Genomic DNA, 57,671 nt, shown 5'->3' on the forward strand with positions numbered 1-57,671 from the left:
AAGGCACTTGTAGATAATACAGCATCTGTTACTTCTTTAATGGGGGATGTAAAAGGTGAAGGGGTTTTTGCTCATAAACCTCTATATTTATCTGCTTTTTTTAAAGATTCTCATAAAATTCGAAAACTTGAGAATATCGATATTAAAGGAGGAAGTGCAAAAATAACGGGTGAGCTTTCTCAACAACTTGGGGGGGGGGTGCAAGGAGCGCTGCATATTGATGCCGATGATATTTCAGTACTTTCAGCGTTATTTTTGCAGGATGGTAGTGGAAAAGTAAAAGGAGATTTTATTTTTGATGAACAAAATGGTAGACAAAAAGCTCATGTGAAGGCGCACGTTAACCATTTGAATTTTGCCAAGAATAAAATAAAAAAATTGGCAATAGATACCGACATATTCGATCCTTTTGGTACAACTCAGTTTGAAGGCGTCATCAATGCAGAGCATATCCAAACTCCTCTGATAATGGTCAATCGTTTAAATGCTCATGCCAATAGAAATAATGGACAAACGGTTTTTTCTGTCCAAGCAATGTTGCATGATGCTCTTAATGCTCAGCTTTCTGGTCGTGTAATGAGTGTAGAACTTCCGAAAGGCATAAAGCGAGAAGTGCAAATTGAAGCCATAGATTTAAAGCAACATCATTTTCATGCAACGTTGCCGAAACCATCGATAATTGTTTTTGATAAGGATGGAATGACAATCAATGAATTAGGAATTGCAATAAATGGTGGTAAAATTACCCTTGCAGGAAATATTCAAGATACTCTGAATTTACAACTTACCATAGATTCTCTTCCTGCTACTTTAGCCAATTTGTGGAAATCCGATCTTGGAGCAGCAGGGAGTGTAACAGGACAGGTTATGATTCGTGGTCATTTAAAAAAACCTGATATAACCTACGACATAAAAGGTGAGGGACTGACAACCGTTGCTCTTCAAGATAAAAAAATTATGCCTCTTTCGCTTTCTGCTACGGGGAAAACCTTAGATCAAAATCTTACTTTGAATGCAAGTTTAACAGGAGAAGGAGTGCAAGCACAAGCTCAGGGGCTTGTATCTTTAGAGAAAGATAAGCTTGATCTCCATATTAATTTGCAAAATTTATCTGCGCGTTTGGCGAATATTTTTATTGCAGGACAAGCGCTTGATGGAACAGTGATAGGCAAAGTTGATATTGGGGGAACAATGAAGGATCCTTCTGCTCATTTTGAACTTTCTAGTCAAAGTTTAACCGCTATGACGCATAAAGGACCGATGTCAATCAATATAAATGCTCGTGGTTCTTATAAAAAACCGACATTTCATATTGAAAATATGATTGCGACAGGAGATAAAGGATTAGATCTTTTCATCCATGGGCCTGTTTCTCTTAAGGGGTCAGAAGCAAAATTAAACGTTAAAGGGATAATGCCTCTTGATTTTGTTAATCTCTTATTAGCTAAGCGTGGTGCACTTATAATGGGTACAGCCAGAGTTGATACAGTTCTTAATGGTGCGTTATCAAAGCCACAATTTATTGGAAATCTTTCTATAGATGATGGTAGCTTTTTTGATTCAAAAACCAATGTAGGATTGAATAATATAACGCTTGAAGGCAAATTAAATGGTGATCATATTCTTATAGAGAAAGCTTCAGCTTCTTCATCTGAGGGCGGAAGAATTTCTGCTTCAGGCCGTATCTCTAAAGATCTAGAGAGTGATTTGATCTTTCATCTTGATAATGCCAATTATAATGATGGTTCTATGATTCTTACAACATTGTCAGGTGAGATGATAATGAAAGGTCATTTTCTAAGTGATCTTGTTATTGGTGGAGATATCATCGTTGAAAAAGCTGAAATTGTGGTTCCTGACCATTTTCAAAATGCTAAGTTGCTTGATGTCCGAAATAAGAATTTAACAAAACCAATTCAAACAACACTTGAACGTGCTGATGTTAACAGCACGAACAAAGGCTCTAGTACCACAGAAAAATCGTCATCTGTTGTGCTGTCAAATATGCGTATTACAGCACGCAATCAATTTTTTGTACGGGGAAGAGGTTTAGATGCCGAACTGGGAGGGCGCATTAATTTAGCAGGTCCATTAAATGATGTGCATCCAGTGGGTGAGTTTAGAATGATTCGTGGACGTTTTGATATTCTTTCACAACGTCTTAATTTTGATCAAGGACACGCGAGTTTTAGCGGTAATCTTAATCCTACGGTTTATTTTGTAACCAACAATACCAGTGGTGATATTCACGTTACTGTAACCGTAAGTGGAACGATTGATAATCTTGATATTAATTTTTCTTCACAACCGAATTTGCCACAAGATGAGATTTTTGCGCATTTGATTTTTAATCGCTCTCTTAATGAACTATCACCATTTCAGATTGCCCAACTTACGGCAGCAGCAGCTGATCTTGCGGGTGCTTCTAATACATCTTTGTTAAACACTTTACGGACTAAAATTGGGCTTGATGATCTTGATGTTATCGTTAATGAAAAGGGTAATACGGGTTTACGTATTGGACGCTACATACACAATAAAATTTATTTAGGCTTTGAAGCAGGATCTGATGGAATGACGAAAGGGACAATAAATTTGGATATTTCGCGTCATCTCAAAGCTAAAGGTGCGATAGGAAATGAAAAAAATTCCAGTATTGGTCTCTTTTATGAGCGAGACTATTAAAGATTAAAGTTAAAAAAACAAATTCTTTTTACATTGAGTGTATCTATAATTTAATTTGCAGCACACTTTTTGTGATTGGTAGCTTATCTTATTTTGCCATAGAAAACTGTCATTTGAGGGATAGTGATAGTAAGGCGTAGCCTTTGACCAAGTGTTTTGAAAGCATGTGCTAAATATTTAGGGGCCCCCTTGTTCGTTGAGCCTTGTATAAGTGAATCACATAAGTCATTATCGGGTGGAACGAATTCAATAAGAGGCTGGATTATTTACAAATTAGATTAAGTAGGAATCTTTGTACTTTGAAGGTATGAAGAGGAAAAAATTGTCAGAGTAGAGATAAATATGGATAAAGGTAGCATCAACCTCGATTCCTCTTCCTTCGTGGAAATTTTTTCGAAAATTAATGGTATCCTCCCTTTTAGAGTTTGTAAAATTTAAAGATGTTTCATCACTTTCTTAAAAAGAGAAGAATGTTTTTGTTCTCAAGTTGCATGATTAAAAATCAATTGCATTTAACAAAATAAAAGGAAAGTCTTTCATCTAAATCCAAGAAGTTTCTTCTCAATAAACCATAAACTCTTTATCATCTCTTAATTGAAATAATACTTTCCCTTGGTAATTCTGTTTTTACAAGTGGGGTGTTAGCTTCTATCCATTTTTTGTTTTAAATTTTATTTCAATAATTAGAAATTAGGGCGTGTGTTTTTTGAATTGGATATTATGAAGCTTTTTATAAAGTCCATGTTCTTTTGCGAGTAATTCTTTCTGAGTTCCTTGTTCAATCAGTTGTCCATTTTTGATAACCACAATTTTATGAGCACGAGCAATCGTTGAAAGGCGATGAGCAATAATGATCGTTGTACGCCCTTTAGTAAGATGATGAATGGCTTCATTAATTTGTGCTTCGGTGTGAGAATCGAGAGCGCTTGTTGCTTCATCAAGAATCAGAATTTCACTATCGTGAATCATTGCTCTAGCAATAGCGAGTCGTTGTTTTTGTCCCCCTGAAAGATTACAGCCATTATCGCCTATCTGTGTATCATAACCATTTGGCAAATTCATAATAAAGTCATGAGCATTTGCTGCTTTTGCTGCTGCGATAATTTCGTCATCACAAGCTCCTTCTTTTCCAAGCCCAATATTATATTTAACAGTCCCTTGAAAGAGAAAAGTATCTTGCCCTACATAGGCCATCAGGTTTCTCAGAGAACGAAATGTTGTGTAGCGGATGTCTTGATCATTAATCAATATGCATCCTTTTGTGGGGTCATAGAGGCGCATAATAAGATTTATAATGGTTGACTTTCCAGAACCGGATGGCCCCACCAATGCTGTAATTTTTCCTGCTTCTATTTCTAGATTGATGTCTTTTAATACCATTTTGTTATCAGTGTATGCAAAAGAAACATGCTCGAAACGAATAGCTCCTTGCGTTTTATTCAGATCTTTAGCTTCTTTATGTTCTATAACTGTAAGGGGACGATCGAGTATTTCAAACATCGTACGGATATTGATCAAGCCAGATTCAATTTTGACACGGACATTTGCTAGTCTTTTTGCGGGATCATACGCTAAAAGTAACGCAACAATAAAGGACATAAATTCACCTTGAACACCTGCGCGTTGGGTTGCAAGATACCCAGAAAAACAGATGATACCAGCAATGGCGACACCTGTGAGTGTTTCCATAATCGGATTGGTGATCGCTTCAAGTGTTGCAATATTGTTTGTTTGTTTTTCAACATCACAAATGGCCTTGTTCATTCTTTTTTTCATGACTTCTTCTAGTGAAAAAGCCTTGATGACTCGAATGCCAATAGCCGTTTCTTGTACGATTTTGATAATTTCACCAAGTGAAAGAAGTTCTTTTTCCATCAAGCTGCGAACGCGTTTTAAAGCCATTCGAACACCTAAAAAAGCCAGTGGCCCTACGATCAAAGTAATGGCGATTAACACAAAATTTTGAATGAACATGACAAGCAACAGACCACTAACGGAAAGTAAATCACGCACAAAAGTTGTGATAATAGTATCAATGATATTACGCACAGCTGTCGCATTATGGGTTACCCGAACAAGCAGATCAGATGATGTGTTATTATGATAAAAAGAGACACCTTGTTCCATAAGGCGCGCATAAATTTTGCGCTGTTGTTCAGCAATGATACTGTTTCCTGCTTTACTTAAAAAGTAAGTTTGGGCAAAAGTTGAAATTCCTTTAAGAATAAAGATAAAAGCAATGAAGCTAGAAATCAAAACGATCTTAGCAAAATTCTGCCCATCAACAATATGATTAACAACATCACGCATAATCCAGGCACTGGTTGCAGTTGAGCAGGAAATGATGATCATTGAGATAATAGCTGCACTGTACCAACGCGCATGTTTATGAAAGTTTTCCCGCAAAAGGCGGATAATAAGATGTTTATCAAAAGAGGAAAGTTGTTTTTTGCCCATGAAGTGCTTCTATATTTTCTTGCTGTTTTATGCAAGATTGAAGCGCTCTTAATTCAAAAGCTCCTGAATTTTTTTACAAAAAGAGCCTTCTTTTTTCAGTGCGCCATACTCTTGCATGCGACAGCGCTTCGTATAACGAAAATCGTTCATAAATGGTCTGTGTACCAGTATTTCACTTATATAAGATATAAGTCTGGTACCATCACTCTGTTGGCATTTCCATATTACAACTGTTCCTTGGAGGCTTGAAAAGGTTCATAAGAGGATTGCGATCCCTCCACTTATGACGCGTAAGCAAATATTTTTTTTGATTCCATATTGAGAAGATTTGAAATGAGAGAATCCTACGATATTTGCTTCTCTTATGTGAGGAGAAAAGATATAAATTATCATTATTAATTAATATGTTATTCTCTTCCATTTCATGGAAAATATCGCGCAAGGAATTTTTCATGCTTGAGTATTTAAAAATACATCATTTTCATCCTATAACGTTGCATATCCGCTTTATCCCATTACCTTCAGAAGATTAGATTAAAACCAATGAAATAAAAAAATTTTTAAAGACTTTGGGAGTGAACCAACAAAACGATTTATCTTTAAAAGAGATACTGCCTTAAGTTGCTGAGAGCTCTGACAATAGAGCGGATAATAAGGGGAAATTTGTAATAAGAAGATGCTATCTTATTTTGAAAAATAAGCACCGATTATCCACTGGCTTGTTGAATGCTGTTTGGTAAAGTATTGTTATTAAGCTCCCCATCTTTACGCTTAAGAAGAAACAAGCCAGCACTATCACACACTTTGCCAGCTCGTGGGTGTTGCGACAAAACCCTTGGCTCTCGAAACTCTTGATAAGAGGCGTTTTTACTCTTTATTTTTGTACAGTTTTTATTCACGCAGGCTTTTCCACTGGCGATGTGCAGGCAAGAGATTTTGATTGATTCAACACGGAACAGATCTAAAATAAAAGAATCCTACGATATTTAGGACTCTCATTTAACATATAACACAATGAATTGTCTTTATAAATCAGTACGTTTCCATTGCAAGTAACAGATTAAGATGGTAGTGCTAATGGGTATTATTATCTTTATGGTTATGAAAGTTCAAGTTAACACCATCATACCTTTACCCGTTTCCATATTGTTATAGCTTTTGGCATTTGAAATGGTTCACAAAAGATATTTCTACTTTTTTATATTTTATGCACTATCTCTGTTTGTGATGTGCAAGAAAATGATTTTTGCTGAATTCCACGAATAAGAGAGCTCAAAATGAGAAGATCTTACGATGTTCGCACCTACTCATTTAATATGCAAAATAACGAATTCTTCTTAATAAATAGAGAAAGCATTATTAAATTCTTAAAAGGATCTATACACATTTATAAAACCTTAAAAGCACCACAAAACTCTCTGTGGTGCCTCTAAACAATACCCATCTGCTCATTTTGATGAGTTGCACACAGACATTGTTCCAATGAAAAACTATTTAGGTGCTATCACCATCATTATTTGCCGCCCTTCAAGTTTTGGCTCTAATTCAATCTTGGCAATTTCACTTGTATCTTCTTTCACACGCTGAAGAAGCTTTAATCCAAGATCTTGGTGAGCCATCTCACGACCACGAAAACGCAAAGTAATCTTTACTTTATCACCATGATCAATAAAGCGATGAACAGCCCTAAGCTTGACTCCATAATCATGGACATCAACATTCGGGCGCATTTTAATCTCTTTGATTTCAATGACCTTTTGTTTTTTACGTGTTTCAGCAGCTTTTTTTTGAGTTTGATATTTTAACTTGCCCAAATCGATGATTTTACATACGGGTGGTTCCGCATTTGGTACAATTTCAACCAAATCAAGCCCAGCTTCTGCGGCCATAGCAAGAGCTTCTTTTATCGCAACAACTCCCTGATGTTGTCCTTCATCATTGATAAGCTGAACATGAGGCACCCGAATATCCTGATTTGAACGTGGCCCGTCTTTTTGGGTAGGTGTCATTTTAAACGGTTTACGAATGGTTTATGCTCCTTAATTTTGATTCAACTACAGTTAATTTAATATACAATTATGTACATAAAAACAACTATAATTCGTGTCTTTTTCATTATTTGATTTGTTACTTTTTAAGTGATTTAGAGTATAAAAGTCTTGCTCTTAATTTAAAGAAATTGTTTTATGGAGGAAAGAATCATGAATCAAAATATTTCTTGCCAGTTTTTTTCGTGTGAGGACACTGCTCTTGCAGTACGTCATCGCAAAGGACGCCACTCTCCAGGTTTGGTTTGGCTTCATGGTTATCAATCCGATATGTTGGGAAGTAAGGCGATGTTGGTTGATCAGCTTGCTCAAAAGAATGATTTGTCTTGTTTACGTTTTGATTACTCTGGCCATGGGGAATCTGAAGGAGATTTTTTTCAAGGAACAATTTCACGTTGGGTGAGCGAAAGTTTAGCAATTTTTGAAACCTATTGTGAGGGGCCGCAAATTTTGGTTGGTACCTCTATGGGGGGATGGATTGCTTTAAGGCTTGCTAAGTTGCTAGCGCAGAAAAATAAGAAGCTTGCTGGTATGATATTAATTGCCCCAGCTCCTGATTTCACACACACACTGGTGGAACCAGAATTAGGCCCAGAAGAATGGAAAATTTTGGAAGAAAAAGGCTATATTGAACGTCCGGCTATTGGGGATGAGGAGCCGATGCCCTTTACAAAAAAATTGATTGAAGATGGGCGCGAAAATTGTGTCATGAAAGGATGTATTGATGTTGGCTGTCCAATTCATATTCTACAAGGGATGGAAGATGATAAGATACCCTATCAGCATACATTGGCTTTACTTGATCATTTACCTCTTCATGACGTAACATTGACACTGGTTCGCGATGCTGATCATCGTTTTTCTCGTCCACAAGATTTAGATTGCCTAGAAACAGCCTTGAGATCTTTGATTAATCAGATTAATGCAAAATAAGGAGGCCTTATTGATGATGAAGATAAAAAATATATGAGCATTTCTGAACAGCATTTTATTTTTTCTGATCGCGCTATTCCTTTACGGGTGCGGGAAAATAAGCGTGCGTGCCGTCTTACCTTACGTATCGATGTCAGCAGTCAAGAGATTTATGTAACAACACCGCCAGCGATAAATCTCTGTACGGTTCAAAGTTTTATTGGAAAACATCGTGCTTGGATTGAGACACGTCTTGCTCGTATACAAATTTCTCATGAAAATGCCTATCTCAAAGAAGGGGCGACGATTCCTTTCTTGGGTGTTTCTCATACCATAAGACATGAGCAAGGACGTGGAGTAACAGAAATCATTACAGCAGATGTGGAGCAAGGGCCTAAAATTATTGTTTATGGTCAATTAGAATATCTCCCGAGACGCATTGCTGATGTTTTAAAAAAACAAGCAGCGCTCATTATAACACCTTTAGTGGCACATTATGCTCATCAGGTAGAGCGTAAAGTCAAATCCATTTGTTATAAAGATACAAAAAGTCGTTGGGGATCTTGTTCAATCGATAAGCGTCTTTCTTTTTCTTGGCGCCTTATTATGGCTCCAAAAGAAGTTGTTGAGTATGTTGTCGCCCATGAAGTTGCTCATCTTGTTGAAATGAATCACGGACCAAGATTTTGGGCTCTTTGTGAAAAACTATGTCCTGATAGTAAAACGTATCGTGCTTGGTTGAAAGAAAATGCTCATAGACTGCACGCCATTAATTTTGATTCATATAAATTAGAGGCGTAAAAAACTTTCAAATGAAAGCAAATATTTAACGGAACTTTTTGTTGGGTTTTTCGTTGTGTGTGTGCTTGCTCATGCATGATGAGGAAGCCATTGAAGCTCTCAGCACGATTGTCCTCCCCTGCTTGGTTTGCTGAGTGTCTTCAATGTTTTTGCTTTATCTTTTTTGTCATTCAGCGTAATAATCTTAAGTTTCGATGATTTATGACAAATGGGGAGTTTTTTTAATGCCTGTTCTTACAGATCCAATTCAGTTATTACAGGCACTTATTCGTTGTCCTTCTATTACACCTCATGAAGCAGGGGCTTTATCAACTTTGGAACAATTTGTGACAAAAATGGGATTTCATGTTGAACGCCCTATTTTTACGTTTAAAAATACAGATAATGTTGAAAATCTTTATGCAAAAATGGGAAGTGAAGGCCCCCATCTTATGTTTGCGGGTCATACGGATGTGGTACCACCAGGTACATTGGAAGATTGGACTTATCCACCTTTTGAAGCTGTTATAGATCAGGGGAAATTATATGGGCGGGGTGCTGTTGATATGAAAGGCGGTATCGCCTGTTTTATTGCGGCTCTAGCGCGAGTTCTTGAGAAACAAACGATTAAAGGAACGATAAGCCTTTTGATTACTGGTGATGAAGAGGGGCCTGCACTTAATGGTACGGTACAACTTCTTCAATGGGCAGAAAAAAAAGGCGAAAAATGGACTGCGGCTCTTGTAGGAGAACCAACAAGCGTAAAGGCTGTAGGTGATGTTATCAAAATTGGTCGCCGCGGATCGATTTCTGGGATCATTACCGTGAAAGGTCGTCAAGGTCATGTTGCTTTTCCAGAGCGGGCTGCCAATCCTTTGCCTTTGGCAAATAAGCTTATTCAAGCATTAACACAAACTGCTTTAGATCAAGGGACAGAAAATTTTCAACCCAGTAATTTAGAGCTAACAACCATCGATACCGGTAATTTGGCGGTCAATGTCATTCCAGCGCAGACAACGGTTCGTTTTAATATACGCTACAATGATCTTTGGACAAAAGAAACCTTGATGGGGGAAATTGAAAAACGTCTTGCTTTGGTGCAATCAAAAAACAATAGTGATCCATATCCCTTTTATCAGCTTGAATGGATTCCGAGTTTAGGGGATGTTTTTTTGACCAAAAATGATAAACTTATTCAAGTTTTATCCAATGCTATTAAAGGTGTAACAGGGACTGTACCAGAATGTTCCACGTCTGGTGGAACTTCAGATGCGCGATTTATTAAGGATTATTGCCCTGTGGTTGAATTTGGCTTACCAGGGCAAACGATGCATATGGTAGATGAGTGTGTTGCCCTTGATGCAGCGGAAATGCTTACGGTTATTTATGAGCGTTTTATTGTTGATTTTTTTGCATAAAGAAATAACTGTTTTGTCATAAAACCCTTTTTTTACCATAATATCATTTGAGGTGTTAATGCATTAAGTGGTTTTAGAGTGTGTGCTGAGTATAAGCTGGAGTTTTTGCTTGTAAAGCATTTCGTTTAGTGAATCACATGAGTGGAAAAAGCCAAGTAGAATCTACTTTAAGATGCAGAACTGTTTACAGACCGAATTGGGTTAAGAATGTTCGTTCTTTAAGGTGTAGAGAAGAAATTAATGCACAATTCATCTATGGAATGAATGTTATGTCACAATTGATGTAATGATAAGTTTAAGCCATAAAGGCACATAAAAATATGCCGATTTTTTAAAAAGTTTTTAAACGTAAATACGTTCATTTTCACTATATGTCTTAGATATGTTTCCACGCTCTTATAAATGGCACTTATGAAGTGGGTAATATAAAATCTACAGGGCATCACTCTCTTTATGCTTATGAAAAAGAAAGTTAGATCAACATATACTTTCTGGCTCAAAATATCGCGATAGCTCTAGGTGCTTGAAAATGCTCATAAAAAGCATTTTCAAGCCTTTTTATAGTTTGTATCCCACACTCCGCTATTTTCTAAAAAGGAAGAATTAATGGACGATAAACAGTTTTTAAAAAAATTTACGATATTTTTATTATAAAAATAATAATTATTATTAAAATCAATATGTTATTATAAATGATTTAGTTTGCAAGTTGGCTGATAATGTGATCAAGAACAATACGTCCTTTGGGTGTTGCTTTTAGGCGTTGGTTATCCACCATTTCTATCAATTCTTGGTGTTGTAAATCGATAAGTTTTTCCATTGGGATGCGTTTTTGGCTGAAGGTTTCATAGCGTGTAAGTTCTAAACCTTCGCAAAGGCGCAAGCCCATGAGGAGCATTTCATTTGCTTGTTGCTTAAGAGTTAATCGTTCTGTTTCGATACAGCCATGTCCTGTCTTTTCGACTAATTCAAGCCACTGTTCGGGATTCTTTTCGTTGATTGTGACAAAACGTTTATGGTTTTCAAGGTGTGATAAAGATGCTTTTGAAAAGGCAGAAGAATGATTCGGTATGTTCTCAATAAAACGGCCGTGTGCTCCTGGACCAAAGCCTGCATATTGCTGATAACGCCAATAAAGAAGGTTGTGTGCTGATTCGGCACCAGGCATGGCATGGTTTGAGATTTCATAGGCAGGAAGTCCATGAAGCGCTGTTATTTCTTGGGTAAGATGATATAGATCTGCTGCTAGCTCTGATGGGGGAAGGATAAGCCTTCCTGCATCATGCAGTCGTTTAAAGGCGGTTCCTTCTTCGATTGTCAATTGATAAAGGGAAAGATGATCTGCTGCTAAATCAATGGCTTGTATAAGTTCAGATCTCCATTGTTCAAGGGTTTGTTCGGGGCGAGCATAAATGAGATCAAAGGATAAGCGTGGAAAAATTTGCCGTGCTAAAGTAATGGCGCAAAGAGCTTGTTCTACATTATGGAGTCGGCCAAGTTTGCGCAATGCTTTATCATTGAGCGCTTGTACTCCTAGTGATAAGCGATTAACACCAGCAGCACGGTATCCGCGAAAGCGTTCTGCTTCCACACTGGATGGATTAGCTTCCAATGTGATTTCAACTTTATCATCAAGGATCCACTTTCTTGCAAGTGCTTGCAAGAGGGCATCAACAGTTTGTGGCTCCATAAGAGAGGGGGTTCCCCCACCAATAAAAATACTCGTAATACGACGTGGACCTATTTTATGGTATTGCGTTTCTATTTCGCGCTCAAAGGCGGTGACAAAACGTGGTTGATCAACACTATGGATGCGAACATGTGAATTAAAGTCACAATAGGGACATTTAGCGGCACAAAAGGGCCAATGAATGTAAATGCCAAAAGGTTCATTCATGAGAATGCCAAAAGGTTTTCTGCCAAAATTTTAAAAGCCCGTGCGCGATGTGAAAGAGGGGGAAGGTCATTGTGTTGCCAGCCGTGTTTTTGCTCTGTTGACATTTCTCCAAAGGTATTTTCATATCCATCTGGTAAAAAAATAGGATCAAAGCCAAAGCCTTTGTCTCCCTGTGGAGGCCAAATGAACGTTCCTTCAATGCATCCGCGGAAATAATCTGCATGAGTATCAGGCCATGCAATGCAAATGACGGATATAAAACGGCATTTCCGTTGGCTTTTTTCTCGTGCTCCTACTTTTTGGAGTTCATTTTCTATTTTTTGCATCGCTTTTGGAAAATCACGTGTACCATCGGCTTGAATTGCCCAGTCAGCTGTATAAACGCCTGGCGCACCATCTAATGCATCGACCTCTAAGCCTGAATCATCAGAGAGAGCAGGAAGACCTGTCTTTTTTGCTGCTGCAAAAGCTTTTATATAAGCATTTTCTTCAAATGTTGTTCCTGTTTCTTTGGGTTCTGGCAAGCCAAGCTCTTTTGCTGATTGTATTGTTAAACCAAAAGGTGCAACCAAAGTGGTGATTTCATGTAATTTTCCGGCGTTATGTGTAGCAATGACAAGTTTTTTATCTGTTATGCTTCTCATATAGATTTCTCCAAAAATGAAAGGGGAACTATTTTTGTGCTAAAAACCAGCTTAAATGTTCATATACACACATTCTGCTTGATTTTACATGATAGGGTTATTTTACATTTTTTATGATATTTTATTCAAATAAAATTTTTCATATTTTGTTAAGACAACGATTGAAAAGGCATGAGAGACGATCTTTTATGAAAACGTTCTTATGGTAAAGATCCAATTTTCTACTTCCTGTAATTTATAAACAATCAAGCTTCTTTTGGTAAGTTCCTAAAGAAGACCAATTCCGGAATATCCAATCACACACTCTAATAAAAAAACACCTCATGCATAATTTATATGCTTTATATCATTACTCTAAAAGATGGTGTTTTATAGCTCAATAGGATAATATATTTTTATACTACTTTAGATTATTTGACCAAGCCTTGGCAAAACTTATATAAGAGAAGAGTGTTTTTTAAGTAGTGAAACAATTGTAATGAAGCACAAACCTATTGATAATGAACTAAAATATCTTGATGAGCGTTCGCGTGATATTTTTCGCCATATTGTTGAAGCCTATCTTAATGATGGTGAACCTGTAGGGTCACGCAATCTTTCGCGACTTTTGCAACAGACATTATCACCTGCGACGATTCGCAATGTGATGAGTGATCTTGAACATCTCGGTTTAATTTATGCACCGCATGTTTCGGCAGGGCGAATGCCCACCCAATCGGGTTTACGCTTTTTTGTTGATGCATTTATGGAAGCGGGTGATTTGCCAAACGAAGAGCGAGAAAATATTGAAATGCAAGTCAAAGAGGCAGGTCATGCACAATCGGTTGAAGATTTTCTTGTTCAAGCAAGCCGAGTTCTTTCCGATCTCTCCCGTGGAGCAGGGCTTGTTCTCGCAACAAAACAAGAAGGAACATTGAAACATATTGAGTTTGTGCGCCTTGATAGGGAGCATGCTCTTGCTGTTTTAGTGACTCAACAAGGTGAGGTTGAGAATCGTATTGTTCATTTGCCAGAAGGGGTTACCCATGCACAATTGTCAGAAGCAACGAATTTTCTCAATGCTCATATTCAAGGGCGTACCTTGAGTGAAGCTAAAGGGGAAATTGCTTGCCTATGCGCAGAAACACGGGCTGCACTTGATGATTTATCACATCATCTTGTTGAAACGGGATTAGCTCTTTGGGGAGGAGAAGGTGCTGATCATAAAATACACCTTATTGTTCGTGGACGCAGTAATTTGCTTGAAGATGTGAAAGCGGAAGAAGATTTAGAACGGTTACGCCATTTGTTTGATGATCTTGAAACACGTGAGAGTATGGCACAGCTTCTCGATTTAACGGATGAAGGTTCAGGGGTCCGAATTTTTATTGGTTCAGAAAATAAATTATTTTCACTTTCTGGTTCTTCTTTAGTCGTAGCACCTTATCGTGATTCACAACAGAGAGTCATTGGTGCTTTAGGCGTTATTGGTCCTACACGGCTTAATTATGCAAGGATTGTGCCCATGGTTTATTATACAGCTCAACTTGTGTCACAGTTATTGCGTTAAAACGATGCAGGTAAGTATTTGGACTATAAAAGCTCATTGTATTAATATACATCAATACCCCTTGATTTTTGTCTGTAAAATTTCGATATCGAGAATAACAAATCTTATGAAGGAATAGAATTTTTATGTCTGATGAAAAAAACAAGTTTACTGACGCTTCATTTGAAAATTGTGATTTAAAAAATCCAGCTGATCGTAATACACTTAAACAAGCAGCGGATGAATTTTTAAAAACACATAAAACAGAAGCACACGGAGATGTTGAAGAAGAAAGTAATGAGGTTGATCCTTTAGCGTCTTTACAGGATGAAAACAAAGAGTTGAAAGATCAGCTTTTACGATTTGCTGCAGATATGGAAAATCTTCGACGTCGTACTGCACGCGATGTAGCAGATGCGAGGGCTTATTCCATTGCTAATTTTGCACGAGATATGTTATCTGTTTCTGACAATCTCAATCGTGCTTTGGAAGCGATTCCAGAAGGTGCACGGGAAAGTGATGCTGGTTTGAAATCCTTGGCAGAAGGTGTTGAAATGACTGAACGTGCCATGATGGCAGCATTAGAACGTCATGGGGTGCAGAAAATTCATCCAGAGGGGCAAAAATTTGATCCTCACTTTCATCAAGCGATGTTTGAAATTCCTAATACCGATGTTCCTGATAACACTGTTCAACAAGTTGTTCAGGCCGGTTATATTATCGGAGAAAGGGTTTTACGTCCAGCTATAGTGGGGGTAGCTAAAGGAGGGACAAAAGAGGCTTCTGTTGAAACTGATTCGGCTTAACATCAATAACAAGCCTCTAGCGTAAATGCGGCATTCTCTGCAGTATCATATATATGAGGTCTTTTCTCAAAGAACTTTAAAGGGTGTTACAAACACCCTTTTATTTTTGAAGTCGCCAATTTCCTTTGACAAGATACACAGCATCGCTTAAGGGAGATGGCGATGAAAATAAAACAAAGTGATCGACCTCAAAAGGAGGAAATGAAAAATTTCTTTGAAAGAACAGATAAGGAGCAAGGTCTTCAGGTGTAGTATCAAGCAGTCGCGCAATCGTAATATGTGGAGTAAATTCTCTTTTATCAGGCGTGAGACCTAAATGGCTACGAATAGATTGCATCTTTTCGTGTAAAAGATAGAGAGCTTCACAAGCTTTAATGCGAATAACAAGAGAGGGGGAAGTATTTTCTAAACCCAAAATATCAAAATCCTCTATTTGTAACATAAAAGGAGGAAGCTTTATTGTTTCAAAGGTGTACATAAGCACATCTGCTGTAGCTCTTTCAATTTCACTGAAAAAAGATAAAGTTACGTGAAAATTTTGCGGATTAATCCACTGCACATTTGGTAAGCCCTTTTGCAACGATACAATTTGTTGTGTTGTTTGTTGAGGAATCTGAAGGGCACTAAATAGACGACCCATAATATTATCTCCTTATAATGAAAAGATGCCACTCCAAGCGCAATGATAGATAATGAGAAAGAGGTGTGTATCAAAGAAGATAAGGCAATAGTATAGAAAAAGAATGTCTAAAAAATGCTTACCATAATTATGAATGTCCAAAGCTTATTTGTTTTAAGAAAATAGTTATGATATCAGTAAGAATAAAAATTGCGTTTTCATGATCTGTATCACAATGATGGGCAGTTTGAAATTTTTTTGTATTATGAAAGGCTACAAAATTGGCAGAAAATAAGGAAAGTTGATTGTTTTATGATTTGTAAAATTATCTTGATTTTTCTTTCGTGTAAAAGAAGATATATTCAGTACAAATCAAAATTCTCTTTTCTGTAAAGATGTAAAGCATACGATTAAGTTAGCTAACAGCCATAATACACAACGACTATTTAATTTGGCCAAATAATGTTAGGAAAGAAAGCAAAAAATTCTGCATAATACAATTATGACAAGCAATTACATTTATAATAATTGTGTCAATCTACAGCGGATATGAATCTCGGCATAAAAACGGAAAAAGCAATCAAAATTCGAGATAATGATAGAAAGTTTTACTTTCTAAGGATCATCATCCTTGTTGATGGTGAGAAAGTGCTAGTTTTCCTCTCCAAAATTGTTATTGATGAGATTTTCAAGAGCATTAAGAGCATCTGTTGCTTCTGGTCCCCAAACACGAATGGTAAGATTGCAACCGGATGAAGCTGCTAGCATCATAAGTCCCATAATTGATGATCCACCAACGATTTTTCCATCTTTTTCAACTTCAACAGTGGCATTAAAATTGTCAACAGTTTGTACAAATTTTGCAGAAGCCCTTGCATGCAACCCACGTTTATTACAGATGCTGAAATGACGGCTTATTTGAGAGGGGAGGGTATCTTTGGAAAGCATCAGTATTTTATCATCCGTTATAAAATCATACTTGGTACATTAATATATTTACGCCCTGCTTCTTGTGCTATTCTTAACGCGTCTGATAATGAAATATCAGGACATTTGCGAATAGAAATCAGTTTAATAAGCATGGGCAAATTAACCCCCGCAATCATTTCAACGCGTCCTTTTTCAATAGCAGGAATAGCTATATTTGATGGTGTTCCACCGAATACATCTGTTAATATGATGACGCCATTATCTGTATTTGTATCGGTTACTGCGGCTAGAATATCACCTCGGCGCTGATCTATATCGTCATCGGGATAAACGCATATTGTTGCAAACTTTTCTTGTGTTCCAACAACATGCTCCACGGCATGTAAAAATTCAACAGCCAGCTCACCGTGCGTTACAAGCACGAGTCCAATCATTTACGCAAACTCCTGTTAACTAAATAAGACCCGACCATATCGGTGGGAAATATATTTTACAAGGCTTTGTCTTACTGCCAAGAAAAATTTGCAAAAAAAAGGCAAAAAGTGTGATTTTTTTTGTCTTTAGAAAAAATTAGACAGTTTTGTGCCATATTTTTCTAAACAAAAATGCTTCAATAGCTTGACAAATGGCTGTACAATCGGCTTCGCGAAGAGAGGGAAGTTTTAAAAGAGGAATGTGCAAATCTTCAAATTGAAAAGTTTTATTTGTGGAAAAACGTTCATATTCAGGACCGAGAAAAACAACACAATCGATAATTGTATGCTTTTGAAATTCTATCATATAAAGACCAACGCCACGAATCTCAATACCGCCCTGTAAGTTGTCAGGCGTGTATCCATGAAGTTTTCCATTTTCTGCACGCAGCATTGTATAATCATCACTGATAAGTTTTGCTTCACGTTTTGACCATTCAGCGCGGTCGAGCAAAGCAAGAGTGAGGGTCGATTTCCCTGATCCCGATGGACCTATAATTAACAACCCCTTTCCACCCAGTTGAAGGCAATTGGCGTGGAGTGTTTCACATTTTGTTTTCATGTACCTTTACTTTGGATAAAAAATTTATTTAACGAGGGGAAGCATAATAATAAACCGTGCGCCAGTTTTACATTTTCCAAGTGCTGGATCAATAATATTTTCGGCTGTAATCGTCCCATTATGGGCCTCGATGATTTGCCGACTAATAGAAAGACCAAGTCCAGAGTTTTGTCCAAAAGCATCCTCGTTTGGTCGATCAGTATAGAAACGTTCAAAAATGCGTTCAATATTTTCTGAACGAATACCGGGGCCGTTGTCTTCAATGGTTAAAATAAGAGTTGAAGCATGACTTTTCATAGTAATGCAAATTTTGCCACGATTGCGGGGAATAAAGGAACGTGCATTTTCAAGAAGATTTGAAATCACTTGCCCTAACCGGAGCTCATGTCCTAATACAAGATAAGCTTTTCCATGAGGACGTGGAATAATATTAAGGCTTACATCGATGGTTTGCGCATTGCGGTATACTTCCTGAACGGCGTGAACAAGACTTTCCAAAAGCGGTGTCATATCAACGATTTCTGCAGTTTCTCGTGCAAGCTCTGCATCGAGCCGCGATGCATCAGAAATATCTGTAATCAACCGATCAAGACGGCGCACATCATGTTGAATAATTTCAAGCAGTTTTTCTTGTGCTTCTTCATTTTTAGCCAGAGGGAGGGTTTCAACAGCGCTGCGTAGAGAAGTGAGGGGATTTTTTAATTCGTGGCTTACATCAGCCGCAAAGCGTTCAATGGCTTCAATACGCATATAAAGGGCATTAGTCATGTCACGAATAGAGGCTGAGAGATGACCAATTTCATCTTCACGCATTGAAAAATCAGGAATTTCTACACGCTGATTATTGCCATTACGTACTCGGTTAGCAGAGGCAGATAATTTGCTTAATGGATGGGCAATCGTGTGGGCTAAAAAGAGAGAAAGAACCAAAAGTACGCTGCCTACAACGGCAAAGACTTTAAATATAACCAGTCTTTCGGCCTTTACAATATTATCAATATCGGAGCCGGTAGTTGAAAGAAGAAGGGCGCCAACCACTGCGCGATAGCGTTGAACAGGAACGGCAACAGAAACAATAAGTTGACCTTGTCTGTTGCGTCTTTTGGCGGTAGCAAGAGATCCGTTTAATGCTCGGTACACTTCTGGATAAGCAATACCACGGTTTTTTGTTTGTTCTCTATCAAGAGCAATACCTTTTCCATAGAATGTGTTTGAATACCATGAAGTAAGGCGATCCCACATGTTTTGTTCTGTTTTAAGTGGGGGTAAATCATAGCTAAAAACTTCTCCACTAGAATAAAGAACGCGCGAATCAAGAAGCAAAGTAGCATCACGATCATAGATACGTGCTCTTGTTGTTTTAGGTGTTATGAGTCGTCGTAAAAGAGGGGCAACTTGCTCAGGGTTAATGGGGAAATCCCAAGAGTCAGTTGATTGAGGGGCGGGTGTAACGCTTTCACCAGTCTGTAACTCTAAGAGTTTTTGGGGGTCAATAAGGATAGAATTTGTATCTACTGTTGCAGAAGCAGCAATAGCCCCAGCGATAATTTTTCCTTGGGTACATAAACTTTTAATTTTTGCTTCAATTAAGCCGTCGCGAAATTGATTAAGGTATAAAATGCCTGTAACCAGAACGGCAAGGGCAGCAATGTTTAATATAACAATGCGGCGTGTGAGACTGGAAAAAAGCAATTGTCTAAAGAGACGTTGTGTTCGAAGATGTAAACGAGCAAACATAAAAAATGGCGTTGAGGATATACCGTTAGGGGCTATTTTTTTTAGAGTTTCCAGTTGAGAATTGTCTGTCATCGATTTGATTGCCGTTCAAATTTTTGCGACAAAGCAGTTTTATACCTCGTGAAAACGATAACCTACACCATAAAGTGTTTCAATCATTGCAAAATCATCATCCACTTGTTTAAATTTTTTACGCAGACGCTTAATGTGACTATCAATGGTGCGATCATCTACGTAGACCTGATCACTATAGGCAGCATCCATTAAAGCATCACGACTTTTTACAACGCCTGGTCTTTGTGCGAGGGTTTGCAGAATCAAAAATTCTGTAACAGTTAAAATAACAGGTTTATCTTTCCATGTACAGGTGTGACGTTCTTGATCCATCACAAGATCTCCACGTTTGAGAGAAGAGGTGGAAGCAGTTCCTGTAGCAAGCGGTTGGTTACGTGCATTAGAACGGCGCAAAATAGCTTTCACACGCTCAATGAGAAGACGTTGGGAGAAAGGTTTTGTAATAAAATCATCAGCTCCCATTTTAAGACCAAATAATTCATCAATTTCATCATCTTTAGACGTAAGAAAAATAACAGGAAGATCAGATTTTTGACGTAAACGACGCAAGAGCTCCATCCCATCCATTCGGGGCATTTTAATATCAAAAATAGCTAAATGTGGGGGGTGAAGTGTGAGACCTTTGAGTGCGGATGCTCCATCTGTATAGCTTTCAACCCGATATCCTTCTGTCTCAAGCGCAAAAGATAGAGATGTCAAAATATTGCGATCATCATCAACAAGTACAATCGTTTGCGTGATTGTTGGTGTATCTTTCATGGTTTCTTAGACCTTTCTATTGCTGTGGTAGCAAATTACCCACACTTATTTTATATGGGAGTTCTCATTTTTTTTGCAAAACAAATATGATACAAATTGTAGCAAAGTAAAAAACCTTTTATCATTCCTGTAAAATCTTGTTTTGCTTTCATAATTTATAATGTTTCTACGTCTATTAAGATCCCTTAGTTTGAGAGAAAATTTGCATAAAGGCTTTTTTTATTAAAATTTATTGCAAAGTTTATTATTGTCTTTGTCCCAAAATTGAACAGGCTTAGTTTTGATTGTTGAAGTTTAGAAAATCCGCCTATGTGTTTTAAGAGCAAAGAAAAGAATGTGGCAATATATGCACAAAAATTTGTTTCTGCTATACGAAAGGAGGTCATAATGGGATTTTTTAATTTTATTAAAACTGTAGGGGAAAAGTTAGGTATAGGGGACCATGAACCAAAAGAAAAAGACTTTAAGGCCGCATTTAATCATTTTCAACTCGATACAGAAAAAGTCAATATTCAAGTTGAAGACGGTAAAGCTATTTTAAGCGGTGAGGTTCCAGATAGGGAAACACTTGAAAAGGCACTTCTGGTTGTTGGCAATTCACAAGGTATTTCTTCTGTGGATGTTGAGCAATTAAAGGTTATCGATACGACGCCTAAAAAAACTTCTCGTTTTTACGAGGTTAAATCTGGTGATAATCTTTGGAAAATCGCTGAGGAGGTTTATGGAAAAGGCCAAGGTGATAAAAACACATTTATTTTTGAGGCCAATAAACCAATGCTAAAATCTCCTGATAAAATTTATCCTGGACAAGTTTTGCGTATTCCTGAAATTGATCATATTTAACGCATCAAAAAGGATAATTTTTGCTTATGTTATGGCATTAAACAAAATGAAGAAGCGTAAAAATTCACGCTTCTTCATTTTATAAAATTGTGTGTTTATAATAAAAGAGCTTAGTGGACAGGAGTGGATTGAGAAGGGAAGGTTGTTTTCATAGCGTTTACAGAGAAATCAACATTAATGGTTCCTGCGTTCTCAAATGTCAATTTTGCGCTAATTTTATCACCTGGCTTGAATGGTTGTGAAAGTCCCATAAACATAATATGATCACCACCAGGTTTAAGTGTGATTTCGCCATTTCCCGGAATTTCGATGCCATTATGCAGTTTTTCCATTTTCATAATATCATTAACAACTGTCATAGTATGCATTTCTGTTGTTTTTACGCCATTTGTGGCAATAGAAACTAAGCGGTCTGGGATATTATTGTGATTAATAATATAGAGATAACCGCTACTAACTTTTGCGCCTTTAGGTGTTTCGCGTGCCCAAGGATTGAGAATTTCTATGTCACCAAGTTTGTATTGCTGAGCACTGGCTGGTAGAGTTATACCGGCAAAGAGAAGAGTATACACGATATTTACGATAACCTTTTTGTATGAATATTGTGTATGTATTGTATTCTTAAAGATGAGATTTGTTATTTTCTTGATAATAGATGTCACCATTGATTCACCCTCCTTCATAAGATTTACACTTTGAATTTCTTTTATTTTAGAGATTTTTTATTTAAAATAAAAGAAAAGAATTGCTCAAATAAAATTGATTTAAATATGGAAATAGAAATCATAGAGCTCTTGGATCTTAAAGGAAAACAGTAAGGTTTACAAAGACAAAACATCTCTCAACATTTCCGTGGTTATCTCACAAAATTATTTGTAAATGGTAAAGTTTTATGATCCACCACTATTTTACTGAATAAAAATACAATACACAAAGCTCATATACTTGATCAAATCCTAGTGTTACGACAGCTCTTGATGCTTTAAGGCGTTTATACAGAGGCATTTTATATATTTTCAAATTTCAGAAGGATACAGTTAAAAAAAGCTTTTATGTCAGTATTTCTTAATTCATGATGAGAAATCAAGAACGCGTGTGTAATTATTCTCTTTATTTTTATAGACAGATATGGTTGTGGAGAATTGCAAGAAAATATATTATGATCTCAAGTCTTTCATAAAGATGGTATTTATAGATCAGTTAGAGACCCTATTTTAAAAGAATTTTTTTATTTTGGAGATGTTTCTCTCATTATTCTCTTGTAGCAATAAAATCCTGTTCTTATATACGAGGCAGCGAGGCTTGTTGCGACTTGCGGTTTGTTATTTATGTTGCTTAAAGCAGGATACGGGCTTTGAGTGTTATGAGGAGCTATCTTAAAAAGATGCTTTATGAAGGTTGAGGTAGCTTGCTGAATGGAGATTATAATATGGCAAAAGTAATTGGTATTGATTTAGGAACAACGAACTCTTGTGTGGCTGTGATGGATGGCAAAAACGCAAAGGTTATCGAAAACTCAGAAGGAGCGCGAACAACACCTTCCGTTGTTGCCTTTACTGATGGGGGAGAGCGGCTTGTTGGACAGCCTGCTAAACGGCAGGCGGTAACAAATCCTGAAGGAACAGTCTTTGCAGTGAAACGTTTGATAGGCCGCCGTTTTGATGACCCTATGGTTGAAAAAGATAAAGCACTTGTGCCTTATAAAATTGTTAAAGGTGACAATGGCGATGCATGGGTTGAAGAAGCGGGTAAGAAATATTCTCCATCGCAAATTTCAGCTATGATTTTGCAAAAGATGAAGGAAACAGCAGAATCTTATCTTGGTGAAAAAGTTGAACAAGCAGTTATTACTGTTCCTGCCTATTTTAATGATGCACAACGTCAAGCAACTAAAGATGCGGGTAAAATTGCTGGACTTGAAGTTTTACGGATTATTAATGAGCCAACTGCTGCTGCTTTAGCTTATGGTTTGGACAAAAAGGATGGAAAAACAATTGCTGTTTACGATCTTGGTGGTGGTACATTTGATATTTCAGTCCTTGAAATTGGAGATGGTGTTTTTGAAGTTAAATCAACTAATGGGGATACCTTCTTAGGGGGGGAAGACTTTGACATGCGCTTGGTTGGTTATTTTGCCGATGAATTCAAAAAAGAGCAAGGAATTGATCTGAAGAATGATAAGCTTGCTTTACAGCGCTTAAAAGAAGCGGCAGAAAAAGCAAAGATAGAGCTTTCTTCATCACAGCAAACAGAAATCAATTTACCATTTATCACGGCAGATCAATCAGGTCCCAAGCACTTAACAATGAAATTGACTCGGGCAAAATTTGAATCTCTCGTTGATGATTTAGTGCAGCGTACCATCGAGCCTTGTAAAGCTGCATTAAAAGATGCTGGATTAAAAGCTGGTGAGATTGATGAAGTTGTTTTAGTGGGCGGGATGACCCGTATGCCCAAGATTCAGCAAGTTGTGCAGAGTTTTTTTGGCAAGGATCCACACAAAGGTGTTAATCCCGATGAAGTGGTTGCAATGGGTGCTGCTATTCAAGGGGGGGTCTTACAAGGCGATGTCAAAGACGTATTGCTGCTAGATGTAACACCTTTATCCTTAGGGATTGAAACATTGGGGGGAGTTTTCACACGTCTCATTGAGCGCAATACCACTATCCCGACGAAAAAATCGCAAGTTTTTTCAACAGCTGATGATAACCAGAGTGCTGTGACGATTCGCGTTTTCCAAGGTGAACGAGAAATGGCCAGTGATAATAAGTTATTGGCTCAATTTGATCTTGTTGGTATTCCTCCAGCACCGCGTGGGATACCTCAAATTGAAGTTACTTTTGATATTGATGCAAATGGTATTGTTAATGTTTCAGCCAAAGATAAGGGAACGGGTAAAGAGCATCAAATTCGTATTCAGGCATCTGGTGGTTTAAGTGATGCTGATATTGAAAAAATGGTGCAGGATGCAGAAGAACATGCAGCTGAAGATAAAAAACGCCGTGAAGGTGTTGAAGCCAGAAATCAGGCAGAGGCTCTTATTCATTCAACGGAAAAATCACTCAATGAATATGGCGATAAAGTATCAGCTGAAGAAAAGGGACAGATTGAAACAGCAATATCTGATTTGAAATCTGCGCTTGAAGGCAGTGATACGGAAGAAGTAACAACAAAAATGCAAAAATTAGCAGAAGTCAGTATGAAGCTTGGACAGGCTATGTATGAAGCGTCACAAGCAACAGGCACTGATACTGAAACAGAGACAAAGGATGATGATGTTGTCGATGCTGATTTTGAAGAAGTTAATGATAAGAAGAAATAGTGTCAGCATATGTATTGATTAATTTAATAAACCCGGCCTTTGAAATATAAGGCTGGGCTTTGTTATTTGAGATAAGTTGCAACTTTGTTGTTAAAAATATAAATTAAAAGCGATATTATCCGTAAAGATGGATGATAAAAAAACTATCAGGAATACATGATGAAGGTTGATTATTATGAAATTCTTGGCGTGACTCGTGAATGTGATGATAAAAAATTAAAATCTGCTTTTCGTAAGTTGGCAATGCAATATCATCCTGATCGCAACGCTGGGGATAAAGAGGCAGAGCGAAAATTCAAAGAAATTGGTGAAGCCTATGAAGTTCTGAAAGACCCACAAAAGCGTGCTGCTTATGACCGATTTGGTCATGCGGCCTTTGAAAATAGCGGTGGTCAAGGGGGAGGAAATCCCTTTAGCGGTTTTGCTGCGGGTGGTGGATTTGCTGATATTTTTGAAGACTTTTTTGGTGAGATGATGGGAGGGGTACACCGCAAGCGTGGTGATGGTCGCGAACGTGGTGCAGATCTGAGTTATAATATGGAAGTGACCTTAGAAGAGGCATTTTCAGGAAAAACAGCAGAAATTAATATTCCTAGTTCCGTCACGTGCGATGTTTGTGAAGGTTCAGGAGCAAGAAAGGGCTCTAGTCCGCAAGTTTGTGGAACATGTCATGGATCTGGTCGTGTACGTGCTGCACAAGGTTTCTTTTCTATTGAGAGAACATGTCATACATGTCATGGACGTGGTGAAATGATTATGGATCCATGCCCCAAATGTCAGGGGACACGACGCATAGAGAAAAATCGTTCATTGAGCGTGAATGTTCCAGCTGGTATTGAAGATGGGACGCGTATTCGTCTTTCTGGTGAGGGAGATGCTGGTATTCGGGGTGGCCCCAATGGTGACCTTTATATTTTTCTTTCCGTTAAACCGCATGAATTTTTTCAGCGAGAAGGGGCAGATCTTCACTGTCGCGTTCCTATTTCAATGGTAACAGCGGCTTTAGGAGGAGAGTTTGAAGTTTTAGACCTTGATGGTGTTAAAGCACGTGTTAAGATTCCTGAAGGGACACAAAATGGACGTCAATTCCGCCTTAAGGGAAAAGGCATGCCCATGTTGCGCCGTCAGCAAACAAGGGGTGACCTTTATATCCATATCACGATTGAAACACCGCAGAAACTCACGCCAGAGCAACGTGAACTATTGAAAAAATTTGAAAAGCTCTCAAATCATGAGAATTCACCACAATCACATGGTTTTTTTTCACGTATGAAAGAATTTTTTGAAAATATTTCTGGTTAAAATAGCTGAATGCTTTCAGAAAATGAGAAAACACTGTTGGAAGGTTATTTTTCATTAAACTTTCTATTATCTCATCATCTTTGAAAAGCATTCTTTTGACTTGAAAAGAAAAGAGAGAAACAATTAATTTAGTGTAAGTTCCCGCTGTGGAGAGTTTTTGCATTTCATGGATAAGTCTTGCTTTTGAATGTCTATAACATTTTAAAAAGGGCTTATCCATATAAAGATGCAATTGAATGATTGATAATATTTCCAGTGTTAACGGCATTGATCTTGTTGTGCTGTAAAAGATCGTCATTTAAGATAGTGATACAAGATATATAAGTCTCTTGTACACATGAAGTATTTTTAGACGTGCGTGGTTATTAGACTTGTTTGGAGAGTCTTAAGTGAATCAATCACATGAGCGGACATCTGGTGGAACCAGCCCAATAAGAATCCAGATTATTTACAAATAAAACCTCTTAAGAATCTTCTTCTTTACAGGAGAGGAAGAAGCCGAGCATTTAAAATTTTGTGTTTATTTTTCTTTTCTATGATTTTTTCACTCAAAGCCCGTTTTAAAGCTCCATAATAAGACTACAATAATATAATCTCTCATTACTGATTGTATAGGCGCTATTTTCATGTTCTTAACCACAGTTTCCTCTAAAATATAGATCATTTTAATTGGATAAACGCTACACTATGATTATAAACCAATAGTATATGACTTCATATACCAGTTTCATTTTTAATGTGAAAGACAATGGTTTTTATTGATTTGGAATTTGAGAGTTAAAATGACAAAACATTCTTCTATTCAGCTCTCTTATTTTTGACGATATAAAAAGCTAAAATATCATTATAAGAAAATTTTATTTTTATCTTACGAAATCAATAGTTGTATATATTCTTATTCATTGTTAAGTGTCCATAAAGGTAAACGAATGAGTTGATTGTACAGCGTAGCTTAAAAATTTTATTCTTCAGTTTTATACATAAGTTATAAAATAATGACGTTTTTTGCGCTTATTTTGTTTAATTTTTCTCTGTTAATTTTATTGAGGAAGTTGTTTTATTATTTCATCTCGTTATTACCTTTTCGTAATTTGAAGGAAAATTGACGATTTTTAGGGGGATGGATAGAGTAAAGCGTTGTTTTATTGTTTTCACTTTTTCTAAATTTTACTAAGAGATAGTAAAAAGTGATGAGGAGGCTCTATTAATGGATGATGCTAAAAACAGTGCTGTCGATGTTTTGGAAAAACAAGCAGCATTTTTATCGTCTGCTTTACCTTATATGCAAAAATACGAAAATGAAACGGTTGTGGTAAAATATGGCGGTCATGCTATGGGTGATCCTGCTTTGGGGCGAGCATTTGCGCGTGATATTGCTCTATTAAAGCAATCAGGGATTAATCCTGTTGTTGTTCATGGTGGTGGACCTCAAATTGCTGAAATTTTAATGAAAATGGGGATTAAATCACGATTTGAAAACGGTTTACGGGTAACCGATGAGCGGATCGTTGAAGTGGTTGAAATGGTTTTAGCGGGTTCTATTAATAAGGAAATAGTTGCTCTCATCAATGCTGAGGGTGAATGGGCAATAGGGCTGTGCGGTAAGGATGGCAATATGGTTTTTGCCGAAAAGGCTTATAGAACTGTCATTGATCCTGATTCGCATATTGAACGTGTTCTAGACTTGGGGTTTGTTGGTGAGCCTATTGAAGTTGATCGTAGATTGCTGGATCTTTTAGCCTGTTCTGAAATGATACCGGTTCTTGCTCCTGTGGCTCCAGGACGGGATGGTAAAACCTATAATATTAATGCTGATATTTTTGCTGGAGCTATTGCCGGTGCATTAGAGGCCAAACGTCTTTTATTCCTCACGGATGTTCCTGGTGTTTTGGATAAACAGGGTAAATTTTTAAAAGAATTGACAGTTTCTGAAGCTGAGAAACTTATCAAAAATGGAACAATTTCAGGAGGCATGATTCCAAAAGTAGAAACTTGTGTGAAAGCCCTTCAAAATGGTGTGGAAGGTGTTGTCATTTTAAATGGAAAAACCCCTCATTCTGTTTTACTAGAGCTGTTTACCGAACAGGGAGTTGGAACGCTTATTGTTTCATAAATTGTACGGAAAAGAGGAGGAGAAGGCTTTTCATGACGAATATCAAACAGTTTAAATATCCTTTATTAAGTAAACCAGAATTGGCAATATTTGCTGCAACGATATTGTGGGGCATCACATTTTTAGTGGTTCACATCGCGGTGCGCTATAGTGGTCCTCTGTTTTTTGTTGGATTCCGTTTTATTGTTGCATCCTTGATATGTGGAACAATTTTTTGGCGTTCTATAAAAGATATGACTGTTTATGAAGTTTTTGCTGGGATGGCAATTGGTTTAGCCATGTTTTTGGGTTATGCTTTGCAAGCAGCTGGACTTCAAACGATTATTAGTAGTCAGTCGGCTTTTATTACAGCGCTTTATGTTCCGATGGTTCCAATCTTGCAATGGATTGTTTTTAAAAAACCTCCCCGTTTTGCCGGTTGGGTTGGTATTGTTTTCGCTTTTATCGGGCTTGTACTTGTTTCAGGACAAAAACCGGGAAGTTTTGATTTTTCAAGAGGCAAAATTTTGACTTTGTTGGGCGCTTTAGCGATTGCTGGAGAAGTCATACTTATCGGAATTTTTGCCAACAAGGTTGATAGTCGGCGTGTGACCATTATCCAATTATTCTTCAGTGGTTTTTTTTCATTTGCTTTTATGCTTTTGATGGGTGAAAGCATTCCTGAATTTTCGTGGGTATGGTTTAGTATCGGTATGGGATTGGCACTCATGAGTGCGATTATTCAATTGGCTATGAATTGGGCACAAAAGTCTATTTCCCCTACGCGTGCAACACTCATTTATGCAGGTGAACCGGTATGGGCTGGTATCGTTGGGCGTTTGGCTGGAGAGCATTTATCTCCTTTAGCTTTATTGGGTGGTTTGCTTATTCTGATTGGGATCATTTTTGCTGAGTTACAACCTTCACAATGGCGTAAAAAAAATAAAGCAATTGAAACAATTGATTAGCGATTCACCTTCCTATGATGATTTTATTGCATGAGTTTTTTGCTTGCAGAGTTTTCATTTTTGAGGCTTTTTAAAAATATAAAGATGATTAAAAGGCTTTATAAACTGTTCCTGCTTTTGTATGCAAAATTGGATCCAAAATATTTGTTTGCTTAACCTCTGAGAAGGAAAGTCAAACCTCATTGAGGCAGAGCATGAAGTGGTAAAGACAAAAACCAATCCTCATCTTTACGGTTATTTTAAAATTTGGCTTTACAACTTTCAAAAAACATCCAAGATAATATCTGTAATGGAAATTATGCATTGCCGCATGTTATTTCTTTTGTTCTTTCATAGAATTATGATTTTCATGCAAAATAGAACGCCCAAAGTAGTCCCCCATAATGTTGTTCATTGCTACGCTTTTTAAAAGAACACTAAAAATCACAGAGCATCACCATTTTACTTAAAATAAAAGGCGCCAGCATTTTCTTTATCAGTTTCCTTACGACAGCCTTTAGCATTTGAAAGAGAATGAAGCATTTTTATTCATTTCTTAAACGATTGTATCGACATAACAGCCATGTTTGTATTGGGGAAGAGAAAAAATTTAATTGATTCACTATGAAAAAGTTTAAAATGAAAGAGGTTAGCGATATTCAGAGTTTTCATTTAAATTGCAAAACAATAAACGATCATTTATAAATCAATGTGTTATCCACTGGTTCGAAGAGGATTGATGTTTTTATCTTTAATGGAACACGAAAGGAGTTGTATAAAAGGTACATAAAAACTCTACTCAATAAAACTTATTTCTAAAGTTTTAAACGTTGAGAAGAAAACTGTCCCTTTCAACATGCATTTATTTTATATAGGATTGCTCAAAAAGCAGATTATTGCGTACAAATAAAAAAGCATTTCTTGCAAATTTTATTGAAAGTTTAAGGAACATACGCAGCCACCCTATATTCCTGTAATACTTTGATTTATAATGCTAATATAGCATTATTCACATTGAATTAAAATCCTGAATATCGTAAAACTTTTTCATGTTAAATCAGTTCAAATCATTTTCTTTTACCTCATAAGTAGGTGAGCCATGCGGTTAAAACTGTACAAGAAAGGCATGCCTCCTATACATTCTTTTAAGTGCCAAGGATCATAGCAACATTGGAGGTTAGCAAAGTGTGTTATGGCACGTACCGGCTTATCCAGCCTATGAGTCTATCAAACAAAATGTGAAAAGATCATTTTAGTCCCTTTGGTATTTAATTTAGTAGATAAAAGCCTTATTTTTTAGGCTATGAGAAGTTGTGTTTTGAGAAGCTCTTTTGATTAATATTCTTTTGAAAGGTTCTCGATAGAACATAATTGGTCTTTGCGTTTTGTATTATTCTTTGCTAAATCGCCTTATATGACAATAGATCGTAATTATATTCGTAATTTTTCCATCGTGGCACATATTGATCACGGCAAGTCCACTTTAGCGGATCGTTTGATTCAAATGACAGGGGGGCTTGAGATCCGCGAGATGAAAGAACAAGTGCTTGATTCCATGGATATTGAGCGTGAACGTGGGATTACCATTAAAGCACAAACGGTACGTTTACACTATAAAGCAAAAAATGGTGAAACCTATATTTTAAATCTTATGGATACACCAGGTCATGTGGATTTTGCTTATGAAGTTTCGCGGTCACTAGCAGCGTGTGAAGGTTCACTATTGGTGGTAGATGCGAGCCAAGGTGTAGAGGCACAGACATTAGCAAATGTTTATCAAGCTATTGATAATTCCCATGAGCTGGTGGTTGTGCTTAATAAGGTTGATCTCCCTGCGGCAGAACCTGAGTGTGTAAAAGAACAAATTGAAGATGTGATAGGTATCGATACATCGGAGGCTGTGGAAATATCAGCAAAAACAGGCTTAGGTGTTCCTGATGTTTTAGAAGCAATTGTTGCACAATTACCACCCCCCCATACTGGTGATGTTAACAAGCCTTTAAAGGCGATGTTGGTTGATAGTTGGTATGATGCATATCTTGGTGTCATCGTTTTGGTAAGGGTGATTGATGGTGTTTTGAAAAAATGTCAAACCATTCGCATGATGGGGACAGGAGCAAAATATCCCGTTGAGCGCGTTGGTGTTTTTACTCCCAAAATGGTTCAAGTTGATGAATTGGGGCCAGGCGAGATTGGCTTTATAACCGCTTCTATTAAGGAAGTTGCAGATACGCGGGTTGGTGATACCATTACGGAAGAACGCCGCCCTTGTGAAGAGGCCTTGCCGGGTTTTAAGCCTGCCCAACCTGTTGTTTTTTGTGGACTCTTTCCCATAGATGCTGCCGATTTTTATGATTTGCGTGCAGCCATGGGTAAATTACGCTTAAATGATGCGAGTTTTTCTTTTGAAATGGAAACATCTGCGGCTTTGGGGTTTGGTTTTCGGTGTGGCTTTTTAGGGCTTCTTCATCTTGAAATTATTCAAGAGCGGTTAGAGCGTGAATTTAATTTGGATTTAATTGCCACTGCACCTTCGGTTGTTTATCGCATGAATATGAATGATGGTTCTGTAAAGGAGCTTCATAATCCAGCAGATATGCCTGATGTGGTTAAAATTTCTTCCATCGAAGAACCGTGGATTAGAGCGACAATCATGACTCCTGATAGTTATCTTGGGTCAATTTTGGAACTTTGCCAAGAGCGGCGCGGGATACAGGTTGGTTTATCTTATGTTGGAACGCGTGCTATGGTGACATATGATTTACCACTCAATGAAGTCGTTTTTGATTTTTATGATCGCGTAAAATCAATTTCAAAGGGGTATGCTTCTTTTGATTATCAGATGACGGATTATACAGAGGGGGATTTAGTTAAAATGTCTATTTTGGTGAATGGAGAACCTATTGATGCATTATCGATGCTTGTACACCGCACGATTGCAGAAAAGCGCGGGCGTTCCATGTGCGAAAAACTGAAATATCTTATTCCTCAGCATATGTTTCAGATTCCAATTCAAGCGGCTATTGGTGGTAAAGTTATAGCGCGTGAAACAATTCGTGCTTTGCGTAAAGATGTAACAGCAAAATGTTATGGGGGCGATGTCACGCGTAAGCGCAAACTTTTAGAAAAGCAAAAAGAAGGTAAAAAACGGATGCGTCAATTTGGAAAGGTAGAAATTCCACAGTCTGCTTTTATTCAAGCACTCAAAATGAGTAAATAACAAAATAAGGGAGGATCCTCCCTTATTAATTTTAATTGCATTTTTTTAGTTTTTTTATTGGCTAGAGTTTTTTAAAACTGCACTTTAATGGCGCAAAAGATCATTAATGGATGTTTTTTCTCGTGTTTTTTGATCAACACGTTTCACTATAACAGCACAATAAAGATTTGGGCCTGCTTCACCATTGGGCAGTGGTTTACTGGGGAGAGAACCTGGAACCACAACAGAATAGGGGGGAACTTCTCCTATAAAAATTTCACCGGTTGTACGATCAATAATCTTGGTGGATTTTCCAATAAAAACGCCCATTCCTAAAACAGCGCCTTCACGAATAATACAGCCTTCAACCACTTCAGAGCGTGCACCGATAAAACAATGGTCTTCAATAATGGTTGGATTGGCTTGCAGTGGTTCTAAAACACCACCAATTCCAACACCACCAGAAAGATGAACATGTTTGCCAATTTGTGCGCAAGAACCAACGGTTGTCCATGTATCAACCATTGTGCCCTCATCGACAAAAGCGCCAAGATTGACAAAGGAGGGCATGAGTATGACGTTTGGTGCAATATAGGCAGAATGGCGTACAATCGCTCCAGGAACGGAACGGAACCCCGCTTTTTGAAAGTCTTCTTCTTGCCAATCAGAAAATTTCGAAGAGATTTTATCCCACCAATATGATTGATTACTACCACCAGAAATGATATGCATAGGATTGAGGCGAAAAGAGAGAAGGACAGCTTTTTTCAACCATTGATGAACATGCCATTGTCCATTTTTTTGACATTCTGCAACACGAACTTCTCCCTTATCAAGAAGGTTTAATGCATGTTCGACACTCTCACGAATTTCCCCCTTTGTTGTCGTATTGATAGAATTGCGGTCGTCAAATGCTTTTTCAATAATCATTTCAAGTTGTGTGAGATGAGTCATGACCAGAGTTCCATTAAACAAGTTGAAAGCTTCAAGATTTATTACTCTCTATGAACTACGCGAAGAAATGTGTTCAGTCAATAAAACGATAGGAAATCGGACGAGTGTATGAAAAAAGATTATAAAAAAACGCGGGGTAAAACAGAACAATTGGACACCACTTCTCCATGCAAAGGATGTTCTACAACAGGTAAAAAAAGCCTCTGATTCAGCACAAATGCGTTCATCTACTTATCGTTTGGCTTATATCGATGAAGAGTTTATGATGCGTCCAGAACTACGCTCACAAAGGATTGCTCTTGAGTTTTTAAAACCGGAAATAACTTTACAAGAATATGATATTCAATCAACCGTTGTTTTATTTGGTGGTGCGCGGATTCCTGAATCTGGACAAGCAGCATGGGCAGCAAAAAATGAAACACAAAAGAGAAATTTACACGCTATGTCCCATTACTACGATGAGGCAAGGGAATTTGCACGTTTATGTTCACGCTATTCTGCTATGACAGAATATCGTGAATTTGTCGTTGTCACAGGGGGCGGACCAGGGATAATGGAAGCAGGAAATCGTGGTGCCATTGATGTTGGTGCACCAACTGTTGGTTTGAATGTTGTTTTACCTCATGAGCAGAAGCCTAATCCTTATGTAACGCCGCATTTATGTTTTAATTTTCATTATTTAGGGATGCGAAAAATGCATTTTCTCATGCGGGCAAAGGCATTAGTGATTTTTCCTGGAGGATTTGGGACTTTAGATGAGCTGTTTGAGACATTAACTTTAATACAGACAAGGCGTATGAAACAGATACCGATTTTACTCTTTGGCAAAGAATTTTGGGACAATGCGATCAATTTTGATTATTTATCAGTGCAAGGTACAATTTCTCCCTCTGATATTGATTTGGTAAAATTTGTCAATACTGCAGCAGAAGCTTTTGAAGAAATTCGTTCCTTTTATAAGCTTCCTTAATTGCTCTTTAAGAAGAAGCCTTGAAGGATAATTAATATTCTACCTTAGTCAAATAAAGTCCTGAAGGTGGTGCAACAACACCACAACGTGTACGATCTTTAGCATGGAGAGCTTCCTCAAGATCTTGAGGACTCCAGCGCCCAACACCAACTTCCATAAGGCTTCCGGCAAAGGAACGGATTTGATGATGAAGAAAAGAACGTGCCCGTGCATAGAGAAAGATCTCTTCCCCTTCTCTTTTTACATCAAGACATTCAAGGGTACGAACAGGGCTTTTGGCTTGGCAATGGACCGAGCGAAAAGTGGTAAAATCATGTTTTCCTACAAGTTTTTGAGCCGCTTCATGCATAACTTGCGCATTAAGAGGTTTTGGCAACCACCACACACGTTTGGCATTTAGGGCTGGTGGAGAGCGGCGATTGAGAATTTTAAAAAGATAATGGCGCTTAATGGCGGAAAATCGTGCATCAAAATCATCAGGGACATTTTCTACATTTAAGATTGAAATCGCTTCTCCCTGTTGACGTAAAAGAGCATTAAGCGCATCATGGACCGTATGTGTGTGCCAGTTTTTTTCAAAATCAACATGGGCAACCTGCCCCGTGGCATGGACACCTGCATCCGTTCGACCTGCTGTTTTAATGGTTAATTGTTGCCCACTAAAGCGAAAAATTGCCACTTCAAGAGCTCCTTGTATAGTATGAAGCTCTACTTGACGCTGCCAGCCAGCATAATTTGATCCATCATATTCAAGAGTGAGTTTAAAACGTGGCATATTAAAAAACAGCAGAAATATGAGCGCCTCGCAAAAAGCTTGCGCTCTCAAGAACTTTACCACCAGATCTTTGCAGGTGGGTTATTTCAAGACGCCCTTGTCCACAATGGACAATCAAAGAATCTGGTTCTATTCGACCAATTTCAAGCGAAGAACCTATTGTTAAACGACTTCCAAGAATTTTTACGCGTTCTTCTTGTCCAGCGATATTCATATTACACCAGCAGCCAGGAAAGGGAGAGAGTGCACGAATATATCGATGAATAAATTCAGCAGACTTTGTCCAATCAATGCGGGTTTCTTCTTTTTTGATTTTGGCAGCATAGGTAATACCTTCTGCTGATTGTGGCGTAAGTTGGAGCTGTCCTTTTTCCAAAGCAGATAGAGCTTCTATCATAAGTTCTGCACCGATATATGAAAGTTTATTTGAAAGTTCACCCAAAGTGGTGGTATCAGTGATGGGGAGAGAGCGTGAGAGGGCAATAGGCCCTGTATCAAGTCCCTCATCCATTTTCATAATCATCATCCCCGTTTCTTTATCTCCAGCCATAATTGCGCGCTGAATAGGTGCAGCACCACGCCACCGTGGTAAAAGGGAAGCATGGGCATTAAAACATCCAAAACGCGGTGTTTCAAGAATAGCTTTCGGTAAGAAGAGGCCATAGGCAACCACAACAGCAGCATCAACACGAAGCGCTGCAAATTGGGCTTGCTGTTCGGTTGTTTTGAGTGTTTGGGGCGCAAATACGGGAATAGATTTTTCTTCTGCTGCATTTTGTACAGGTGAGGGGATGAGTTTGAGGCCACGACGTCCTGCTGGGCGAGGGGGTTGACTATAAACGGCGACAACATCATGCCCCGCATCTAACAAAGCATGTAAAATGGGAATAGAAAAACTAGGTGTTCCCATAAAACTCAACCGTAATGCCATTACAAAACTGCTTCCTGTGTCGTTTTTTCTTTTGCACGTTTTTTAAATTTTCGTATCACCATATCACGTTTGATTTTTGAAATGTAATCAATAAAAAGACGCCCATCTAAATGATCCATTTCATGTTGCAAACAAGTCGCCAACAAATCATCTGCTTCAATTTCTGTTTGTTTTCCTTCTCGGTTCTGATAGCGAACACGTAGGCGTTTAGGGCGTTCAACTTCCGCAAAATAGTCAGGAATAGAAAGACAGCCTTCTTTGTGAATATTACGTTCTTCTGAAAGCCATAAGATTTCTGGGTTGATAATGACAAACGGATTTTTCGGCGTATCATTCGGAGAGATATCCATAACCAGCATGCGCAGTGGTATGCCAATTTGGATAGCAGCAAGACCAACGCCCTGGGCATTATACATAGTTTCCAACATATCATCCGCAAGCTTTTGGAGGGCTGCATCAACATGTTCGATGGGTTTGGACACTTCCCGTAAAATTGGGTCCGGTAAAGTAACTAAAGATCTTGTTGCCATGAGGCACAGATTAATCAATGCTTGTGTATCGGTCAATATTGAATAACAAATTCTTGCGCTTTTTTATAATGAGGGCGTTATATTACCTCTCATGTTTGATTCGTTTTTTTCTTTTATACTTGCTGATGAATCTTTTGCGAAACTAAGTATTTTGCTTTTACTAATACTCGTTTGCTTAGCATGTTTTATGTTAATTTATTCTCATCGGAAAAAGGCATTTTTGGAAAGTGAAGTTGCCAAGCATGCTCGTGCAGCACAAGAGCAGATGGCTATATTGCTCAAAACACAAGCTGAAATGCAAGGGCGAATGCAAACGATGGCTGAAATTTTTGGTCAAAGGCAAGCTGAATTGAATAAATCACTTAGTGAGCAACTCAATGGTATGACAACCAATATAGGGCAAACACTTCAGGTACAGACAAAATCAACTTATGAGAATTTGAATCGTTTGCAAGAGCGTTTAGCAGTCATTGATGCAGCGCAAAATAATATTCAGTCACTTACCGGACAGGTTGTGCAACTGCAGGCCATTTTAAGCAATAAGCAGACGCGGGGTACTTTTGGTCAAGGGCGTATGGAAGCGATTATTGCCGATGCTCTACCAGCTAATTCTTATGTTTTTCAGGCGGTTCTTTCCAATGGAAAGCGGCCAGATTGTCTCATTCACATGCCAAATAAAGCACCTTCTCTTGTTGTGGATGCTAAATTTCCTCTGGAAGCTTGGAATACCATACGCAAAGCAACGATAGCTCAAGAGCGTCAAGAGGCAGAACGCCAATTTCGCACTGATATGGAAGTTCATATTCGTGATATTGCACAAAAATATCTTATTCCTGGAGAAACCCATGATACTGCTTTTCTCTTTGTGCCATCGGAATCGATTTTTGCCACAATTTATGAGGATTTTGAACCAGTGGTACAAAAAGCCAATAAAGCCCATGTGATTATTGTATCGCCGTCTTTGTTGATGCTCTCTGTTCAGGTTGTACAAACCATTATGAAAGATGCGCGGATGCGTGAACAAGCACATTTGATTCAGTCAGAAGTAGCAAAATTGATGGAAAATTTTAGAAGAATGGATACGCGTGTTCGCGCCTTACAGAAGCATTTTTACAAAGCTGGTGAAGATATAGAAGGGATTTTAATCTCATCTTCCAAAATTATGAAACGGGCAAATCGCATTGAAACTTTCGAGTTAAAAGACAATTATTCTGAACCAGCAAAAATGACAACATCGGCTCAGTTGCAAACATTGCGTTTGGTTGATGAAGAATAAAGTAAAGCAAGCTTTTGAATAATCACAAGTTAAGATCGTGTTCTTTATTGATTGGTAATAATTTTTTAGTATCTCTATCTTTTTTTATTTCTTAAACGAGAGGAATAGGGAATATGCTACACCTTTTGTTTTTGGGGGCACTGGTATTTCTGTTAGGGGGGTGTGCAACAACCGCTCCCATCCACACAAATAACGCTTGCGCTATTCTAGCACAAAAAAATGGTTTTTTTGATAATTGGGGTAGAGCGTCTCAAAGGGCAGAAATGCGCTATGGAATTCCTATGCCGATTATTCTGGCAACCATTAATATGGAGTCAAGCTTTCGCCATAATGCACGTCCTTCACGCAAAAAATTACTTGGTTTTATTCCATGGAAGCGTAGGTCAACAGCTTATGGTTATTCTCAAGCGCTTGACAGTACATGGGCAATGTATATGCGTTCTACGGGCAGGTCTTTTGCATGGCGTAACAATTTTGCAGATGCCGCTGATTTTGTTGCTTGGTATCATCGCCAAAGTGTTCAACGCAATGGTGTGAGGTTTTATGATGCTTATAGCCTTTATTTAAATTATCATATGGGGCATGGTGCTTATGCACGAAGCGGCGGTCATGTTACTGCTGCGCTTTCACAGGCAGCACAGCGCATGGCAAATATGTCTAAACTCTATGATCAACAATTAAAAAAATGTGGATGGTATTAGGGAAGATTTTTGAAAATCTCAATTAGGAAATTTGATGAGATAAAATTATTTAAGAGCAAAATTTCTTATGGCGTGATAAGGCAGTGTCATTTTTCCGGTTATTAAATGAAACAAATTTTAATAAATGCAAGCGACAGAAAGCTTTTGCAAGATAAAATCTATTTAAAGATACTTTTGGTGTTTTTGTCTTTCTTTGTTCAAAAAATTTTAAATTTCACTATGCGCATTATTGGTTGATTATAACATGAATATTTATTTGTTAAACGTATAAAATAGCAATTACAATAAATGCAATTCAAGCATCATAAAAAGGGTAAAATATTCAATATAAGAAATGAGAAATGCATTAAACAAAAGAGCATCGTTTCAGAAACTGTTACCTTGTATAAAGGGGGTACTACAGCCCTCAAAATGAACCCTGTCCATCTTAATTAAAAAGTTATCTTGTTGTATGATACTATTGTTTAGAGGTAAGGTATATACCACTTTCATATAATGAATATTCAAGGCAAGATTTTTCTGTAGTATGAAGTAACATTAGAGGTTGGCAAAGTATGTAATAGTGTCGCCTTTCTCCTACATCTCAACCGTGCTCATGATGGTTAAGGAAATGATTTTAATTGGCAGGCATTTGATAAGGTTGAAAACATTCGAAAAAAATTCTGATTCGCAATAATTAAGAAGTATATTCTGTTCCCGAGCTTTTATTTAGGTGGCTCGCACCTTTTAAAAAGATATCCATAATCAATATATTATGATTTTGCGGAAATGTTGTAGAGGAGAGGGAGGTAACTTTTGTTTTTAAAACAATGCGTAAGCTAAACAGCTTACTTTTTTATTTCTATGCAAAGCATAAAAAAACTTCATTTCCTTTTCATTACTGACAGCAAAATTTTACAATCCAACGAACGATTAGAAATATATTACAGTGCTGAAAGAAGCATGCACTAATGGATTAATAGCTACAGAGCACATAACCCTTTTTAAATTGATCACACACTCTCTGCTATAAAGTGATTTCTTGATAGAAGAATTGGTCCTTTTGGTGGAGCTAAGCGGGATCGAACCGCTGACCTCTTGCATGCCATGCAAGCGCTCTCCCAGCTGAGCTATAGCCCCAAAAACAAATTTCCCCCAAAGGGATAGTCTATAATTTCAACTTTTTTAAAACGAGAAAAATTGAAGATCAAGAAGAATTTACATTCTAGAGAAAAGATGCCTTCTTTTAAGCATCGTCATCATTAGAAACGCCTCCTCCAAGAATATCGGTAACGTCATCATCTTCATCATCATCATCGTGAGATAAAAATGTATCATCATCATCACCGAGATCGACATCACTATCTTCCAAATCAGGAAGATCGTCATCTTTAGAATCGTCATCATCCTCTTCAAGAAGCATAAAGGCAGACTTTTCAAGTGCTGTATCAAGCTCTTCAGTATCCACTTCTTCTTCATTGTTTGCTTCAGCTGCCACAACCTCAAAATAAGAACGCGGATAAGAAATTCCTGTATAGGGTGACACAATAGGATCGCGATTGAGATCGTAAAATTTTTTTCCTGTTTCTGGATCAACACGTTTTGTTCCAAGTTCTTGTTTTGCCATAAACCGTGCCTCTTTGATTAATTCTATTCCATTAAAAGATAAATTTTATGGTGCTTAATCGAAAAATAACACCTTTGTCAAAGATAAATACACTGTTCCATGTAGATTTTTTCATGACGCTCTTTAAAGCATGTGCTAAAGAATGCATAATTTCATAAAAGATTAGAGAGAATTAAATAGAATTTCCATGCAAAAAGCAATCCCTATAACCGCCTATAAATCGAGTAGTCTCTCTGGAAAAATTCGAATACCAGGAGATAAATCAATCTCTCACCGCTCTCTTATATTGGGAGGGTTAGCAAATGGTGAAACATATATCCACGGATTACTTGAAAGCGCTGATGTACTCAATACATCTGTTGCCATGCAAGCTATGGGCGCCTGTATGATTAAGAAAGATGACTTCTGGATTATACGAGGAACAGGGAATGGTTGTCTTTTAGCCGCACAACAACCGTTAGATTTTGGAAACGCAGGAACAGGTGTTCGTTTGATTATGGGAATGGTTGGCCCCTATCATATGAAAACAACTTTTATTGGTGATGCCTCTCTCTCTAAACGTCCTATGGCACGTATTCTCGACCCACTGCGTCTTATGGGGGTGGAAATTAAGGCAACACACGGTGATCGCCTTCCTTTAACGCTTTATGGTCCCAAAATGGCTAATCCGATTCGCTATCGTGTCCCAATGGCTTCCTCTCAAGTTAAATCAGCGGTTCTGCTTGCTGGACTCAATACCGCTGGTATTACAACAGTTATAGAGCCGATTCTCACACGCGATCATACGGAAAAAATGTTAAAAGCATTCGGTGCTAAACTTGAAATAGAAAGAGATAAAGAAGGTGCGCATTTGATTCATCTTAATGGCCAACCCCACCTTACTGGACAAACGATCCATATTCCGGGTGATCCTTCTTCTGCTGCTTTTCCAATTATCGCAGCCCTTCTTGTAGAAGATTCTGATATCACCATTGAAAATGTTTTGATAAATAATTCTCGAATAGGACTTATCGAAACACTGTGGGAAATGGGTGCTCAAATTGAATTTTTGAATCAACGTCAAACAGGTGGAGAGGATGTTGCCGATCTGCGGATAAAATCATCAATCCTAAAAGGTGTTACTGTGCCTAAAGAACGTGCTCCATCGATGATTGATGAATATCCTGCTTTGGCGGTTGCGGCAGCCTTTGCGGAAGGTAAAACAGTTATGTTAGGAATTGAAGAATTGCGTGTTAAAGAATCAGATCGACTGTCTGCTGTTGCCGAAGGATTGAAAATTAATTGCGTAGACTGTGAAGAAGGTCAAGATTTTCTTATTGTTTATGGGAAAGGTTCCGCCAAAAATTTGGGTGGTGGACGGGTTAGCACACATCTTGATCATCGAATTGCTATGTGTTTTCTCATTTTTGGGCTTGCATCAGAAAAACCTGTTACCATTGATGACAAACGAATGATTGCTACGAGTTTTCCGGAATTTATTCCTTTTATAAAACAACTTGGGGGAAAAATTGCTTGAAGCCTTTTGTTATTGCCATTGATGGACCTGCAGCCTCTGGCAAAGGGACCTTAGCACGCAAAATTGCGGCACATTATCATCTTCATCATCTGGATACGGGGCTTACTTATCGTGGTGTTGCTCATGCACTTTTACAACACAATTTAGCACTTAATGATGAAAAAAATGCTATCATTTGTGCGAAAGAACTTGATTTTAATACCTTAAATCTTGCTCTTCTTTCTTCTCATGAACTTGGTGAAGCGGCTTCAAAAATAGCGCTTAACCCTACTATACGGGAAATTCTTGTTGAAAAACAACGTAATTTTGCTAAAACTTTACCTGGAAGTGTGCTTGATGGGCGAGATATTGGCACGATCGTTTGTCCTGATGCTGATATCAAGTTTTATGTTCTAGCCAATGTTCAAACACGTGCTAAACGTCGCTATCAAGAAATTTTAGAAAGGGGAGGGCAAGCAAATTACCATGAAATTCTTAGCGCTCTTGAACAGCGAGACATCCGCGATATAACGCGCAAACAAAGCCCCCTAAAACCAGCAAAAAACGCCCACTTGCTTGATACGTCAGAATTGAGTATAGAAGCAACATTTGCAATTGCATGTACTTTTATTGATCCAATCATAAAAATGCATATAATTGGATAAATTCATCAAGGAGACTTCCAGCCTAGCGCTAACTTTTCTTCCTTTATTTAAAGAAAAGGGCTAAGGAGTTGCCCATGTTAACACTAACCTAGCGCTCATACCTTATAAGATAAGGTATATATTAGGAGTTCTTATGTCACAATACAATCCCACAACAGCGGATTTTGAAGCCCTTTTAACAGAATCTTTTCAAACCAATGATCTTAATGAAGGATCTGTTGTTAAAGGTCGTGTTATTGCAATCGAAAAAGACATGGCCATTATTGATGCTGGACTTAAAGTCGAAGGTCGTATTCCTCTCAAAGAGTTTGGAGCTAAAGCAAAAGATGGTTCTTTGCAAGTTGGCGATGAAGTTGAGGTTTACATTGAACGCATTGAAAATGCGATGGGTGAAGCTGTTTTATCGCGTGAAAAAGCACGGCGTGAAGAAAGTTGGGTCCGTTTAGAGGAAAAATTCAATGCTGGTGCACGCGTTGAGGGAGTTATCTTTAGCCAAGTAAAAGGTGGTTTCACAGTTGATCTTGATGGTGCTGTTGCTTTCTTGCCGCGCAGCCAAGTTGATATTCGTCCCATTCGTGATGTTTCGCCTCTCATGCATAATTCACAATCCTTTGAAATTTTGAAGATGGATCGTCGTCGTGGCAATATTGTTGTTTCACGTCGTACTGTCTTAGAAGAAAGTCGCGCTGAGCAACGTTCAGAAATCGTACAAAATCTTGAAGAAAACCAAATTGTTGAAGGTGTAGTGAAAAATATCACAGACTATGGTGCTTTTGTTGATCTTGGTGGGATTGATGGTCTCTTACACGTTACAGATATGGCATGGCGGCGTGTTAACCACCCATCTGAAGTGCTCACAATTGGGCAAACGATTAAAGTTCAGATTATTCGCATTAATCAAGATACGCACCGTATTTCTCTTGGAATGAAACAGCTTGAAAGTGATCCTTGGGAAAGCATCAGTGTCCGCTATCCGATTGGTAAAAAAATTACGGGTGCTGTTACCAACATTACTGATTACGGTGGTTTTGTTGAAATTGAACCAGGGATTGAAGGATTGATCCATGTTTCTGAGATGAGCTGGACAAAGAAAAATGTTCACCCTGGAAAAATTCTGTCTACATCACAAGAAGTAGAAGTGGTTGTTCTTGAAATTGATCCTTCTAAACGGCGTATTTCTCTTGGCTTAAAGCAAACATTTGAAAATCCATGGGAAGCTTTTGCCAATAAATTTCCTGTCAATTCGCAAATTGAGGGAGAGGTTAAAAATAAAACAGAATTTGGTCTGTTTATTGGGCTTGAAGGTGATGTTGACGGTATGGTTCATCTATCTGATCTTGATTGGAACCGTCCTGGTGAACAAGTCATTGATACTTACAACAAAGGCGATATTGTTAAAGCGGTGGTCCTTGATGTTGACATTGAAAAAGAGCGTATCTCTCTTGGAATTAAGCAGCTTTCCAGCGATAAAGTTGGAGAAGCAGCCGCTTCTGGTGAATTGCGAAAAGGGGTTGTTGTAACCTGTGAAGTGATTGCTGTTAATGACAATGACATTTATGTGAAATTGATTGACCACAACCTTGAGACAACCATTCGGCGTGCTGACTTAGCGCGTGATCGTGATGAGCAACGTCCTGAGCGTTTTGCAATTGGGCAAAAGGTTGATGCGCGTATAACAGCATTTGATAAAAAAACACGTAAAATTTCCGTATCGATCAAAGCATTAGAAATTGCAGAAGAAAAAGAAGCTGTTGCCCAATATGGTTCTACAGATTCAGGTGCTTCTCTTGGCGATATTCTTGGTGCAGCTTTGAAAAAACAAGAACAAGATTAATCATCAATCAAAAGTGATGGTGTTATTAAGGTCACTCCTAAAACGAGTGACCTTTTTATTTTCTAAAGAAATTATCTACTTAATTTTTAATACAATCCTTAAAAATTATTATAAATACTTGCAAAGAAAAAAAGTTTGTTTTTTGCCTATCAACGGTTCACTATTCAGATAAAATGCTTACAATTTAAATAAAAAACGATGTAATTGAATAAGAATGGGACTATGGCGTGCACAATATCTTTCATAAAGTACTTTGTTCTCAAAAGAAGGGAAAAGACCATTTTATTAATACGGATTTTCCTCTTCGTGCAATTTATAAAGTACAAGAAGATCTTTATGACTTAGGGCATGATATAGCTGCTGGCAAAGAAATTTTACTCCCTGAATATGAAGGAGTAGAAGATTTTCGCAAGAGATTGAATGAAAATGCTAAACTTATCCTTCATACCTTTCAGACCAGTGATTTTGCTGCTCGAAATGATGAAACTATCGCACCGTCTGCTCAATGGCTCATTGATAATCATTACACTATTGATAAAACCATACAACAGCTACGCCGTAACCTCCCCAAGACCTTCATAAAGCAACTTCCTCTTTCTACACAAGAAGCAAGAATCCCACGCATTTTTGCTTTAACTTGGCTTTATATTGCGCATACCGATAGCAACTTCTCACAAGAAACACTGACAGTTATGATCAATGGGTTTCAAGAAGTTTGTGCGCTCACAATTGGAGAATTATGGGCTCTTCCTTCTGTCATAAAAATGCTGCTCATTGAAAATGTTCGTCGTCTTTCAGTGCGTATCGAAAAAGCGCGGCAGATGCGTCATCTTGCTAGTCAAGTAGCTGATAAAATTTCTCTTGTAGAAAATAAAATAAGTCTAAACGCTCTTTTTACGCAGTACAAATTATTCACTAATGACCCAACTTTTTCAGCGCATTTATTTTATCGCTTGCGCAGTGCATCTGTCGATTCAACTGCAGCATTAACTTGGCTTGAAAAGCAATTAGAAAGTCAAGGCAGTAGCTTAGAAAGTGCAACAGCCGATGAACACACCCGACAAGCCGCAGATGGTGTGACCATGGGCAATATTATCCGTGCTCTTAAAGCGATAGATGATGTTGATTGGAACGTATGGTTTGAAACAGTGAGTTGTATCGATGCTATTTTGCGTAAAAATAGTGATTTTTCTGAAATTGATTCCCGTTCACGCAATATTTATCGACAAGTCATTGAAAAAATTGCACGCTTTTCGTCTCTTAGCGAGCTAGAAGTTGCACATAAATCTGTAGAAATGGCAAGTCCTACTTTTGAAGACATGCCTCATTATTCCTCTGTTGGTTGGTATCTTGTTGGTGATGGTCGTAGCATATTTGAAAAGGCTTGTGGATATACTCCGCCTCTTCTCATAAAATGGGCACGTGCTTTTTATTGCTTAAAACTGAGAGTCATTGCTGTTCCTGTCTCTTTTCTGACACTTGCTCTTTTGCTTACAGTTTACACCCTTTTACAAATATCTGGCATGACACTATGGATGTCCCTTTGCTTCATTGTATTGGCACTTTTTCCTGCTATGGATGCGGCTTATTCTTTATTTAACACTGTTGTTTCGTGGTTTGTTCCATCAAGACAGCTTATTGGTTATGAATATAAAGAAGGTATACCAAGATATGCACGTACAATGGTTGTTGTGCCTACTTTGATAACATCACGCGATGATATTGATGCACAAGTGCACACTCTTGAAGTGCATTATCTTTCCAATCCTAAAGGTGCTATCCATTTTGCACTCATTACAGATTGGGTGGATGCTTCCTTGAGAGAAACGCAAGATGATCTTGATTTGTTGCGCTATGCGCAAAGAAGCATTGATAAACTCAATGGTCGTTATCATCGTGATGAACTTCCTGTTTTTTTTCTTTTACATCGCCGACGTCTTTATAATAGCGGAGAGAAATGTTGGATGGGATGGGAACGAAAGCGGGGAAAACTTCATGAACTCAATCGCCTCTTAAGAGGCGATAAAAATACGAGCTTTTATCCTCCCGATCCACATCTTCCTATGGATTGCCGTTTTATTATGACGCTGGATTGTGATGCACGTCTTACTCCTGGGAGTGTTACAAAACTTGTTGGAAAGCTTAACCATCCACTCAATCATCCTATTTTTGATCCGCAAAGTGGAAAGATTGTAAAAGGCTATAGCGTTTTGCAACCACGCATTATTCCTTCTCTGACAACAGGAAAAAAAACATCAATTTTCCAACGGGTTTTTTCTACCAGCCGCGGTATTGATCCTTATGTTTTTGCTGTTTCTGATACTTATCAAGATCTTTTAGGAGAAGGGACTTTTATCGGTAAAGGTCTTTATAATATTGATGCATTTGAACAAGCACTTGACGGTAAAGTCAAAGAAAATACTGTTCTCAGTCACGATCTCTTAGAAGGAGGATATGCCCGTACGGCTCTGGTCAGTAGCATAGCAGTTATTGAGGACTATCCAACAACTTATAATATTGATGTTACACGTTATCATCGCTGGATTCGTGGTGATTGGCAACTTTTACCTTATCTTTTTTTCCCCCGTCAAATAAGCTCCGTGACGCGTTGGAAAATGCAGGATAATTTGCGTCGTTCTCTTACACCACTCATGTGGTTAATCGCAGCATTTGCAGGATGGGCTCTTTTGCCATTAAAGAGTGTAATCCTCTGGCAGATATTTTTGTTGCTTAGCATCTTCATTGCACCCATTTTATGTATATTAAAAACGTTTGTCTCATTCAATATAGATCATTCTTTACGCGGACATTTTCAATTAATTTGGCATAAAACTGTTCTTACAAGCGCTGATATATTTCTTAAGACGACTTTTCTGGCTCATTCGGCGTATTTTATGACGGATGCGATTATTCGTACACTCTATCGCATGATGATTTCAAAACAGCATCTTCTTGAATGGAAAACTTTTGTCGCAACAAAATCAATGCCCAATAATTTGCGTTTCTACGTGCTTACAATGGCACCAGCATCGCTTATTGGGGCTCTTGCCCTAACATTCCCTCTTTTTTTTGATAGTTTTGCAAGCTTTATCGCTTTGCCTTTTGGGATAGTATGGTTGTTTTCACCTTTCATTGCTTGGTTTGTCAGTCGACCTTCAACATTTCAAGATAGCCTCGAACTTTCTTCAAAAGATGAAAAAATACTCCGCTCTATTGCACGGAGGACATGGCTTTATTATGCAACCTTTGTCAATGCACAAAACAACTATTTGCCTCCCGATAATTTTCAAGAAGATCCTGAACCTCTTGTTGCTCAACGTACATCTCCTACGAATATCGGGGTTTATCTCCTTTCTGTTATTGCGGCACGTGATTTTGGCTGGATTGGTTTTGAAGAGACCATGACGCGTATTGAATGTACCTTACGCTCTCTTGCAAAAATGGAAAAGTTCCGTGGTCATTTCTATAATTGGTATGCAACGGATACACTCAGACCTCTTTTGCCCACTTATGTCTCAACTGTTGATTCAGGAAATCTTGCCGGTCATTTGGTAACACTCTCTTCTGCTTTAAGGGAATGGGCTGAAAAACCACATGTTTTTTTTCAAAGTGATCGAGAAGGCTTATCAGATGTTCTTGCTATTCTTGAAGAAACGGTTAAAGAAATTCCAGATCATCAACCCAGTTTACGCGTTTTACGCCAAAAAATTGAAGAAAAAATCGCTCGTTTTCATTACTCTGTCCGTACTTTTGTAGAACAAGAAAATACGCTCCCTTCTCACCTCAAGGATCTTTCACATGCAGCCCACGATATTGAACACTTAGTCGATGAACTCGACCAAAAAATTCAAACAATAGAATCTGCGCGTGCACTTTCCTGGGTTAAATGCCTTATCGAAACTTGCGACGCTCATCATCATGATGCAATTGCTCATTGTGATACTGAAAAATTGTGCGAAAAACTAAACAGGTTGGCTATAGCTGCACGGCAAATAGCCTTTGATATGAAATTTGATTTTTTAGAACAACCTAAACGGCATCTCTTATCCATTGGATATCGTGTTCAAGAAAACAAACTCGATGAAAATTGTTATGATCTACTTGCTTCAGAGGTACGTCTTGCAAGCTTTTTTGCTATCGCAAAAGGCGATATAAAACTTAAACATTGGTTTCATCTTGGTCGACTCCTCGTCCCCATTGGTTGGAATGGTGCCCTTTTATCATGGTCTGGTTCCATGTTTGAATATCTTATGCCATCTCTTGTTATGCGTGAACCTTTAGGCTCTCTCCTAGATCAAACCAATCGACGGATTATTCGTCATCAAATAGAATACGCCCACAAACGAGAATTACCATGGGGTATTTCGGAAGCTGCATTTAATGCTCGTGATCACTTAATGAATTACCAATATGCCAATTTTGGTGTTCCAAGCTTAGGACTCCAACGTGGTCTCTCACGTAATGCTGTTATTGCTCCCTATGCCAGCCTTCTAGCGGCACAATATGTACCTCACAAAGCCATCAATAATTTAAAACGGTTGCGTGATTTTGGAGCTTTAGGAACATATGGTTATTACGATTCTATTGACTTTACCGCCTCACGCGTGAAGACAGGAGAAAAATACGCTGTTGTACGAAATTATTATGCACACCATCATGGCATGTCCATTCTCGCTGTTGACAATGTTATTTTTCAAGGACGGATGCGTGATCGCTTTCACCGTGATCCAATCATTGAAGCCGTACAATTGTTATTACAGGAAAGAGCGCTGCACCACATTCCTATCATTCATACCAAAGTTGCTTATCACATGCGTGATAATTCTCAAGAATTTAACGATGCTCCTTTGCGTATTATCAAGAACCCGCTGCTTAAACCATGTGCCACTTTGCTCTTATCCAATGGTTCCTATTCTATAATGTTGACAGCGAATGGTTCTGGCTACAGCCGTTGGCATGATTATTCAATTACGCGCTTTATTCCTGATGCAACAGAAGATCAACAAGGTACTTTATTCTTTCTGCGTGATACGCATAGTGGTCGGTGGTGGTCGGTTACAGGTGAACCAACACGCGTTGTTGAAGAAGAAGCAGTCTGTACTTTTACAGATGAAAAAGCTGAATATACAAAAGTGGTTGATGGTATTAAGTCAACACTTGAATGTCTTATTACATCTTCAGGGTGTGGTGAGGGTAGACGTATTCAACTTATCAATACAACACATAAAGACCGTCTCATTGAAATAACCTCTTATGGTGAACTTACACTTGCAACTATAGATTCAGATTGTGCTCATCCTGTCTTTTCACGTATGTTTATAGAGACAGAAATTGCTGAAGAAGGAAAAACAATTTTTGCTAAAAGGCGTAAACGCTCTCCTCAAGACCCTGAGATTCATATTGCCCATTTTGTCACTGGTCCAACGGATATTTTTACAGAAACAGAAGCCGAAACAAATCGCTCGTTATTTATTGGTCGAGGGCGTTCTATTCACCGACCTGCTGCATTTGATAAAAATACTCGTTTTCGTAACAGTCAAGGTTGTGTTCTTGATCCGATTGTCTCACTGCGATGCCGTGTAAAAATTCCAGCACATGAAAAAGTTGAGCTCATTTTTTGGACTTTTGCTGCGTATACCAAAGAAACACTGCTCAATCATATTAAATATTATCGACAACCCAATATATTCCAGCAAGAATTTTCAATGGCATGGACACGCTCGCAAGTATCGCTGTATCAGAGTGGTATTGACCTTAAAAAAGCTATTGTCTATCAAAAATATGCAACACCGCTTATCTATTCTGGTCGAATATGGCCTCTTCCTTCAAAAAACTTAGCAAAAACACTTGGTCAACAATCTGATCTTTGGCCCATGTCCATTTCAGGAGATATTCCACTGTGTCTTCTCAGATTAAATAACGAGAGTGATATTGCTGTTGTACGTGAGCTGCTGAAAGCACATGAATATTGGCATATGCGTGGGCTCATTGTCGATCTGGTCATTCTCAATGAACAAGCATCTTCTTATATACAGAATACACAACATGCTGTCGAATGGGTATGTGAATCTTATCGCCACCACACTCATGACACAGAGGCACGTCAACATATTTTTACGCTTCGGCGTGATCAGATGAATGAACAGAGTTTTAATACACTTCTTGCGTCAGCTCGTATTGTTTTGCATGCCCAAAATGGTTCTTTGTCTGAACAGCTGAAACGAATTGATGGAAGTGATTTCGATTTAGCAACTCGTAAGAGTCATCACGAGTTTCATTATAAATTAAACTCCCCAAAATATAACGAAGAAAGATATGGAACAAAAAAAACTGAACAAAGCCTCTTTTCTTCCATTGGTCTTATCAGTCAACAAAAATCTTTTCCTACCCCCGTTGACGGAAAAGACCTACAATATTGGAATGGTTATGGTGGATTTAATCATCATAACTATTATGTGATCCGACTTCGAGGACATATCTCCACACCCCATCCGTGGATTAACGTTATTGCTAACAAAAGCTTTGGCTTTCATGTCTCTGCTGAAGGTGCACTCTTTACTTGGGCGCACAATAGTCGCGATTATCAATTGACCCCTTGGAGTAATGATCCTGTTTCCAATCGTCCAGGGGAAGCTCTTTATCTTGTAGACCGCCTGTCTTTAAAACGTTTCTCACCCGTTTCTGCTGTAGAATGTGATGAAAATATTGTCTACGAGGCTTGTCATGGTTTTGGATTCTCAACTTTTAAATCAACACATTCAGAAATCGCATTAGAACTGACTCATACACTCGACCTAGAGAAACCTGTTCGTTTTTCACGTCTTATCCTCACGAATGAAGGGGAAAAACCACGCAGTTTACGCCTTTATAATTATGTTGAATGGGTTTTGGGAAATGTCCGTACAAAATATGCTCCCTTCATTGTTCCCTCTTATGAAGCTAAATGGGGGGCACATTTTATTCAAAATCCCTATCACATTAAAAAATCTCAACAAGTTACATTTTTATCAGCTTCCGAGAGACCAACCAGCACCACAACCAATCGCAGCGAATTTATTGGTGTAACGGGAACCGTAACACATCCAAATGCGATCCGCAAAGCCAATGCACTTTCCAATACCATTGAAGCAGGATGTGATCCTTGTTCAGCATTTGCTTATGATATTGACCTTCTTCCAGGACAAACAAAAGAAATTATCTTCTATCTTGGCTGTGCTGAAAATAGAAAAGAAGCTGAAAAATTACTCAATCAAGTACGTGCAAATGATTTTGAAACTTTGCTTACACAACAAAAACAATATTGGAGTGATTTTGTTTCACCACTCCAAGTAAAAACACCTGATCCTTCTTTTGATATTATGGTCAATTATTGGCTTCCTTACCAAATCTATTCTTGCCGCATGATGGCACGTGCTGCCTTTTATCAAGCTAGTGGTGCATTTGGCTTTCGTGACCAATTACAAGATAGTCTCTCTTTATTATTATTAAAACCACAACTAGCGCGTGAACAATTATTAAATGCCGTAGCACATCAATTCCCTGAAGGTGATGTACAACATTGGTGGTTACCTGACACCAATGCAGGTGTTCGCACACGCATTTCTGATGACATTGTTTGGCTTGCATATGCAACAGCTCTTTATGTCAACACTACTGGCGATGATGCCTTTCTTGATATTCTCATTCCTTTTATTGAAGAAGATGTTCTCAATAGTGGACAACAGGATTCTTATTTTCAACCCACCCAATCCTCAAAGGTTGCAACAGTTTATGAACATTGTGCTTTGGCTTTAAATCTTGCCATAAAGCGCTGTGGATCTCATGGTCTTCCCCTTATTTTAGGGGGTGATTGGAATGATGGCATGAATTTAGTAGGTGCGCGAGGGAAAGGTGAAAGCACTTGGTTAGGGTGGTTTCTTGGGTGCACACTACAAGCATTTATCCCCCTTGCAAAAAAACGTGATGATAACACTCGCGTACAAGCATGGAGTGCATATTTTGAGCGTTTGAAAAAATCTCTAGAAAAAAATAGTTGGGATGGTGCTTGGTATAGACGTGGTTATTTTGATGATGGAACGCCTCTTGGCTCTCAAATCAATGATGAATGCCAAATTGATACCATTGCTCAATCTTGGGCTGTCATTTCTCAAATGGCACCGCTTGAGCGCCAAAAACAAGCTATGGCTTCAATGCTTGAACGTCTCTATGATAAACAAGGAAAACTTCTACGTCTTTTCTGGCCCCCTTTTGATAAAACAACTCTCGAACCTGGTTATATAAAAGGTTATCCCCCAGGCATTCGAGAAAATGGTGGGCAATACACGCATGGTGCTATTTGGAGCATTTTAGCGCTTGCACAAATGGATGAAAGCGATAAAGCCTATCATTTATTTTCCACGATTAACCCTATTAATCATGGACAAAATCCTGAAACTTATCGTGTTGAACCTTATGTGATGGCCGCAGATATCTACGCTGTTGAACCACACCGTGGACAAGGTGGTTGGACATGGTATACAGGTTCAGCAGGCTGGTTCTATCACGCTGCAACACAAGCTATTCTTGGGATTCATCGTAAAGGTGATTTCTTATTTTTACATCCACACTTGCCTTCCTTCTGGCCTGAATATGAAGCAAAAATGAAATTTTATGAGGCTGTTTATATTCTTAAGGTGAAATGGGGATCTAAAAATACACTCAATGTTAATGGGAAAGAATATGCTCATGTTCAAACAGGGATAAAGTTGGAAAAAACCGGAAAACATGAAATTATACGCACACTTAAATCTTTAAAACAGAAAAATTAAAGGGCTTTTTTTATTCTTGCCCAAAATCTTAGAGTTGTTATAGTTTCTCTCATTCCTATATGGATCTTGTTGGAGCACAATAATTTTAAATTCTATGAGATTGAAAGAAAGAGGATTATGAATCATCCAGATATCGCGAGGCGTGTTTACAATCATACCTGGAAACTTGATCCTATTATTCGTTCACTTCTTGATACGGATTTTTATAAACTTCTTATGGTACAGATGATTTGGGGGCTTTATCCCACTGTTAATGCCACTTTTTCCCTCATAAATCGCTCTAAAACAATACAGCTTGCCGACGATATTGATGAGGGTGAATTACGTGCCCAACTTGATCACGCTCTTAGTTTGCGCTTTACAAAAAAAGAAATGATCTGGCTTGCTGGTAATACATTTTATGGACGCAAACAAATTTTTGAACCGAGTTTTCTTCAGTGGCTTGAGAATTTTCAACTTCCAGAATATGAACTCATCCGAAAAGATAGCCAATATACTCTTAATTTTTATGGTTCATGGGCCCATAGCTCCATGTGGGAAATTCCAGCCCTTGCTATTGTTAGTGAATTACGTTCACGTGCCGCTATGAAAAGCCTAGGTCGCTTTGCTCTTGATGTACTTTATGCACGTGCTAAAGCAAAAATGTGGAGTAAAGTTGAACGTCTTAAAAAATTGCCTGATATTAAAATATCCGACTTTGGTACAAGGCGCCGCCATTCTTTTTTATGGCAGCGCTGGTGTGTTGAAGCCTTAAAAGAAGGTATTGGCAATTCTTTTACGGGGACTTCTAATGTTCTTCTCGCCATGGATACAGATTTAGAAGCTCTTGGAACCAATGCGCATGAATTGCCGATGGTCATTGCTGCTCTTAGCAACAACGATGATGAATTACGTAGAGCTCCGTATCAAGTTTTACAAGATTGGAATCGTTATTATGGTGGAAATCTTCTTATTGTTTTACCTGATACCTTTGGTACAGAAGCATTTTTATGCGATGCCCCAGATTGGGTAGCAGATTGGACGGGTTTTAGACCAGATAGTGCCCCCCCTATTGAAGGGGGCGAACGCATTATTCAATGGTGGAAAGAAAAAGGGAAAGATCCACACAAAAAACTCTTAATTTTTTCTGATGCACTTGATGTCGATACGATTGAAAAAACCTATCATCATTTCCATGGAAAAGTGCGCATGAGTTTTGGCTGGGGAACAGACTTGACAAATGATTTTGCAGGCTGTGCCCCTCAAGAAATAACAACCCTTGATGCTCTTTCCCTTGTTTGTAAGGTAACCCATGCTAATGGACGGCCAGCTGTAAAACTTTCAGATAACCCTGAAAAAACCATCGGTGAACCGCAAGAAGTAAAACGTTATATCAAGTTTTTTGGCAATGAAAAACGCTTTGCCAAACCCATAAAGATTTAAATTATAAACATATTTCTATAAACTTAAAACAAACCGTTATAGTCACTTTATGCCGACAGATAGATATGGCTTCTATTAGCATTTTAAAAATAGCATCTCTTGATAAAAACGCTTTATCACTACTCCTAACAGTGATTTTACTAATCTCTGATTAAGGTCTTCATATATAGCTTTTTTACTTATAAAATTATTTTACAAACATATCATTCATTGCAATAAATTGCTCTAAAAAGGTTTATCATCTCATATATATTTTTGATATTTGTAACCCTGCAATTGAAGGTAAAAAAATCTCTGCCAATAGCTTTAACGAACCTGCCAATCAAAAAACTATTTGGTTTGTGCCTTTTCTTTCTCTCATTATGAAGATGGGCGGGTTACAATATAAAGGACAATAAGCAGCGAAAGTGTGGCAACCAATAAAGCAAGCCACAAAACAGGATGCGCTATGACGAGAAAAGATAAAAAACCAACTGCTATACTTATAATCGCCAAAATTTTAACAAATGTAGAAATAGCCTTTTTTTCTTCCCACTGCTTAATAGGTGGACCAAAGATGCGGTGATTATGCAACCAACGATGAAAATGCGGTGATGAGCGAGCGAAGCACCATGAAGCAATTAATAAAAATGGCACCGTTGGCATAATAGGTAATACTATACCGATAAAGGCTAATACAATCATTGCACAACCTGCTACATAATAGCAAATACACAAAGGGCAAGATATTTTAAATTTTTTTTTCATCCTTTCGTACTATTTTTCTCCATATAAGGTAACTCTACATATTTTCTTGCTTTTTTACATCATGCCTCACGCATATTACTTTATTCATCATTGTATTTTCAGTGACAACTTCTTCTAAAGCACAAAATAGCTTACGCAATATGATAATCATTTTAAATGGTTTCAAGAAATATAAATAAATTTTAAATATAAATAAATTTTCAGGAAAAGAAAAAATAAAAAGGCTGCAGAATAAATCAATGCAGCCTTTTAATTAAGAATGCAGCCTTGGGGGGGGGGGAGAAATACATACTGCATTCACGTGCTAGACATTAGGAGGAAAAATAACCTAGCGCTGTGCCTTTTATTTAAAACCAACATAAGAGACAATACATAAAAATGCATGGCTGATATGCATGAATTTTATTATCGTCAAGTTTCTTGGACTGTGTTTTGATGAAAGAAAATCATCGTGAAAATAGCAATAAAAATCAACGTTAAGATCAACACAATCGTAGAAGCAGAATCAGAGCCGATAAATAAGCTAAGATAAATCCCTAAAAAACCAGAAAAAGCTGCAACAAGTATCGCGATCATTAACATAAAAGAAAACCGTTTTGTGACAAGATAAGCAATTGCTCCTGGTGCTATCAGTAAAGAAATAACAAGCACAATACCAACAGCTTTCAAAGCTGCAACAATTGTCAGAGAAATCATCGTGAGAAGAGTATAATGGAGCAATGATACGCGCAACCCCATTGCACGACCTTGTACTGAATCAAAAATATACAGCATAAAATCACGCCATTTTGCTCCTAAAATAAAAGTAACAATGGCAGAAATGATTGCTGTCTGCGTAATATCAAGCCAATTAACACCCAACAGATTACCAAATAGAATATGATTTAAATCTAGGCTACTATAGATAGACGTTGCCAAAACAAGCCCTAAACCAAACATCGATGAAAAAACAACACCCATTACCGTATCCTGTTTGATACGACTATTGCTTCCTAAAAAACCTGTTGTAAGTGCACAAACCATACCCGCAACAAAAGCACCACAAGTAATCAAAGTCATTGTAATATTCTCTGGACGCATATGCTGAAACCAAGCAAATGGCAAAGAAGCTAAAAATACTATCACCCACGGTGTTGTCATATAACCAACAACAACACCTGGAAAAACTGCATGGGAAATGGCATCGCCTAACAGAGCCCATCTTTTCAAAATAAGAAAACAGGAAAGCATTGCCATTGGAACAGAAAGGATTATAACAATAAGCATGCCTTTAAGCATAAAAGAAAACTGGAAAGGGAGTAGTAATTGATCAATCATGATAACATCACACCTTTTTTTGCTGCATTTATCCGTAAACGCGCAGCAATATACCCGTGTTTAGGAGCAAAAATAAAAGCTAACATAAATAAGAATGCTTGAAAAAGAACGACAACACCGCCTGTTTGTGCATTCAAAAAATAACTCACATAGACACTTAATACGCTTGTGAATGTCCCAATTATAACTGCAATAACCAAGATATTCACAAAACGATCACTTAAAAGATAAGCTGTTGCCCCAGGGGTTACAACCAAACAAATAACCAAAAATGCTCCAACCGTTTGCATAGCAGCAACAGTACAAGCAGCAAGCAGTGTGAAAAAGAGAATCTTTAAAAACTTTACGTTCAATCCAATGGCACGTGCGTGTGTCTCATCAAATAAAGAAACAAGGAGATCTTTCCATTTCAAAAGCAATATAAGTAAAGAGAAAAAGCCAATAAAAGCCAATTGTATAATATCTGATGAACTCACGGCTAAAATATTTCCTAAAACAATCGTATCAATATTAACAGCCATTGGTTTTAATGATTTGAGAAATAATCCAAAAGCAAAAAAGGAAGAAAAAATGAGACCAATAATGGTATCTTCTTTAAGTTTTGTCCGCTGATTAAAAAACAGCATTGCTGCCGCAGCAAGCCCCCCAGAAAAAAAAGCGCCAAGTGAAAAAGGTAATCCTAAAAGGTAAGCTCCTGCTACGCCAGGAACGATCGAATGAGATAGTGCATCACCAATTAATGACCAACCTTTTAACATCAAAAAAGCTGAAAGAAAGGCACAAACACAGCCAACTAATCCAGAAACCCACATTGCATTCACCATATATTGATAGCTCAGTGGCTCAAGCAAAAAAGAAATCATGCAACGTGCTCCACTTTTTCAATATTCTCACAAACTGTAGATTGTTTTCTCTCCATGAAAACATTATTTTTTTTTGCGCCTTGAAGATCGAAAATATGGTGGTGCAAAGACCCTTCAAAAGTTTTCTCTAGATTTTCCTTTGTAAAGATTTTTTCTGTTAATCCAGAAGCTAAAACGGTTCCTTTTATTAAAACCGTATGATCACAAAATTCCGGAACAGAACCTAAATTGTGGGTAGAAACCAAGATCACTGCTCCTTCTTTACGCAGATCTTGTAACAAAGCAATAATTTTATCTTCTGTTGTAACATCAACTCCTGTAAACGGCTCATCTAATAAAATAGCTTTTGCTTTCTGTGCCAGAGCACGCGCCAGAAAAACACGCTTTTTCTGTCCACCAGAAAGTTCTCCAATCTGGCGCTTGGCAAAAGGCAACATATCCACGCGTTCTAAAGCAACACGCACAGCTTCATAATCCCGTGCCCGTGCATAACGAAAAAAGTTCATGTGACCATAACGTCCCATCAAGACAACATCTTCAACAAGAACAGGAAAATTCCAATCCACATCTTCACTTTGAGGAACATAAGCAATAAGTTTTTTTTTCAAAGCGACATCAACGGGCAAATCAAACATGCGAATTTTTCCCTTTGAGGGGCGTACAAAACCCATAATCGCTTTAAATAATGTTGATTTACCGGATCCATTCACGCCAACCAATGCGGTGATAGAGCCCTTTGGACT

Annotated in this window: 40 protein-coding genes, 1 tRNA gene and 1 pseudogene (2 of these 42 cut by a window edge); 20 read left to right on the top strand and 22 right to left on the bottom strand. The window is 38.0% G+C overall.

Features of this window, described 5'->3' with window-relative positions; all coding sequences use genetic code 11:
* A protein-coding gene (locus HWX04_RS00965) for a translocation/assembly module TamB domain-containing protein (protein ID WP_175868378.1) crosses the window boundary here: on the top strand, positions 1-2,685 show its 3' portion. 1,968 nt of this gene lie to the left of the window's left edge; only the last 2,685 of its 4,653 coding nucleotides appear in the window; its start codon lies off the left edge, out of view; it ends in the stop codon at positions 2,683-2,685.
* Between the two features lie 690 nt (positions 2,686-3,375).
* Here HWX04_RS00965 and HWX04_RS00970 read toward each other — a convergent pair.
* From HWX04_RS00970 to infC, 3 genes are all read right to left on the bottom strand, one after another.
* Positions 3,376-5,142: an ABC transporter ATP-binding protein gene (locus HWX04_RS00970; protein ID WP_175868379.1), complete on the bottom strand. Its 1,767-nt coding sequence runs from the start codon at positions 5,140-5,142 to the stop codon at positions 3,376-3,378.
* 707 nt (positions 5,143-5,849) lie between these two features.
* Positions 5,850-6,041, bottom strand: coding sequence for a hypothetical protein (locus HWX04_RS00975; RefSeq protein ID WP_175868341.1), 192 nt, complete (start codon positions 6,039-6,041; stop codon positions 5,850-5,852).
* Positions 6,042-6,632: 591 nt separating this feature from the next.
* Positions 6,633-7,151 (bottom strand): translation initiation factor IF-3, encoded by a 519-nt coding sequence (infC, locus tag HWX04_RS00980; protein WP_175868380.1) that lies wholly within the window; start codon positions 7,149-7,151, stop codon positions 6,633-6,635.
* Between the two features lie 192 nt (positions 7,152-7,343).
* Between infC and HWX04_RS00985 the strand changes: the two genes are divergently transcribed.
* The 3 genes from HWX04_RS00985 (at position 7,344) to dapE (ending at position 10,300) form a co-directional block, all read left to right on the top strand.
* Entirely contained in the window at positions 7,344-8,123 is a 780-nt protein-coding gene (locus tag HWX04_RS00985; RefSeq protein ID WP_175868381.1) for an alpha/beta hydrolase, read from the top strand.
* A 33-nt stretch (positions 8,124-8,156) separates the two neighbouring features.
* Complete coding sequence (locus HWX04_RS00990) at positions 8,157-8,903, top strand: M48 family metallopeptidase (RefSeq protein ID WP_175868382.1); 747 nt, start codon at positions 8,157-8,159, stop codon at positions 8,901-8,903.
* A 224-nt stretch (positions 8,904-9,127) separates the two neighbouring features.
* Positions 9,128-10,300, top strand: coding sequence for a succinyl-diaminopimelate desuccinylase (dapE, locus tag HWX04_RS00995; protein WP_175868383.1), 1,173 nt, complete (start codon positions 9,128-9,130; stop codon positions 10,298-10,300).
* 697 nt (positions 10,301-10,997) lie between these two features.
* On the opposite strand, the gene hemW is transcribed toward dapE, so the two are convergent.
* On the bottom strand, positions 10,998-12,197 hold the full coding sequence (gene hemW, locus HWX04_RS01000) for a radical SAM family heme chaperone HemW (protein WP_175868384.1): 1,200 nt from the start codon (positions 12,195-12,197) through the stop codon (positions 10,998-11,000).
* Complete coding sequence (gene rdgB / locus HWX04_RS01005) at positions 12,194-12,841, bottom strand: RdgB/HAM1 family non-canonical purine NTP pyrophosphatase (protein ID WP_175868385.1); 648 nt, start codon at positions 12,839-12,841, stop codon at positions 12,194-12,196. The genes hemW and rdgB overlap by 4 nt, the downstream gene beginning before the upstream one ends.
* 478 nt (positions 12,842-13,319) lie before the next feature.
* Here rdgB and hrcA point away from each other — a divergent pair, with 478 nt between their 5' ends.
* Both hrcA and grpE read left to right on the top strand, forming a co-directional pair.
* On the top strand, positions 13,320-14,390 hold the full coding sequence (gene hrcA / locus HWX04_RS01010) for a heat-inducible transcriptional repressor HrcA (RefSeq protein ID WP_175868386.1): 1,071 nt from the start codon (positions 13,320-13,322) through the stop codon (positions 14,388-14,390).
* 125 nt (positions 14,391-14,515) lie between these two features.
* Positions 14,516-15,175 carry a nucleotide exchange factor GrpE gene (gene grpE, locus HWX04_RS01015; protein ID WP_175868387.1) on the top strand — a complete coding sequence of 220 codons (660 nt, stop codon included), beginning with the start codon at positions 14,516-14,518 and terminating at the stop codon, positions 15,173-15,175.
* 100 nt (positions 15,176-15,275) lie between these two features.
* On the opposite strand, the gene thpR is transcribed toward grpE, so the two are convergent.
* The 6 genes from thpR to HWX04_RS01045 all read right to left on the bottom strand — a co-directional run bounded on the left by thpR (position 15,276) and on the right by HWX04_RS01045 (position 20,330).
* Positions 15,276-15,815 (bottom strand): RNA 2',3'-cyclic phosphodiesterase, encoded by a 540-nt coding sequence (gene thpR / locus HWX04_RS01020; RefSeq protein ID WP_175868388.1) that lies wholly within the window; start codon positions 15,813-15,815, stop codon positions 15,276-15,278.
* 630 nt (positions 15,816-16,445) lie between these two features.
* Positions 16,446-16,742 (bottom strand): HPr family phosphocarrier protein, encoded by a 297-nt coding sequence (locus tag HWX04_RS01025; protein ID WP_175868389.1) that lies wholly within the window; start codon positions 16,740-16,742, stop codon positions 16,446-16,448.
* 17 nt (positions 16,743-16,759) lie between these two features.
* On the bottom strand, positions 16,760-17,158 hold the full coding sequence (locus tag HWX04_RS01030) for a PTS sugar transporter subunit IIA (RefSeq protein WP_175868390.1): 399 nt from the start codon (positions 17,156-17,158) through the stop codon (positions 16,760-16,762).
* A gap of 136 nt (positions 17,159-17,294) precedes the next feature.
* Positions 17,295-17,759, bottom strand: coding sequence for an HPr kinase/phosphatase C-terminal domain-containing protein (locus HWX04_RS01035; protein WP_175868391.1), 465 nt, complete (start codon positions 17,757-17,759; stop codon positions 17,295-17,297).
* A 24-nt stretch (positions 17,760-17,783) separates the two neighbouring features.
* A complete protein-coding gene (locus HWX04_RS01040; protein ID WP_175868392.1) occupies positions 17,784-19,568 on the bottom strand; it encodes a sensor histidine kinase in 1,785 nt (594 codons plus the stop codon).
* A 39-nt stretch (positions 19,569-19,607) separates the two neighbouring features.
* The gene (locus tag HWX04_RS01045) at positions 19,608-20,330 is read right to left on the bottom strand and encodes a response regulator transcription factor (protein WP_175868393.1); all 723 of its coding nucleotides are present in this window, start codon (positions 20,328-20,330) and stop codon (positions 19,608-19,610) included.
* 387 nt (positions 20,331-20,717) lie between these two features.
* On the opposite strand from HWX04_RS01045, the gene lysM reads away from it, so the two are divergent.
* Positions 20,718-21,173, top strand: a complete 456-nt coding sequence (lysM, locus tag HWX04_RS01050) for a peptidoglycan-binding protein LysM (RefSeq protein WP_175868394.1) — start codon at positions 20,718-20,720, stop codon at positions 21,171-21,173.
* A gap of 110 nt (positions 21,174-21,283) precedes the next feature.
* Here lysM and HWX04_RS01055 read toward each other — a convergent pair whose 3' ends face one another.
* Positions 21,284-21,838, bottom strand: coding sequence for a copper chaperone PCu(A)C (locus HWX04_RS01055; protein WP_175868395.1), 555 nt, complete (start codon positions 21,836-21,838; stop codon positions 21,284-21,286).
* Between the two features lie 764 nt (positions 21,839-22,602).
* On the opposite strand from HWX04_RS01055, the gene dnaK reads away from it, so the two are divergent.
* From dnaK to lepA, 5 genes are all read left to right on the top strand, one after another.
* Complete coding sequence (dnaK, locus tag HWX04_RS01060) at positions 22,603-24,495, top strand: molecular chaperone DnaK (protein ID WP_175868396.1); 1,893 nt, start codon at positions 22,603-22,605, stop codon at positions 24,493-24,495.
* Positions 24,496-24,654: 159 nt separating this feature from the next.
* Entirely contained in the window at positions 24,655-25,797 is a 1,143-nt protein-coding gene (dnaJ, locus tag HWX04_RS01065) for a molecular chaperone DnaJ (protein WP_175868436.1), read from the top strand.
* A 1,207-nt stretch (positions 25,798-27,004) separates the two neighbouring features.
* Positions 27,005-27,910 carry an acetylglutamate kinase gene (gene argB, locus HWX04_RS01070; protein WP_175868397.1) on the top strand — a complete coding sequence of 302 codons (906 nt, stop codon included), beginning with the start codon at positions 27,005-27,007 and terminating at the stop codon, positions 27,908-27,910.
* 32 nt (positions 27,911-27,942) lie between these two features.
* Positions 27,943-28,857, top strand: coding sequence for a DMT family transporter (locus HWX04_RS01075; protein WP_175868398.1), 915 nt, complete (start codon positions 27,943-27,945; stop codon positions 28,855-28,857).
* Positions 28,858-30,250: 1,393 nt separating this feature from the next.
* On the top strand, positions 30,251-32,056 hold the full coding sequence (lepA, locus tag HWX04_RS01080) for a translation elongation factor 4 (protein WP_175868399.1): 1,806 nt from the start codon (positions 30,251-30,253) through the stop codon (positions 32,054-32,056).
* 84 nt (positions 32,057-32,140) lie between these two features.
* Here lepA and dapD read toward each other — a convergent pair whose 3' ends face one another.
* Positions 32,141-32,989 (bottom strand): 2,3,4,5-tetrahydropyridine-2,6-dicarboxylate N-succinyltransferase, encoded by an 849-nt coding sequence (gene dapD, locus HWX04_RS01085; protein WP_175868400.1) that lies wholly within the window; start codon positions 32,987-32,989, stop codon positions 32,141-32,143.
* A gap of 108 nt (positions 32,990-33,097) precedes the next feature.
* Between dapD and HWX04_RS01090 the strand changes: the two are divergent.
* Positions 33,098-33,959: pseudogene (locus HWX04_RS01090) on the top strand (LOG family protein).
* Between the two features lie 31 nt (positions 33,960-33,990).
* Here the strand turns inward: HWX04_RS01090 and truA are convergent.
* The 3 genes from truA to def are packed head-to-tail and all read right to left on the bottom strand — an operon-like array spanning position 33,991 to position 36,195.
* Positions 33,991-34,734 carry a tRNA pseudouridine(38-40) synthase TruA gene (gene truA, locus HWX04_RS01095; protein WP_175868401.1) on the bottom strand — a complete coding sequence of 248 codons (744 nt, stop codon included), beginning with the start codon at positions 34,732-34,734 and terminating at the stop codon, positions 33,991-33,993.
* A 1-nt stretch (position 34,735) separates the two neighbouring features.
* On the bottom strand, positions 34,736-35,665 hold the full coding sequence (gene fmt / locus HWX04_RS01100; RefSeq protein WP_175868402.1) for a methionyl-tRNA formyltransferase: 930 nt from the start codon (positions 35,663-35,665) through the stop codon (positions 34,736-34,738).
* A complete protein-coding gene (gene def / locus HWX04_RS01105) occupies positions 35,665-36,195 on the bottom strand; it encodes a peptide deformylase (RefSeq protein WP_175868403.1) in 531 nt (176 codons plus the stop codon). The genes fmt and def overlap by 1 nt, the downstream gene beginning before the upstream one ends.
* A gap of 91 nt (positions 36,196-36,286) precedes the next feature.
* Here def and HWX04_RS01110 point away from each other — a divergent pair, with 91 nt between their 5' ends.
* Both HWX04_RS01110 and HWX04_RS01115 read left to right on the top strand, forming a co-directional pair.
* Positions 36,287-37,471, top strand: a complete 1,185-nt coding sequence (locus HWX04_RS01110; protein ID WP_175868404.1) for a DNA recombination protein RmuC — start codon at positions 36,287-36,289, stop codon at positions 37,469-37,471.
* Positions 37,472-37,584: 113 nt separating this feature from the next.
* The gene (locus HWX04_RS01115; RefSeq protein WP_175868405.1) at positions 37,585-38,172 is read left to right on the top strand and encodes a transglycosylase SLT domain-containing protein; all 588 of its coding nucleotides are present in this window, start codon (positions 37,585-37,587) and stop codon (positions 38,170-38,172) included.
* A 1,043-nt stretch (positions 38,173-39,215) separates the two neighbouring features.
* Here HWX04_RS01115 and HWX04_RS01120 read toward each other — a convergent pair.
* Positions 39,216-39,291 (bottom strand) — tRNA-Ala (locus tag HWX04_RS01120).
* A 106-nt stretch (positions 39,292-39,397) separates the two neighbouring features.
* On the bottom strand, positions 39,398-39,778 hold the full coding sequence (locus tag HWX04_RS01125; RefSeq protein WP_175868406.1) for a TIGR02300 family protein: 381 nt from the start codon (positions 39,776-39,778) through the stop codon (positions 39,398-39,400).
* A 187-nt stretch (positions 39,779-39,965) separates the two neighbouring features.
* On the opposite strand from HWX04_RS01125, the gene aroA reads away from it, so the two are divergent.
* The 5 genes from aroA (at position 39,966) to pncB (ending at position 54,001) form a co-directional block, all read left to right on the top strand.
* Positions 39,966-41,294 carry a 3-phosphoshikimate 1-carboxyvinyltransferase gene (gene aroA / locus HWX04_RS01130; RefSeq protein WP_175868407.1) on the top strand — a complete coding sequence of 443 codons (1,329 nt, stop codon included), beginning with the start codon at positions 39,966-39,968 and terminating at the stop codon, positions 41,292-41,294.
* A complete protein-coding gene (gene cmk, locus HWX04_RS01135; protein WP_175868408.1) occupies positions 41,291-41,938 on the top strand; it encodes a (d)CMP kinase in 648 nt (215 codons plus the stop codon). Before aroA ends, cmk begins: the two co-directional genes overlap by 4 nt.
* Positions 41,939-42,071: 133 nt before the next feature.
* A complete protein-coding gene (gene rpsA / locus HWX04_RS01140) occupies positions 42,072-43,772 on the top strand; it encodes a 30S ribosomal protein S1 (protein WP_175868409.1) in 1,701 nt (566 codons plus the stop codon).
* A 227-nt stretch (positions 43,773-43,999) separates the two neighbouring features.
* The gene (locus HWX04_RS01145; RefSeq protein ID WP_246257288.1) at positions 44,000-52,579 is read left to right on the top strand and encodes a glycoside hydrolase family 94 protein; all 8,580 of its coding nucleotides are present in this window, start codon (positions 44,000-44,002) and stop codon (positions 52,577-52,579) included.
* A 117-nt stretch (positions 52,580-52,696) separates the two neighbouring features.
* Complete coding sequence (pncB, locus tag HWX04_RS01150) at positions 52,697-54,001, top strand: nicotinate phosphoribosyltransferase (protein WP_175868410.1); 1,305 nt, start codon at positions 52,697-52,699, stop codon at positions 53,999-54,001.
* 360 nt (positions 54,002-54,361) lie between these two features.
* Here the strand turns inward: pncB and HWX04_RS01155 are convergent, their stop codons facing one another.
* The 4 genes from HWX04_RS01155 to HWX04_RS01170 form a co-directional block, all read right to left on the bottom strand.
* Positions 54,362-54,748 carry a YbaN family protein gene (locus HWX04_RS01155; protein WP_175868411.1) on the bottom strand — a complete coding sequence of 129 codons (387 nt, stop codon included), beginning with the start codon at positions 54,746-54,748 and terminating at the stop codon, positions 54,362-54,364.
* 411 nt (positions 54,749-55,159) lie between these two features.
* The gene (locus tag HWX04_RS01160; RefSeq protein ID WP_175868412.1) at positions 55,160-56,065 is read right to left on the bottom strand and encodes a metal ABC transporter permease; all 906 of its coding nucleotides are present in this window, start codon (positions 56,063-56,065) and stop codon (positions 55,160-55,162) included.
* Positions 56,062-56,928, bottom strand: a complete 867-nt coding sequence (locus tag HWX04_RS01165; protein WP_175868413.1) for a metal ABC transporter permease — start codon at positions 56,926-56,928, stop codon at positions 56,062-56,064. The genes HWX04_RS01160 and HWX04_RS01165 overlap by 4 nt, the downstream gene beginning before the upstream one ends.
* Positions 56,925-57,671, bottom strand: partial view of a manganese/iron ABC transporter ATP-binding protein gene (locus HWX04_RS01170; protein WP_175868414.1) — the 3' portion only. The gene runs 84 nt beyond the window's last position; 747 of the gene's 831 nt are visible here — the last part of the coding sequence; its start codon lies beyond the right edge, outside the window; the stop codon is at positions 56,925-56,927. The genes HWX04_RS01165 and HWX04_RS01170 overlap by 4 nt, the downstream gene beginning before the upstream one ends.

The sequence above is a fragment of the Bartonella gabonensis genome (assembly GCF_903679515.1).
In the GTDB taxonomy this organism is placed as follows: Bacteria; Pseudomonadota; Alphaproteobacteria; order Rhizobiales; family Rhizobiaceae; genus Bartonella; species Bartonella gabonensis.

What these genes read in the sequence shown, in the direction of transcription:
- hrcA (WP_175868386.1), top strand. Translation starts at nt 13,320, where the DNA reads ATGAAGCACAAACCTATTGATAATGAACTAAAATATCTTGATGAGCGT.
- dapD (WP_175868400.1), bottom strand. Translation starts at nt 32,989, where the DNA reads ATGACTCATCTCACACAACTTGAAATGATTATTGAAAAAGCATTTGAC.
- HWX04_RS00970 (WP_175868379.1), bottom strand. Translation starts at nt 5,142, where the DNA reads ATGGGCAAAAAACAACTTTCCTCTTTTGATAAACATCTTATTATCCGC.
- HWX04_RS00985 (WP_175868381.1), top strand. Translation starts at nt 7,344, where the DNA reads ATGAATCAAAATATTTCTTGCCAGTTTTTTTCGTGTGAGGACACTGCT.
- HWX04_RS01125 (WP_175868406.1), bottom strand. Translation starts at nt 39,778, where the DNA reads ATGGCAAAACAAGAACTTGGAACAAAACGTGTTGATCCAGAAACAGGA.
- rpsA (WP_175868409.1), top strand. Translation starts at nt 42,072, where the DNA reads ATGTCACAATACAATCCCACAACAGCGGATTTTGAAGCCCTTTTAACA.
- fmt (WP_175868402.1), bottom strand. Translation starts at nt 35,665, where the DNA reads ATGGCATTACGGTTGAGTTTTATGGGAACACCTAGTTTTTCTATTCCC.
- HWX04_RS01160 (WP_175868412.1), bottom strand. Translation starts at nt 56,065, where the DNA reads ATGATTGATCAATTACTACTCCCTTTCCAGTTTTCTTTTATGCTTAAA.
- grpE (WP_175868387.1), top strand. Translation starts at nt 14,516, where the DNA reads ATGTCTGATGAAAAAAACAAGTTTACTGACGCTTCATTTGAAAATTGT.
- HWX04_RS01035 (WP_175868391.1), bottom strand. Translation starts at nt 17,759, where the DNA reads ATGAAAACAAAATGTGAAACACTCCACGCCAATTGCCTTCAACTGGGT.
- HWX04_RS01030 (WP_175868390.1), bottom strand. Translation starts at nt 17,158, where the DNA reads ATGATTGGACTCGTGCTTGTAACGCACGGTGAGCTGGCTGTTGAATTT.
- HWX04_RS01110 (WP_175868404.1), top strand. Translation starts at nt 36,287, where the DNA reads ATGTTTGATTCGTTTTTTTCTTTTATACTTGCTGATGAATCTTTTGCG.
- HWX04_RS01165 (WP_175868413.1), bottom strand. Translation starts at nt 56,928, where the DNA reads ATGATTTCTTTTTTGCTTGAGCCACTGAGCTATCAATATATGGTGAAT.
- rdgB (WP_175868385.1), bottom strand. Translation starts at nt 12,841, where the DNA reads ATGAGAAGCATAACAGATAAAAAACTTGTCATTGCTACACATAACGCC.
- lysM (WP_175868394.1), top strand. Translation starts at nt 20,718, where the DNA reads ATGGGATTTTTTAATTTTATTAAAACTGTAGGGGAAAAGTTAGGTATA.
- dapE (WP_175868383.1), top strand. Translation starts at nt 9,128, where the DNA reads ATGCCTGTTCTTACAGATCCAATTCAGTTATTACAGGCACTTATTCGT.
- thpR (WP_175868388.1), bottom strand. Translation starts at nt 15,815, where the DNA reads ATGGGTCGTCTATTTAGTGCCCTTCAGATTCCTCAACAAACAACACAA.
- HWX04_RS01040 (WP_175868392.1), bottom strand. Translation starts at nt 19,568, where the DNA reads ATGACAGACAATTCTCAACTGGAAACTCTAAAAAAAATAGCCCCTAAC.
- def (WP_175868403.1), bottom strand. Translation starts at nt 36,195, where the DNA reads ATGGCAACAAGATCTTTAGTTACTTTACCGGACCCAATTTTACGGGAA.
- HWX04_RS01055 (WP_175868395.1), bottom strand. Translation starts at nt 21,838, where the DNA reads ATGGTGACATCTATTATCAAGAAAATAACAAATCTCATCTTTAAGAAT.
- HWX04_RS00990 (WP_175868382.1), top strand. Translation starts at nt 8,157, where the DNA reads ATGAGCATTTCTGAACAGCATTTTATTTTTTCTGATCGCGCTATTCCT.
- dnaK (WP_175868396.1), top strand. Translation starts at nt 22,603, where the DNA reads ATGGCAAAAGTAATTGGTATTGATTTAGGAACAACGAACTCTTGTGTG.
- pncB (WP_175868410.1), top strand. Translation starts at nt 52,697, where the DNA reads ATGAATCATCCAGATATCGCGAGGCGTGTTTACAATCATACCTGGAAA.
- hemW (WP_175868384.1), bottom strand. Translation starts at nt 12,197, where the DNA reads ATGAATGAACCTTTTGGCATTTACATTCATTGGCCCTTTTGTGCCGCT.
- argB (WP_175868397.1), top strand. Translation starts at nt 27,005, where the DNA reads ATGGATGATGCTAAAAACAGTGCTGTCGATGTTTTGGAAAAACAAGCA.
- aroA (WP_175868407.1), top strand. Translation starts at nt 39,966, where the DNA reads ATGCAAAAAGCAATCCCTATAACCGCCTATAAATCGAGTAGTCTCTCT.
- dnaJ (WP_175868436.1), top strand. Translation starts at nt 24,655, where the DNA reads ATGAAGGTTGATTATTATGAAATTCTTGGCGTGACTCGTGAATGTGAT.
- lepA (WP_175868399.1), top strand. Translation starts at nt 30,251, where the DNA reads ATGACAATAGATCGTAATTATATTCGTAATTTTTCCATCGTGGCACAT.
- HWX04_RS01075 (WP_175868398.1), top strand. Translation starts at nt 27,943, where the DNA reads ATGACGAATATCAAACAGTTTAAATATCCTTTATTAAGTAAACCAGAA.
- HWX04_RS01115 (WP_175868405.1), top strand. Translation starts at nt 37,585, where the DNA reads ATGCTACACCTTTTGTTTTTGGGGGCACTGGTATTTCTGTTAGGGGGG.
- HWX04_RS01025 (WP_175868389.1), bottom strand. Translation starts at nt 16,742, where the DNA reads ATGCTTTCCAAAGATACCCTCCCCTCTCAAATAAGCCGTCATTTCAGC.
- HWX04_RS01045 (WP_175868393.1), bottom strand. Translation starts at nt 20,330, where the DNA reads ATGAAAGATACACCAACAATCACGCAAACGATTGTACTTGTTGATGAT.
- truA (WP_175868401.1), bottom strand. Translation starts at nt 34,734, where the DNA reads ATGCCACGTTTTAAACTCACTCTTGAATATGATGGATCAAATTATGCT.
- infC (WP_175868380.1), bottom strand. Translation starts at nt 7,151, where the DNA reads ATGACACCTACCCAAAAAGACGGGCCACGTTCAAATCAGGATATTCGG.
- HWX04_RS01155 (WP_175868411.1), bottom strand. Translation starts at nt 54,748, where the DNA reads ATGAAAAAAAAATTTAAAATATCTTGCCCTTTGTGTATTTGCTATTAT.